The organism is Aeribacillus composti (genome assembly GCF_007827555.1).
Lineage (GTDB): Bacteria > Bacillota > Bacilli > Bacillales > Aeribacillaceae > Aeribacillus > Aeribacillus composti.
Genome location: NZ_VISS01000011.1, coordinates 57672 through 103926, shown reverse-complemented (window position 1 = coordinate 103926; position 46255 = coordinate 57672). Strand labels below are relative to the sequence as shown.

General features: G+C 39.4%; 45 protein-coding genes, 1 pseudogene and 2 other annotated features (1 of these 48 running past the window's edge). Of the genes and pseudogenes, 6 read left to right on the top strand and 40 right to left on the bottom strand.

Annotation, left to right across the window (positions count from 1 at the left end):
• Window positions 1-338 precede the first annotated feature (338 nt).
• Window positions 339-2561, bottom strand: coding sequence for a protein translocase subunit SecDF (gene secDF, locus FB379_RS07705; RefSeq protein WP_144597702.1), 2223 nt, complete (start codon window positions 2559-2561; stop codon window positions 339-341).
• Between the two features lie 45 nt (window positions 2562-2606).
• Entirely contained in the window at window positions 2607-2900 is a 294-nt protein-coding gene (locus FB379_RS07700) for a post-transcriptional regulator (RefSeq protein ID WP_066249531.1), read from the bottom strand.
• Between the two features lie 99 nt (window positions 2901-2999).
• Between FB379_RS07700 and spoVB the strand changes: the two genes are divergently transcribed.
• Window positions 3000-4580, top strand: coding sequence for a stage V sporulation protein B (gene spoVB, locus FB379_RS07695; RefSeq protein ID WP_144597701.1), 1581 nt, complete (start codon window positions 3000-3002; stop codon window positions 4578-4580).
• Window positions 4581-4703: 123 nt separating this feature from the next.
• Window positions 4704-5093 (top strand): TIGR04086 family membrane protein, encoded by a 390-nt coding sequence (locus tag FB379_RS07690; RefSeq protein WP_066249537.1) that lies wholly within the window; start codon window positions 4704-4706, stop codon window positions 5091-5093.
• Between the two features lie 44 nt (window positions 5094-5137).
• Here FB379_RS07690 and yajC read toward each other — a convergent pair whose 3' ends face one another.
• From yajC to nadB, 14 genes and pseudogenes are all read right to left on the bottom strand, one after another.
• Window positions 5138-5407, bottom strand: a complete 270-nt coding sequence (gene yajC / locus FB379_RS07685; RefSeq protein WP_063387973.1) for a preprotein translocase subunit YajC — start codon at window positions 5405-5407, stop codon at window positions 5138-5140.
• Between the two features lie 21 nt (window positions 5408-5428).
• Window positions 5429-6574, bottom strand: a complete 1146-nt coding sequence (gene tgt / locus FB379_RS07680; RefSeq protein WP_063387972.1) for a tRNA guanosine(34) transglycosylase Tgt — start codon at window positions 6572-6574, stop codon at window positions 5429-5431.
• 39 nt (window positions 6575-6613) lie between these two features.
• A complete protein-coding gene (gene queA, locus FB379_RS07675) occupies window positions 6614-7642 on the bottom strand; it encodes a tRNA preQ1(34) S-adenosylmethionine ribosyltransferase-isomerase QueA (RefSeq protein ID WP_063387971.1) in 1029 nt (342 codons plus the stop codon).
• Window positions 7643-7665: 23 nt separating this feature from the next.
• A complete protein-coding gene (locus FB379_RS07670; RefSeq protein ID WP_063387970.1) occupies window positions 7666-7866 on the bottom strand; it encodes a DUF2905 domain-containing protein in 201 nt (66 codons plus the stop codon).
• Window positions 7863-8864, bottom strand: a complete 1002-nt coding sequence (gene ruvB / locus FB379_RS07665) for a Holliday junction branch migration DNA helicase RuvB (RefSeq protein WP_117016756.1) — start codon at window positions 8862-8864, stop codon at window positions 7863-7865. Before ruvB ends, FB379_RS07670 begins: the two co-directional genes overlap by 4 nt.
• Window positions 8865-8874: 10 nt before the next feature.
• Window positions 8875-9483 (bottom strand): Holliday junction branch migration protein RuvA, encoded by a 609-nt coding sequence (gene ruvA, locus FB379_RS07660; protein WP_063387968.1) that lies wholly within the window; start codon window positions 9481-9483, stop codon window positions 8875-8877.
• A 100-nt stretch (window positions 9484-9583) separates the two neighbouring features.
• A complete protein-coding gene (locus FB379_RS07655) occupies window positions 9584-10093 on the bottom strand; it encodes a BofC C-terminal domain-containing protein (RefSeq protein ID WP_235600442.1) in 510 nt (169 codons plus the stop codon).
• 237 nt (window positions 10094-10330) lie between these two features.
• Window positions 10331-11056 carry a YebC/PmpR family DNA-binding transcriptional regulator gene (locus tag FB379_RS07650; RefSeq protein ID WP_144597700.1) on the bottom strand — a complete coding sequence of 242 codons (726 nt, stop codon included), beginning with the start codon at window positions 11054-11056 and terminating at the stop codon, window positions 10331-10333.
• Between the two features lie 110 nt (window positions 11057-11166).
• Window positions 11167-11835 (bottom strand): YhcN/YlaJ family sporulation lipoprotein, encoded by a 669-nt coding sequence (locus FB379_RS07645; RefSeq protein WP_066249549.1) that lies wholly within the window; start codon window positions 11833-11835, stop codon window positions 11167-11169.
• 95 nt (window positions 11836-11930) lie between these two features.
• Window positions 11931-12671, bottom strand: a complete 741-nt coding sequence (gene nadE, locus FB379_RS07640; protein WP_130156071.1) for an NAD(+) synthase — start codon at window positions 12669-12671, stop codon at window positions 11931-11933.
• A gap of 1161 nt (window positions 12672-13832) precedes the next feature.
• Window positions 13833-13980 (bottom strand): annotated as a pseudogene (gene safA, locus FB379_RS19210) (SafA/ExsA family spore coat assembly protein); the annotation flags it as partial.
• Window positions 13981-14276: 296 nt separating this feature from the next.
• Entirely contained in the window at window positions 14277-15389 is a 1113-nt protein-coding gene (gene nadA, locus FB379_RS07630; RefSeq protein WP_144597698.1) for a quinolinate synthase NadA, read from the bottom strand.
• The gene (gene nadC / locus FB379_RS07625) at window positions 15386-16231 is read right to left on the bottom strand and encodes a carboxylating nicotinate-nucleotide diphosphorylase (RefSeq protein WP_144597697.1); all 846 of its coding nucleotides are present in this window, start codon (window positions 16229-16231) and stop codon (window positions 15386-15388) included. Before nadC ends, nadA begins: the two co-directional genes overlap by 4 nt.
• Window positions 16228-17769 (bottom strand): L-aspartate oxidase, encoded by a 1542-nt coding sequence (gene nadB, locus FB379_RS07620; RefSeq protein ID WP_144597696.1) that lies wholly within the window; start codon window positions 17767-17769, stop codon window positions 16228-16230. The genes nadC and nadB overlap by 4 nt, the downstream gene beginning before the upstream one ends.
• Before the next feature lie 154 nt (window positions 17770-17923).
• On the opposite strand from nadB, the gene FB379_RS07615 reads away from it, so the two are divergent.
• Both FB379_RS07615 and FB379_RS07610 read left to right on the top strand, forming a co-directional pair.
• A complete protein-coding gene (locus FB379_RS07615; RefSeq protein WP_242009313.1) occupies window positions 17924-19012 on the top strand; it encodes an IscS subfamily cysteine desulfurase in 1089 nt (362 codons plus the stop codon).
• A gap of 22 nt (window positions 19013-19034) precedes the next feature.
• Window positions 19035-19574: a transcription repressor NadR gene (locus FB379_RS07610; RefSeq protein ID WP_063387960.1), complete on the top strand. Its 540-nt coding sequence runs from the start codon at window positions 19035-19037 to the stop codon at window positions 19572-19574.
• A gap of 41 nt (window positions 19575-19615) precedes the next feature.
• Here FB379_RS07610 and pheA read toward each other — a convergent pair whose 3' ends face one another.
• The 11 genes from pheA to FB379_RS07555 all read right to left on the bottom strand — a co-directional run bounded on the left by pheA (window position 19616) and on the right by FB379_RS07555 (window position 28855).
• On the bottom strand, window positions 19616-20470 hold the full coding sequence (pheA, locus tag FB379_RS07605) for a prephenate dehydratase (RefSeq protein WP_063387959.1): 855 nt from the start codon (window positions 20468-20470) through the stop codon (window positions 19616-19618).
• A 22-nt stretch (window positions 20471-20492) separates the two neighbouring features.
• On the bottom strand, window positions 20493-20936 hold the full coding sequence (locus FB379_RS07600; RefSeq protein WP_063387958.1) for an ACT domain-containing protein: 444 nt from the start codon (window positions 20934-20936) through the stop codon (window positions 20493-20495).
• Window positions 20937-21003: 67 nt separating this feature from the next.
• A complete protein-coding gene (gene obgE, locus FB379_RS07595; protein ID WP_063387957.1) occupies window positions 21004-22299 on the bottom strand; it encodes a GTPase ObgE in 1296 nt (431 codons plus the stop codon).
• Window positions 22300-22327: 28 nt separating this feature from the next.
• Window positions 22328-22876, bottom strand: a complete 549-nt coding sequence (locus FB379_RS07590; protein ID WP_066249564.1) for a Spo0B C-terminal domain-containing protein — start codon at window positions 22874-22876, stop codon at window positions 22328-22330.
• Between the two features lie 120 nt (window positions 22877-22996).
• Window positions 22997-23287 carry a 50S ribosomal protein L27 gene (rpmA, locus tag FB379_RS07585; protein WP_063387955.1) on the bottom strand — a complete coding sequence of 97 codons (291 nt, stop codon included), beginning with the start codon at window positions 23285-23287 and terminating at the stop codon, window positions 22997-22999.
• A gap of 12 nt (window positions 23288-23299) precedes the next feature.
• Window positions 23300-23638 (bottom strand): ribosomal-processing cysteine protease Prp, encoded by a 339-nt coding sequence (locus tag FB379_RS07580; RefSeq protein WP_063387954.1) that lies wholly within the window; start codon window positions 23636-23638, stop codon window positions 23300-23302.
• A gap of 15 nt (window positions 23639-23653) precedes the next feature.
• Entirely contained in the window at window positions 23654-23962 is a 309-nt protein-coding gene (gene rplU, locus FB379_RS07575; RefSeq protein WP_063387953.1) for a 50S ribosomal protein L21, read from the bottom strand.
• 13 nt (window positions 23963-23975) lie between these two features.
• Window positions 23976-24051, bottom strand: a sequence feature (ribosomal protein L21 leader region).
• Window positions 24052-24102: 51 nt separating this feature from the next.
• The gene (locus FB379_RS07570) at window positions 24103-25569 is read right to left on the bottom strand and encodes an Rne/Rng family ribonuclease (RefSeq protein WP_144597694.1); all 1467 of its coding nucleotides are present in this window, start codon (window positions 25567-25569) and stop codon (window positions 24103-24105) included.
• A gap of 59 nt (window positions 25570-25628) precedes the next feature.
• On the bottom strand, window positions 25629-26495 hold the full coding sequence (locus FB379_RS07565; protein ID WP_144597693.1) for a M50 family metallopeptidase: 867 nt from the start codon (window positions 26493-26495) through the stop codon (window positions 25629-25631).
• On the bottom strand, window positions 26488-27282 hold the full coding sequence (locus tag FB379_RS07560) for a M23 family metallopeptidase (protein WP_066249572.1): 795 nt from the start codon (window positions 27280-27282) through the stop codon (window positions 26488-26490). The genes FB379_RS07565 and FB379_RS07560 overlap by 8 nt, the downstream gene beginning before the upstream one ends.
• Window positions 27283-27616: 334 nt before the next feature.
• Window positions 27617-28855, bottom strand: a complete 1239-nt coding sequence (locus FB379_RS07555; RefSeq protein WP_066249575.1) for an Nramp family divalent metal transporter — start codon at window positions 28853-28855, stop codon at window positions 27617-27619.
• A gap of 406 nt (window positions 28856-29261) precedes the next feature.
• Here FB379_RS07555 and FB379_RS07550 point away from each other — a divergent pair, with 406 nt between their 5' ends.
• Window positions 29262-29813, top strand: coding sequence for a nitroreductase family protein (locus FB379_RS07550; protein WP_063387948.1), 552 nt, complete (start codon window positions 29262-29264; stop codon window positions 29811-29813).
• A gap of 184 nt (window positions 29814-29997) precedes the next feature.
• Here FB379_RS07550 and minD read toward each other — a convergent pair whose 3' ends face one another.
• The 10 genes from minD to FB379_RS07500 form a co-directional block, all read right to left on the bottom strand.
• Window positions 29998-30801 (bottom strand): septum site-determining protein MinD, encoded by an 804-nt coding sequence (gene minD, locus FB379_RS07545; RefSeq protein ID WP_063387946.1) that lies wholly within the window; start codon window positions 30799-30801, stop codon window positions 29998-30000.
• The gene (gene minC / locus FB379_RS07540) at window positions 30794-31498 is read right to left on the bottom strand and encodes a septum site-determining protein MinC (RefSeq protein ID WP_082829524.1); all 705 of its coding nucleotides are present in this window, start codon (window positions 31496-31498) and stop codon (window positions 30794-30796) included. The genes minD and minC overlap by 8 nt, the downstream gene beginning before the upstream one ends.
• 58 nt (window positions 31499-31556) lie before the next feature.
• Window positions 31557-32075 (bottom strand): rod shape-determining protein MreD, encoded by a 519-nt coding sequence (gene mreD, locus FB379_RS07535; protein WP_144597691.1) that lies wholly within the window; start codon window positions 32073-32075, stop codon window positions 31557-31559.
• Complete coding sequence (gene mreC / locus FB379_RS07530) at window positions 32072-32956, bottom strand: rod shape-determining protein MreC (RefSeq protein WP_063387943.1); 885 nt, start codon at window positions 32954-32956, stop codon at window positions 32072-32074. Before mreC ends, mreD begins: the two co-directional genes overlap by 4 nt.
• A 16-nt stretch (window positions 32957-32972) precedes the next feature.
• A complete protein-coding gene (locus FB379_RS07525; protein ID WP_063387942.1) occupies window positions 32973-33995 on the bottom strand; it encodes a rod shape-determining protein in 1023 nt (340 codons plus the stop codon).
• Window positions 33996-35502: 1507 nt separating this feature from the next.
• Window positions 35503-36180: a RadC family protein gene (radC, locus tag FB379_RS07520; RefSeq protein ID WP_130156096.1), complete on the bottom strand. Its 678-nt coding sequence runs from the start codon at window positions 36178-36180 to the stop codon at window positions 35503-35505.
• A gap of 18 nt (window positions 36181-36198) precedes the next feature.
• Window positions 36199-36765 carry a Maf family protein gene (locus FB379_RS07515; RefSeq protein ID WP_094246292.1) on the bottom strand — a complete coding sequence of 189 codons (567 nt, stop codon included), beginning with the start codon at window positions 36763-36765 and terminating at the stop codon, window positions 36199-36201.
• A gap of 199 nt (window positions 36766-36964) precedes the next feature.
• Window positions 36965-37900 (bottom strand): SPOR domain-containing protein, encoded by a 936-nt coding sequence (locus FB379_RS07510; RefSeq protein WP_158640173.1) that lies wholly within the window; start codon window positions 37898-37900, stop codon window positions 36965-36967.
• Between the two features lie 125 nt (window positions 37901-38025).
• On the bottom strand, window positions 38026-39309 hold the full coding sequence (locus tag FB379_RS07505; protein WP_063387845.1) for a bifunctional folylpolyglutamate synthase/dihydrofolate synthase: 1284 nt from the start codon (window positions 39307-39309) through the stop codon (window positions 38026-38028).
• A 106-nt stretch (window positions 39310-39415) separates the two neighbouring features.
• Window positions 39416-42058 carry a valine--tRNA ligase gene (locus FB379_RS07500; protein WP_066249741.1) on the bottom strand — a complete coding sequence of 881 codons (2643 nt, stop codon included), beginning with the start codon at window positions 42056-42058 and terminating at the stop codon, window positions 39416-39418.
• 53 nt (window positions 42059-42111) lie between these two features.
• Window positions 42112-42335, bottom strand: a binding site (T-box leader).
• Between the two features lie 146 nt (window positions 42336-42481).
• Here FB379_RS07500 and FB379_RS07495 point away from each other — a divergent pair.
• A complete protein-coding gene (locus tag FB379_RS07495) occupies window positions 42482-42673 on the top strand; it encodes a hypothetical protein (RefSeq protein WP_063387843.1) in 192 nt (63 codons plus the stop codon).
• Window positions 42674-42691: 18 nt separating this feature from the next.
• On the opposite strand, the gene ysxE is transcribed toward FB379_RS07495, so the two are convergent.
• From ysxE to hemL, 3 genes are all read right to left on the bottom strand, one after another.
• On the bottom strand, window positions 42692-43705 hold the full coding sequence (gene ysxE, locus FB379_RS07490; protein ID WP_158640172.1) for a spore coat protein YsxE: 1014 nt from the start codon (window positions 43703-43705) through the stop codon (window positions 42692-42694).
• 73 nt (window positions 43706-43778) lie between these two features.
• Window positions 43779-44918, bottom strand: a complete 1140-nt coding sequence (spoVID, locus tag FB379_RS07485; protein ID WP_144597685.1) for a stage VI sporulation protein D — start codon at window positions 44916-44918, stop codon at window positions 43779-43781.
• Window positions 44919-45051: 133 nt separating this feature from the next.
• Window positions 45052-46255 carry the 3' portion of a glutamate-1-semialdehyde 2,1-aminomutase gene (gene hemL, locus FB379_RS07480; RefSeq protein ID WP_144597683.1) on the bottom strand. The gene runs 80 nt beyond the window's last position, so only the last 1204 of its 1284 coding nucleotides appear in the window; its start codon lies off the right edge, out of view; it ends in the stop codon at window positions 45052-45054.

Genomic DNA, 46255 nt, shown 5'->3' with positions numbered 1-46255 from the left:
AATTTATTTTGGAAGGAAGGGGTCCCCCTTCCTTCCAAAATAAAATCTATATTAACCAAATTATTTAATAAAAAATACTTGACTAGAGGTAAGAAGGGGGATGTCTAATAAGTCGTTTTTACGGCTTATTGACGCCCCCATGAATGTTTTAGAAACGTTGATATATCGGTGTTTATGATTTTTTGTTTTCAATGGCGATTTGACTTTCAAAGACAGCCCCTAAACACAAGATAGGAAAAATAGTCTGTCCGATAAATCCCTAAAATGAAGGAGCCCCAAAAAGTCAGTTAACCCTGACTTTTTGGACAGCCCCTTCGAACTTTTACAGCGGCTGTTCACTAGTTTTCTTTTATAGAACGTTTTTCAATTTGCTTCCATTTCCAAACGAGCCAAAGCTGGCTGGCGATAAACAAAGAGGAATAAACGCCTGCGATCAATCCAACCAACAAAGCAATCGAGAAATTTAAAATGGACGAGCTTCCGAATAAAATGAGAGCGACAACAGCAAAGATCACGGTTAAAACGGTGTTAATCGATCTTGTAAAGGTTTGCCGCAAGCTTTTGTTGACAATTTCCGCAAGCTGCTCAAATGTTTTTATTTTTTTCGCTTTTCCCATGTTTTCTTTTATACGGTCAAACGTAACAATCGTATCGTTGATCGAGTAACCAATAATCGTCAACACGGCCGCGATAAATGTAATGTCTACTTCAAGACGGGTGATGCTGAAAAAGGAAATGATAAAAAAGGCATCGTGCAATAGGGCAAGCACAGCTGCAAGCGCCATATAAAATTCAAAGCGGATGGATACATATATGATAATCCCAATGGAAGCAATTGCAACACCGATGAGAGCATTTCGCGCCAGCTCTTTTCCGACTGTTGGCGAAACCGTGCTTATATTTGGCTCTATCCCATACAGCTCTGTGAAATGTTCTTTTACATTTGAAATCGTTTCTTTATCAAATGCGCCTACAAATCGTACAACTGCTGTGCTTTTATCATTACCAGATAATACAATTTCATCCGGCTTAAGCCCGATTGATTTGAATTCTTTTTCGATTGTATCAGCCGATAGCGGCTCATTTGTCGCTAGCTCGACTCGCGTTCCGCTCGTAAAATCGATGCTTAGATTCAATTTAGCAACAAAGAGGATGATGATGCCTGCGACAATTAATACACTTGATAAAACGAAAAACTTTTTCCGATGTTTAACAAAATCAATATGATCAAAGCGAGTTGGGACATCGGTATCTTTATTCGTTTTCGTAATATCCAAAATATCGCTTTTCCTCACGCCAAACCAATGCGGCTTTTTGTCAAATGCCCGGCTCTCCACGAGCAATCCGAGCAGCAATCTGCTTAAATAAATCGCCGTAAGGAAGGATATAATAATGCTGACAATGAGCATTGTCGCAAAGCCTTTTACAGAGCTTGTTCCAAAAATAAACAAAACAACAGCTGCGAGTATTGTCGTAACATTGGCATCAAAAATGGTTAAAAGCGATCTTTTGTTTCCTGCTTTAAAAGCAGATCGGACACTTTTTCCAAGCTTTAATTCATCCTTTATTCGTTCGTCTGTAATAATGTTCGCGTCAACTGCCATCCCAACCCCTAAAATAAGGGCGGCGATCCCCGGCAATGTAAGCACCGCATGCATCCAATTGTACACAACTAAAATGAGGTATATGTATGAAACAAGCGTGATAGATGCGATCAATCCCGGCAAGCGATAGTAAAAGATCATGAACAGCATAATGAGGCCTACGCCGACGTAACCCGCATAAATGGTTGATTGCATCGCTTCTTCCCCATATTTTGCCCCGACAGAAGTTGAATAAATTTCGTGCAGCTTCACTGGCAATGCACCAGCATTCAGCAAACTTGCTAATTGCTGCGCTTCTTCTACCGTAAATTGTCCTTCAATCGTGACCGTAGTCGTATCAAACACTTCATTTACGTACGGATCGGACAAAAATTTCGGATTCGCTTTTGCTGCTTCTTTTTTATACGAGTCGCCTTCTTCCCAATCAAGCCATATGATCAGCTTATTTTCAGGCGCCATTTTTACTATTTTCTCTGTCACTTCTTTAAATTTTTTCGCATCCTTTAGCTCAACGACAACGTTCGGTTTACCGTTTTGGTCAAATGATTGCTTGGCACCGCCTTGCACTAAGTCTGAACCGTTTAGTAATTCTTTGTCATTGACATCACGAAAGGTCAGTTCTGCCTGCGTCGACAAAATTTTCCGAGCTTCAGTCTGATCCGTCACGCCTGCAAGCTGAACTCGAATTCGGTCATTCCCTTCTATTTGGATATTTGGTTCGCTCACTCCAAGTGCATTCGCCCTTTTGTCCAGCGCTTCAACTGCACTTAATAGGGCTTGACGGTCAATTTTATCTCCTTTATTTACCGGCTTCACTTCATATAAAACTTCAAAGCCGCCTTTTAAATCAAGACCAAGCGTAATGCCTTCTACGATTGGTTTTGTCGTTGCGCCAGTCAAACCTAAAAGGGCGAAAACAATGATAAAAAATGATATAATTCGGCCTTTTTTTGCCATGTTGATCCTCCTCAAGCTTATATGCGAAACATCGCCTTATCATCTTTAGGTTAATTCTTTTAATATTTCTTGTCCTTCTTTACTATCTAACCATTTTGCATCTTTCATAAACTCAATGGTCGTATAATTCATGAAATCGGACACTTTCACTGACATAATCCCTTCTACTAACCGATGTACTCTGACACCCTCAATTTTTTTCCATTTTTTTCTTTTCAAAAAAGCCCACAATTCATCCTCTGTCATTTTATCGTATCCATACAGCCGGAATTCTTCGAGCTTGCTTTTCAAAAACGGCCTTAAATACTTGCGATAGGCATCTACCGAATAGTTCTCCACTTTTATGCTCCTTTCTTAAAAGGTTGTCATGCCTGTACTTCGAGTCTGCATATAGTAATTGTATATGATATCAAGTTTTTTGAGAAGGCAGGGAGAAAAATGCCGAAGCAAACCTTTTTAAAAGGAATGCTCATTTTAATGACGGCAGGCCTCATCATAAGAATTCTCGGTTTTATTAATCGAATTGTCATAGCCAGAATGATTGGAGAAGAAGGGGTTGGCCTCTACATGATGGCGATGCCTACGTTTGGCCTTGTCGCAGCAGCTACACAGCTCGGTTTGCCGGTTGCCATCTCCAAGCTGGTCGCGGAAGCGGATGCAAAAGGAGACAGCAAAAAGGAAAAAAAAATACTGGTTGTATCTTTAACAATTACGTGCAGTTTAAGCATTATCATCGCACCGCTTGTGTTGTTTTCCGCCTCATATATTTCTGAAACATTGCTTACAGACCCAAGAACATTCTTTCCTTTGATTTCCATCACTCCTGTAATTCCTATTATTGCTGTATCCTCTGTTTTGAGAGGCTACTTTCAAGGAAAACAAAACATGACGCCTGCGGCATTCTCCCAGGTGCTTGAGCAAGCGGTCAGAATCGCCTTTATTGCCGTTTGTACAAAAGCTATGCTGCCTTACGGAATCGAATATGCAGCCGCTGGCGCCTTTGTTGCGGCAGCAATTGGAGAACTTGCTTCCTTACTTTACTTACTAATAGCGTTCCGTTTCAAAAAGCAAATTCGAGTGAGAAAATCGTTTTTCCGTTCGTTAAAAAAGGGAAAAGAAACATTCAGTCAGCTCATGAAAATTGCCCTGCCGACAACCGGCAGCCGATTTATCGGCAACATTTCATGGTTTCTCGAACCGATCGTTGTTTCACACAGTTTACTGATCGCCGGCGTTCATTCATCTTTAGCTACAAAACAATATGGGGAATTGACGGGGTATGCGCTTCCTTTATTAATGCTTCCCTCTTTCATCACTTTTTCGCTGTCAACATCATTAGTGCCCGCATTAAGCGAAGCGATTGCCCAAAAAAGGATTCGATTAGCAGAATATCGGCTGAGGCAAGCTTTAAGGCTCTCGCTTGTTACAGGCGGACTAGCAGTTGTTATTTTATACGTGTACGCTGAACCGATCATGATCTTTATGTATGGAAATGCTCAATCTGCCATCTATGTGAAAGTTATGGCTCCTTTTTTCATCTTTTATTATTTCCAAGGTCCACTGCAAGCAGCATTGCAAGCATTAAATTTAGCAAAAGCAGCGATGACCAACAGTTTAATTGGTTCCATTTTAAAAACAGCGCTCATTTTTGTTTTCGCAACTAGGCCGCAGCTCGGCATTATCGGCGCAGCTCTTGCCATTATAAGCGGGTTTATGATCGTTACTCTTCTTCATTATGCAACGGTGCTGAAAGTGTTTAAGTTCACAATTTATTTAAGAGACTATGTTCTATCTTTTGCAGTCATATTCTTAACAGGTTGGATCTCCTATCATATTTACGATATCTTATTGGAACAACTGCATTTGCTGCCAAAGTTAATGTATGCATGCATGATCACAACAGTTATTTACAGTCTGTTTCTCATCATCTTTCGACTAGTCGAAAAGGAAGAAGTAAAGCGAATTCCCCTAATCGGTCCGTATATAGCAATCTTTATTCCGATGCAGAAAAATCGTTAAAATCTATCCGTTTCATTCCTTTCACCCTGATCTGGCAATTTTAATTCTAAATCTTTTTTTTATGAATATGCTTGTATAAAAGTGATTACCCTTGTACGGGTGAACATGGGAGGAGATGAATGGATGATTGAAGCAAAGCGGTGGGGGAAAGCTGTATTTTACGGTGTTTTTACCATTTTGATCATTGCTTTGATTTCCAGTTTTCTTTTATCTATTTTATTACGATTTACTAGTTTAACAGAAGATTCGCTCTTTTGGGTCATCACATCTATAAGTTTTTTAGCCGTTTTTATCGGAGGTTTTATAGCTGGCGGAAAAGGTAAAGAAAAAGGGTGGCTTTTAGGCGGTGCGACAGCGGTTGCTTACACGGGAATTGTGTTGTTGTTTCAATTTTTAGGTTACGGAAAAACGCTTTCGCTAGAATCGCTATTATATCACGGTGGATTTTTAATCACTTCAATAGTTGGAGGAATGCTGGGAGTCAATATTTCGTCGCCAAAACGGCAGGCTTAAAAAGAAAAAGGCTGACATTTAAGTCAGCCCTGTTTTTTGTAGAACTATGATTGTTCTACGACTTCTCTCACAGCATTTCGGTCAAAAGTTAAGCGGGAGCCGTCTCCCGTACGGATGACGATTTTATCTTCATCCAATGAATCAACCGTCCCATGCAAACCGCCAATCGTTACGATTTTATCACCCTTCTTCAAGTTTGCCTGCATGTCACGGATTTGCTTTTGCCTTTTTTGCTGAGGTCTGATCAACAAAAAGTAAAAAATAGCAATCATCAGCACAAAAGGCAGCACTGTTGCTACAAAATTCTCCGACATTTCTTCACCCCTTTCTAAGCATTAAAAGTTTTTCGCATTTGGTTTATTGAATCCGTACCGTTCAAAAAATTCTTCTCGGAAATCTCCTAAACGGTCTTCACGGATTGATTCCCTAATCTGCTCCATTAATTTTATCAAAAAATAGAGATTATGGTAAGATGTTAATCGAATCCCAAATGTTTCATTGCTTTTAATTAAATGTCTGATATAAGCACGTGAATAATTTCGGCAAACGTAGCAATCACAAGATTCATCCAATGGACCGAAATCGCGCGCATATTTCGCATTTTTTACGACAAGCCGACCTGTTGATGTCATTAAGGTGCCGTTGCGCGCAATTCTAGTAGGAAGCACGCAATCAAACATATCAATGCCCCGAATCGCTCCATCTATCAGAGAATCTGGAGAACCGACCCCCATCAAATAACGAGGTTTGTCGCTCGGCAATAAAGGCACGGTAAATTCTAGCACACGATTCATCACTTCTTTCGGCTCACCGACAGAAAGACCACCAACCGCATATCCCGAAAAATCAAGCGAGACAAGATCGCGTGCGCTTTGCTTCCGCAAGTTTTCATATTCGCCGCCTTGTACAATTCCAAACATCCCTTGTTCATTTTCTCTTTTGTGAGCTGCTAGACAGCGTTCAGCCCATCTGGAGGTTCGTTCTACAGATTGTTTCATATAATCAAATGATGCCGGGTAAGGCGGGCATTCGTCAAATGCCATTATAATATCTGATCCGAGAGCATTTTGGATTTCAGTTGCTTTTTCTGGAGATAAAAACAGCTTGTCCCCGTTTAAATGATTGCGAAAATATACTCCCTCTTCTTCAATTCGCCGGAATTCGCTTAAGCTGAACACTTGAAATCCGCCGGAGTCGGTTAAAATCGCTCCATCCCAATTCATAAAAGAATGGAGACCTCCTGCCTCCTTAACGATATCTTCCCCTGGTCGGAGCCATAAATGGTATGTATTGCTCAAAATGATTTTTGCGCCAATTTCTTTTAATTCCTCCGGTGACATAGTTTTGACGGTCGCCAATGTTCCCACAGGCATAAACACCGGAGTTTCAAACGAACCGTGAGGTGTATGTACGATTCCAAGGCGGGCGCCTGTTTGTTTGCATGTTTTGATCAATTCATATCGAATAGGTGGCTTATTCAATGAAAGCCCCTCCTTTATTCAGTGTACGTCTATTCTGCTTCAAATAATCAGCATGGCATCTCCAAAGCTGAAAAAACGGTATTTTTCCTTTATAGCCTCCTCATACGCGCGAAGAATTGTTTCTCTTCCAGCCAGCGCACTGACAAGCATGATCAGAGAAGACTTAGGAAGATGAAAATTTGTAACGAGTCCGTCTATTCCTTTAAAATTGTAGCCCGGATAAATAAAAATGTCTGTCCAACCGCTTTCTTCGACAAATTTGCCTCCATGTTTTCCAGCAATTGTTTCCAGCGTTCTTGTTGAAGTTGTACCGACTGCGATAATACGTCCTCCCTTTTCTCTTACTTCATTTAATAAGCGGGCCGTTCCCTCTGTCATTTGATAAAATTCCGCATGCATTTTATGTTCTGTAATGTTTGTGCTGCTGACTGGACGAAATGTCCCAAGCCCAACATGCAGCGTTATAAAAGCGATATGAATCCCTTTATTTTTTATATTTTCGAGTATTTCATCCGTGAAATGCAAACCTGCAGTCGGTGCAGCTGCTGAACCAATTTCTCGGGAATAAACGGTTTGATATCGTTCTTTATTATCAAGCTGCTCTTTAATGTATGGCGGCAATGGCATTTCCCCAAGCTGATCCAAAATTTCCAAAAAAATGCCTTCGTATTGAAATTCAATGATTCTACCGCCGTGTTCAAGAGTTCCTACACATGTTCCTTTTAAAAGGCCGTTTCCGAAATTTAATGTTGTCCCTACTTTGACGCGCTTTGAAGGTTTTACAAGGGTTTCCCAAACATTCCCTTCTTTTTCTTTTAGCAATAAAACTTCCACTTTGGCCCCGGTTTCTTCTTTCACCCCGTACAATCTGGCCGGCATGACCCGCGTATCATTTAAAACAAGGCAATCACCCGGAGATACATACTCAATTAAGCTTTTAAATCTGCTGTGCGTAATATCTCCGCTTTTTTTATCAACAATCATTAATCTTGAAGCATCCCTCTCCTTCAACGGAGTTTGGGCAATCAGCTCCTCTGGCAATTCGAAGTCAAATAATTCGATATTCATCCTGTTCACCTAGCTTCTGTCCATTATTTAAACCGTCCTAAAAAAGAAAAAATGAACGTTAAAAGCAAACTAATGACAATGCATGTGACAATCGGAAAGAAGAAGGTGAAATTCCCTTTTTTTACCACGATATCTCCTGGCAGTCTGCCGACAACTTGCATAAATAAGCCGATAAAAAGCAAAATACCGCCAAGCACCATCAATAGCTTTGGAAATTCCGTCATCTTTTCGGCACCTCCATTTGAAAATGTTTATACACAAGATCTGTTACTATTCTTCCCCTCGGTGTTCGCCGAATAAAACCGATTTGCAATAAATACGGTTCATAAACATCTTCAATTGTGTGCGCTTCTTCACCGATTGTCGCTGAAATGGTCTCAATTCCAACGGGTCCTCCTTGGAATTTTTCAATGATCCCTAAAAGAAGTTTATGATCGATATGATCCAATCCAAGTTTATCCACTTGCAAACGCTCCAAGGCGTCTTCGGCAAGATGGGCGCTGATTTTTTCAAATCCGAGCACTTGCGCAAAATCCCTGACCCTTTTAAGAAGCCTGTTCGCAATTCTTGGCGTTCCACGCGATCTTCTGGCTATTTCAACGGCTGCCTGCTCTTCAATCTCGATATTTAACAGATTGGCCGTTCGCTTGACTATCTTTGAGAGCTCGTGCTCTTGATAATATTCCAAGCGGCTTAACACACCAAATCGATCCCTTAAAGGAGCAGTTAATAAGCCGACTCTAGTTGTTGCACCAACAAGTGTAAACGGTGGCAGATCCAACCTGATCGTGCGGGCGCTTGATCCTTTTCCAATGACGATATCTATACAAAAATCTTCCATCGCTGGGTACAAGACTTCTTCGATAGAACGATTAAGCCGGTGAATTTCATCAATAAATAAAACATCCCCCGGTTCTAAAGAAGTGAGAATAGCCGCTAATTCTCCCGGCCGTTCAATCGCGGGCCCTGAAGTATGGCGGATATTCGTCCCCATCTCATTTGCGATAATCGTTGCAAGTGTTGTTTTCCCGAGCCCTGGAGGTCCATATAAAAGAACATGATCCAACGTTTCTTCTCTAAGCTTTGCCGCTTCAATAAATATTTTTAAGTTTTCCTTAATCTTTGATTGACCGATATATTGATCGAAAGATTGAGGACGAAGGCTGAATTCAAAATCTTTTTCTCCCGCTTCAGCTTCGCCTGCAACAATTCTTTCCTCCATTGCTATCACCTTATTTCAAAAGCAGTTTCAATGCTTTTTTCACATATTGATCAGTTGAGAGCGATTCACCTTCCAATGACGGCTTGATTTTTGCTATCTCTTTCTCACTGTATCCTAAAACTTTCAGTGCATCGATCGCTTCCATAAGCGAATGATTGCTATGTTTTTGGTTTGTTTGTACCTGATTAGCTAACATGTTGGAAGACGGTTCTGAAACGAATTCGACGAGCTTCCCTTTTAAATCTAAGATGATTTGCCTCGCTGTTTTCTTTCCGACACCAGGAAATTTTACTAAAAATGCTTCATCTTCATTTTCAATGGCCTCCACTACTTGCTTTGCATCCCCATAAGCCAGGATCGCCAGAGCACCCTTCGGACCGATTCCTGTTACGTTTAAAAGCTTGGAAAAGAGAGTCTTTTCTTCACGGCTTGAAAATCCGTACAGAGCGAGGAGATCCTCCCTTACATATTGATATGTATAAACTGTCACTTCTTTTTTTATATGTTTTTGATAGCTGAAAGGATTGGGAGTGAAAATTTGAAAGCCGATTCCGTTCCGATCGATCACAATTGAATCTATTGATATATGATCTACAACTCCGCGGATAAACTCAATCACTGCGTTCACCTCTCATCACTTAACCTATTTTAACATAAAGAACTCGCTCCGTCAGGGAAAGAACTGCAAAAATAAACCGATGCCAAAAGCATCGGTCCTTTTATTTGAATTCATCAGCAGAATAAGCTTTAAAGGTATTGATGACATTTAAATAATTCTCTTTATTTTTTACGGGAATTCCTCTTTTTAGTTGCAGGTGGCGATAGCTTTCCAGTTTTTTTATATCGATCTGGAAAAAAGACTGAATGACTTCATTGTCTGCGTCAGGCTTCCCGTTAAAAATCGACAAAGTCCCGTCTTCCATAATACCGAAAAAACCATTTGTTTTTAATAAAGGAGAGAGGTCATCAATTTGCTTTTGAAAGACAATTTCGTCGCCATCCTGACGAACAACCTGCCAATCTTGATATTTCGCAATTACATCTGCGATAGAATGATGATGTTCTGTTTTGACCTCTTCGCTCACTTCGCCATCAAGATAAACTCTTCTCAAGATGACTTCAACTGTCGAGGAATGATGATTCGCATTTGCGAAAGATGCTTCAGGATGGAAATGACAAAAAGCTAAGATCATCAAAGTATAACAAAAGAGGCAAAATACCTTTTTCACATGCCACCACTCCTGAACTTATAACACATTTGTTTTTATTTATTGTAGCCATCATGAGAAGTTTTAACCCTTAGTCCTGATTCTTCATCTTATTACATATTATGGAAACTACCTTGTATATCATGGCATGCTTGTATATTAATACGTTTCAATTAGAAAAAGTAAAATGGATAACTTAACAATTTCATTTTTTCAGCTGTTAGATTTTTCAAATCGTTAATATCAACAAATTTTCAATCACTCATCTTCCTGCATATTATGGAAGACTTCTTGGACATCGTCGTCATCTTCAAGGACATCGATTAATTTGTACATTTTTTCAGCTGTTGTTTCATCTAGTTGCGTGTACGTTTGAGGAATCCATGTGATTTCCGCTGTTTCCAGTTTATATCCTTTTTCTTCTAAAGCGGTTTTTACATTATTCAAATTTTCAGGAGCGGTATAAATTTCAAACGCCTCACCTGACGCTTCTAATTCTTCTGCTCCAGCGTCAATTGCTTCAAGAAACAAGTCATCCTCTTCAATTCCGTTACCATCAATAACAATATATCCCTTTCGTTCGAACATATAGGATACACAACCAGTTTCTCCTAAGTTTCCTCCGTTTTTATTAAAAGCAGTGCGAACACTTGTTGCTGTACGGTTTTTATTGTCCGTCAGACATTTTACCATTACAGCGACACCGCCGGGGCCATATCCTTCATATGTAATTTCTTCATAGTTGGCTCCATCTTGGCTGCCGGTCGCTTTTTTAATTGCTCGTTCTATATTATCGTTCGGCATGTTGGCAGCTTTAGCCTTGTCAATGGCAAGTCTGAGGCTCGGATTCGCGTCAGGATCTCCTCCGCCTTGTTTAGCCGCAACATAAATTTCTTTTGCCAATTTCATAAAAATTTTGCCCCGCTTCGCATCTTGGGCATTTTTTCTTCTTTGAATATTTTTCCATTTAGAATGTCCTGCCATTCTAAAAATCCCCTCTCATAAACAAATCTCGATTTTTAATATAACATATTTTATTTAGCGGGAAAAATTGTTCTTCACAAAAGAAACAGGGAGGAGTTCTCCCTGTCTCGTTAGCGGTTATTTCCGTCAAAAGGCTCTGTTACAGCTTCTCCAATATCATTGAATAGACGTTGGATATCTTCCCCAACATCCGTACCGTTATTCAAGTTATTATTAATGTTTCGCACGCGAGTAAAAGTTTCCTCGTCTGTTACAATATGGATGCTTTTATTTCCAGCCAGTCTTGATACAACTCGTTTGGCTCGATTTTTTACATTCTGTTCGTTTCGATCAGTTGTATTGATCGCTACTACAACCCTGTCATTTGTTACGAGCGTATCAACATCCTGCACGTTTTTCAGCCGGCTTACCTGATCAGAAATTCGTTCGGCTAATTGAGCATTATTCGAGCCCACATCCCGTAAATGATTATGATAATTGACATCGCTTCTTTGGAAGCCGTTGTTTCTTCTATCGTTCACTGTCAGCGAGCGGTCTCTATTGCGGTCATTTGCATCGCGGAGCATATCATTGTCATCCATTCCGCCGTCAAACATTTCAGTGATCGGTCCATCATTATCAACGTAATCAAAATTGCGATCCCGATCAGCTGAATAGTAGCCAATTGGTGCTGCACCATTTCGATCACGGTCATCCAATGCACCATTATTGTTGTTGCACGCCGCAAGACCAATTGTCATAAAAGAAAGGGCAATAGCTGCGGAAACTGATTTTCTCAATGAAAAAACCCCCTGAAAAACAATTTGAGCATAATAGCTCATCAATAGCTTGTTCTATCAGGGGAGGTTTATTGCTGTTAGTTCCCGGCAATTAATTAAAATTTTGGCGGTGCTGCCGCTAAATTTCGTTTATGCTCAGAACGTCTATGCAGCGCTTCAATGATTTCTTTATCTTTCTCAGGAATTTCCTCTCCCTTTAAAAATTTGTCAATCATATCATATGTTGTTCCCATTTCGTTTTCATCCGTTTGTCCTTCCCACAAACCGGCGCTTGGAGCTTTATTAATAATTTCATCCGGAACTCCTAAAATTTTTGCCATTTCCCTTACTTCGCCTTTTGTAAAATGTACAAGAGGAACAAGGTCTACACCGCCGTCTCCGTATTTCGTAAAATAGCCCGTATACCATTCAGCTGCATTATCTGTGCCAACAACCATGTAACGATAATTGTTTGCCACAGCGTATAATGTTGTCATTCTGAGCCGCGCGCGCGTATTCGCGTCGCCTAATCTTGATGCTTCTTCATTCCAATCGTTTTTAGCTTGAATATTTTTTTGAATGGCGTGAAAAAGCGTTTCATGAGTTTCGGTCAAGTCGATCACCATATAATCAATGTTGCAGCTTTTCACTACTTTTAAAGCATCTTCTTGATCTTTCGGATTGCTTTTACATGGCATGATTAGGCCAAGCGAATGCTCAGGAAACGCTCGCTTAATGAGATGAGCAACTACGGCGGAATCAATTCCCCCGCTTATTCCGACAATTGCACCGTTTAATCCTGCGTTTTTTACTTGATTTTGAAGCCATTCGATTAGTTTTGCAATTTTTTCCTGCATTATGTCATGCACCTTCCTTAGCATCATTTCTTTTTATTATCCATTGTATCATATTGTGTTTTACGAAAAATAAATCATGTCATGAAATTTTCAAAGAAAAAAGAGACGATTTTTATCATCGTCTCCAATAAAATTAATCTTCATCTTCTTCATCTTGCGGTGCAACGAACTGGTTATAATCATAGTAAGGCACAGCATAAGGGTAATGCGGTATTCCATATGGTACAAATGGAGCCGCTCGATATCCATAAGGTACAGGACCTCCGCAGCCGCAGTCATCCTGATGACTCGGAAAAGCTCCAGTATGAGGTATATTCTCTGCAAATTCTTGATTTTCCGCCGCCTCCGGGCTTACCCATTGACCGTGCGGCATTCCATAAGGTGCAGCATAAGGTGTCGGCGCCAATCCTGATCCTGGATATACAGGAGATACCGGATGGCATCCTAAGAATGGAAACGGTGGACAAAGAACAGGATATGGTACATATGGAACTACGGGTTGCGGACTGTATTGTATTGGTGAAACGTTTGGCGGAATGTTAGGTGCAACATTAGGCGGAATATTGGGCGGAATATTAGGTGCAACGTTTTCGTAACCATACGCTTCATCATATTCATCATCATCAAAATCTTCGTCATATTGTTGTGGGCTTACATATTGATAATTCGGGGCAGGGTTCGGAATATTTGGCCAGACAGGCGCGTAATAAGGCTGCCATTGGGCCCCATAATATGGATTGACATTCGAAAATTGCGGATTCGTCATATCTTTGTTGTCCTCCTCTTTACTTTCTTCTCCTTTATCCAAAACTTCATGAAACACATTTTCAGGCTTTTTCGGAAGCTGCGGTTTGGAATCTTTTGAAGCATAGGGATGCGTTGGAGCCTTTTCCGCTTCTTCATGGATATTCATCATCGGCATATTGAGCATAAAATAATTGCTTACATCAGTTTTTTTCGGATAGTAAGGCTGATAAACTTTTGGAACGGGAGGCACATATGGTTTAGACGGCTTCTCCTTTGCTTCCGGTTCCTCCGTCTCAATAGGAGCAACAGGTTTTTCCTCTGCAAAAGGATGTTCCTTTGCTTCCTTTTTAAAAGCTACTTTTGGCACTTCTTTCTTTAATTCATGTTTCACTTCCTTTTTAATTGGCACATCGCCAGTTGGAATTTTTATTTTCATTCCTGGCATAATAAGATCAGGATTGCTCAATTGGGAATTCAACTTTTTTAACTCCTGGAAATCGACTCCATATTTTTGAGCAATTTTCCATAGTGTATCGCCTTTTTGAACAATGTGGATTTTCACTGTTTCCCCCTCCTGTGAAAACGTACTGCCTATACAACTTTCGAATCAAAACATTCATAAATCTTCTTCATCACAACTTATGCAAATTTTAGTGGGATTATGATTTAAAAATGAAGGCTAAGAAAAACGATCCTCTTTTTTAAAAGCCAATTGATATCGATATCAGTACACAGCTGCTGATTTATGCTGCAAAAATTACAAAAATAAAAAAACCCGGGGAGGACCCCAGGCATTCAAATTGTTCTTCGTACTTTTGCTATCCCGCATGCATATGGGCGATTGCAATTTTTTCCTTTTTATGAGCTATGATCCAGCATGCGATTTAATGCAAGAACTGCATACTCTTTAATTGATTCATCCACAATGATTTGATTAATTATTTTTCCTTTATCGATTGATTCCAGCGCCCAAACTAAGTGGGGCAGATCAATTCGATTCATTGTTAAACACGGACACATATATGGATTTAAAGAAACGATCTCTTTGTCGGGATTATTTTGTATTAACCGATTCACTAGATTCATTTCTGTTCCGATTGCCCACTTGCTTCCTTTCGGGGAGTTTTGAATCGTATCAATAATATATTTCGTGGATCCCGAATAATCGGCCATCTGAACAACCTCAAATGTACATTCAGGATGAACGATAATTTTCATATCGGGATATTTGCTGCGAATATGTTCAATATTTTTTACTGTAAATTTCTCATGCACTGAGCAATGGCCTTTCCATAAGATGATGGCGACATCTTCCCTTGTTCCATCATAATGCAGCTTTTGTTCAATCGGATCCCAGACAGCCATCTTATTAAGGGGAATACCCAGTTTAAAGGCAGTATTTCTCCCTAAGTGCTGATCAGGTAAAAACAAAATTCTCTTTTTTTGCTTCAGCGCCCAAGCCAGCATCGTTTCAGCATTTGAGGAGGTTACCGTTGCTCCGCCATTTTTACCGACAAAAGCTTTAATCTCTGCTGATGAATTGACATATGTTAATGGCAAAATCGTGTCGTCAAAAAGCTCTTGCAGCTTGCTCCAAGCGGCTTCTGTTTGTTTGATATTTGCCATATCCGCCATCGAACAGCCAGCTCTCATATCCGGAAGAATCACCTTTTGATAAGGCGATGTCAGCATGTCTGCTGTTTCTGCCATAAAATGAACACCACAAAAGACAATATATTCGGCATCTTTTGTTTCTTGCGCTATTTGTGCCAGCTTTAACGAATCTCCTGTTACATCTGCAAATTGGATCACTTCGTCTTTTTGATAATGATGACCTGGGATCATCAGTCTTGTTCCGAATTTCTTTTTAATTTCTGTCACACGTTTTTCCAATTCTTCCACAGATCGATGTTTATAATCTTCAGGCATCATTTCTGTTTTTGAAGCATCCAACAATTCAAAAAGATTCATAGCTCATTCCTCCCCGAAAAAGATAAACTAATGTCTATTGAAGGTGCTGAATGGGTAATAAACCCAAGCGATATAAAATCAACATTTGTATCTTTGTAATCCGCTAAATTTTTTAACGTAATTCCGCCTGAAGCTTCTGTAATAATATCAGGCGGAGTCATAGCAACAAATTTTTTCACTTGTTCAGGCGGGCAATTGTCAAACATGATAATATCGGGATGTACTGAAATTGCTTCTTTCAATTGCTCTTCCGTTTCAACCTCCACCTCAATTTTTACCATGTGGCCGACCCGATTTCTTGCCCTTTCAACTGCTTTTGTAATCGAACCGCAAAAGGCAATATGGTTGTCTTTAATCATCACCCCGTCATATAAACCAAATCTGTGATTATATCCTCCCCCTATGCGGACAGCATACTTTTCAAACATTCTCAGCCCAGGTGTTGTTTTTCTTGTATCACAAATTTTTGTATGCGTTGAATTTAACGTCAGCACCGCTTGTTTTGTCAAAGTTGCGATCCCGCTCATTCGCTGCAGCAGATTTAACACTACGCGCTCTCCTTGTAAGATGGAACGAATAGAACCTTTTATGACGGCAATCTCTTCCCCCGCTGTCAGCTCATGTCCATCTTTTACAAACATGTGAACTTCAAGGTTGGGGTTTAACATCGAAAAAGCGGTTTTCACCACGTTTTCTCCACAAAAAACTCCGCTTTGTTTTGCTTTTATGACGCCCGATCCTCGGTCGTTTTCTGAGAAAATCGCATCGCTGGACAAATCATTGTCTCCTATGTCTTCCATAAAAAATTGCTTCAATGCCTGCTCGAGTTTTATTTGATTCATGTTTCAACCGCCCCTATCCTTTGCTCGTTTGTTTGTACAATTCGTTTTTCCAGCCATTCAGGTTTTTCCCCTGGATAATCGATCCTGAAATGGCCGCCGCGGCTTTCCTTTCGTAAAAGAGCTCCTTTAGCTATTAAATATCCGGCTGTGATCATGTTAATCCGTTCGATTTCTTCAATTGAATAACTTATAGCATTTAATGGAAAATATTTGACATATCGCTTCAGCCATGAAACAGCCCATGCCAGTTCTCCATGCGTCCGTTCGATTCCAACCCATTTTGTCAATATTTTGCGTATTTCTCCTTTTTCTGGAACCTCTGTTTTTTCATGTTCGTTCCAATGGAAATCCCCAAAACTCTCCTGTGAAGACAGCCGCTGATCCAGTATAAATTTTGCAATCCTTTTTCCGAATACAAGACCTTCTAAAAGAGAATTTGATGCTAGACGATTTGCCCCGTGGACACCGGTACACGCCAATTCGCCTACAGCATAAAGCCGATCGATATTCGTTCTGCCGACTAAATCGGTTTCAATTCCGCCCATTAAAAAATGCATGCCAGGCACTACAGGAATTTTCTTCTCGCTCAAATTTACCCGATTTTGCCGACACATCTCAGCAATCGTCGGAAAACGTTCGGAAAAAAATTGAATTTCTGAAATATCCAAATACACTTGATGTCCATCCCGATATTTACGATAAATTGCGCGGGCAACAACATCTCGAGGAGCCAAATCACCTAATGGGTGAATTTCGCTCATAAATCTTTGCCCCGTTTCATCGATCAATACAGCGCCTTCACCCCTGACCGCTTCAGAAATCAATCCTCTGCATGTCCCGTTTATATAAAGCATTGTTGGATGAAACTGTGTAAACTCCATATCGATCAGCCTGCATCCAGCCCGAAAAGCAATGGCAAGTCCGTCTCCCGTTGCGTTCGGATGATTGGATGTCCATTCATAAGCTTGACCGCAGCCGCCGGTTGCCAAAATAATATGGGAGGCTGTATAGACATGTATATTTTCATCTGCTGTTTTGGTAATAATGCCAACTGCCCTTCCGTCCTTTACAACGACATCACAAACAAACTGATATTCATTGATTGTTATCCGGTTTGTTATTTTTTTTAAAAAATGCTCTACCATTTTCCTTCCCGTCGCATCTCCTCCTGCATGGAGAATGCGGCGAAAGGAGTGCGCCCCTTCATTTCCTAAATCCACATTTCCTTGCTCGTCCTTGTCAAATGGAAAGCCCTCATCCATAAGGGATGAAATAATTTCCTTTCCTTCTTGTACGAGCAGCTCAACTGCTTCCTTTTTATTGTGGTAGCGCCCAGCATATAATGTATCTTCATAATGAAGGCAGCTATGATCATTTTCATGTATGGCACATGCAATTCCACCTTGAGCCAAATGAGAATTAGAACTAGTTTTCATCGTTTTTGTAATCATTAATATGTTCATTTTTTCACATAATTCGCTTGCAACCGTTAATGCGGCAATACCGCTTCCGACGATGATGACATCATAATGGGTCATCAACAACCCCCCTTATAAATTTACACATGTCTTGACACATATATTTACACAAAAATACAATATTGACAAGAGGAATTTTTCACAAAATTTTTAAGGCTTGAATAGAAAGGGGCGAAAACAATTGATATACTTTGATTTTGCAGCAACGACCCCCATGAGTGAAAAAGCGATTGCTTCATACACCGAAGCGGAAAAATTTGCTTACGGAAACTCAAGCAGTCTGCATGATATCGGCGGCAAAGCGTATGAACTATTGACAGCGTCAAGGAAAGCATTTGCAGCGTTATTAGGAGGAGATCCAAACGGTGTTTATTTTACTAGCGGCGGTTCTGAAGGCAACATACTGGCCATCCAATCATTATTAAATAGCACGCCAAACAAAAAGCATATTATTGCTTCTTCACTTGAACATGCATCCATTGACCATTATTTGTCTTTATTGCGTGCGAAAGGATATGACATTACATTTTTAAAGCATGATCAAAATGGAAATATTTTAATGGAGCATCTTGAAGAAGAAATCCGTGAAGATACGGCCCTTGTCACCATCCAGCACGGCAATTCCGAAATCGGAACAATTCAAAATATAAAGGAAATTGGCTTGTTTTTAAAAAAGAGGAAAATATACTTTCATACCGATTGTGTGCAAACGTTTGGAAAACTGTTGATTCCCGTCGATGAGATGAATGCTGATGCCTATACATTTTCTTCACATAAAATTTACGGTCCAAAGGGCGTAGGAGCAGTGTATATTCATCCAGCAGCAAGCTGGTCGCCAGTGATTCCCGGAACAACACATGAGGACGGATTTCGTCCAGGCACTGTCAACGTTCCAGGCATTTTTTCCTTTGTCACTGCCGCAAATGAGTTTTATAATCAAAGAGAGAAGTATTTTAACCATTTCATCAAGCTCAAGCAGCATTTGATCAGTCAATTAAAGAAACAGCTGCCCACGATAACGATTGTCAATGAAACGAAAAAAGAGGTTCTCCCAAATATTGTTGGTGTTGTCACAAACAGTTTAGAAGGTCAATTTGTAATGCTCGAATTGAACCGAAAAGGATTTGCGGTCTCAACTGGAAGCGCCTGTCAAGCTGGAAATAGTCATCCTTCTAAAACCCTTCTTTCAATCGGCTTTGACAAAGATTCCGCTCATCAATTTATTCGTATTTCCTTTGGAATTACAAATACAATCTCGGAAGTCGATGAGCTTATCAATGCGATTCTATCCATCGTTCGATAAGAGTTTTGAAAGGTTGGTGTTTATGGAAAAAATATTAGGGGACAAGCGGAGGGAAGTGATTCTCGAATGGTTAAAAAATGAAAATCGGCCGATCACGGGAGGGGAATTGGCCTCACGGACGAATGTCAGCCGTCAAGTCATCGTTCAAGATATTTCTCTTTTAAAAGCACTCGGAGAACCGATTTTAGCCACAAGTCAGGGATATATGTATTTAAAAGAAAGAACGAATGAGGCAAAAAAAGCGAAACGTCTTATTGCCTGCAAGCACGCTCCGGAAAAAACAAAGGAGGAATTGAACATTATTGTTGATTACGGAGCGACTGTAAAAGATGTGATCGTTGAACATCCAGTGTACGGGGATTTGACCGCATCGATTATGGTAAGCAATCGAAAAGAAGTAGATGAGTTCATAAAAAAAATCGAAACAACAAACGCCTCTTATTTGTCGGAATTAACGAACGGCATTCATTTGCACACCATTCTTGCCGACAATGAAAAAACTTTAAATGAAGTTTGTGCAGCTCTTGATCAAGCAGGATTTTTAATTCGTGACGATCATTGATTAATCAAGCCAGGCATCCTGCAATGGATGCTCGGCTTTTTTTATAGTTTATAAGCCGGAAAGCTTCCGAGAATCTTGACGCCGCAGCCTAAAGCCTCCAGTTCTTGGATTGCCCCGGGTATTAAAACATCATCCATTTTTGATTCTATATCTATAATAAACAAGTAATCTCCTAATCCCGTTTTCATTGGACGAGATTCAATTTTTGATAAATTCAGTTTTCTCCATGCAAATGCAGACAATACTTGATGCAGGGCGCCTACATGGTCTGTCGGCAACGTTACAACTAATGTCGTCTTTTCACCGACTTTATTATGGTGGTTATTTTCTATTTGAAAATCTTGATCCGGATGTAAAATAACAAATCGTGTATGGTTGTAATCATAATCGTGAATATTATATTTCACAATAGCTAAATCATACTCTTTTGCCGCCAACTCATTGGCAATGACAGCCATATTTTCTTCCGGATGTTGATGGATATATTCTGCAGCGGCTCCTGTCGATGTGGCATATTCGATCGAAACATCCGGCATATGCTCATGTAAAAATTTATGGCATTGTGCAATAGCATGTGAATGAGAAAATACTTTTTCGATTTTTTTCCAATCATCCTTCCTGCAAGGATGAACCATTAAATGCTGCTTGATTGGAACAACAATTTCACCGACAATATGCAGTGTATTTTCATGAATTAAATAATCAATTGTAAGATTGACCGACCCCTCAAGCGCGTTTTCAAGCGGAACAACGGCAATGTTTGTTTCTTGCTTGACGACTGCATCCATGACATGTGGAATCGTTCGGTAAGGGACTAGTTTTACATCGTTTTCAAAAAATTTTGAGACGGCCAAATGAGTAAATGTTGCTTTCGGTCCCAAATAGCTGATTTTCATCTGTATATCTTCCTTCCTAATTCTATGCACCTGAACTTAATAGTTCGACCTTTTCTACAAATTCTAGCTTCCGCAATTTTAATAATAAAACGTTCATATCTTCTTTCATTCCGTTCGTGTTTAATGATAAAGTCACATTGGCTCTTCCTTGAATCGGAATGGTTTGGTGAATTGTCAGCACATTGCAGCCTGCTTCAGCCACAACTTTAAGCAAATGCGACAGCGTTCCGGAACGATCTTCTAAATGGAAAAACAACGTAATGATTTTTTCTTTGACAACAGTATGAAAAGGAAAAACCGCGTCTCTGTATTTATAAAACGCACTTCGGCTCAAGTCAACGAGCTGCACTGCTTCTTGAACGGACGAGACTTTGCCTCGTTCAAGAAGCTTTTTCACTTCGAGCGTTTTTTTCATTGCTTCCGGCAGCACATCTTCCCTTACCAAATAAAAAATTTCGTCTTTCATCTACCGTCTCCTTTCCCACCCATATGCGATGAAGCATGAAGGACACAGATTTTATGTGCAAAATGTTTTATTCAATGAATTCAAATTCAAATTCCAGCAGCCTTACTGTATCCCCGTCTTTTGCACCGCGCTCTCTTAATGCGTCGTCTACCCCCATTTTGCGAAGCTGTCTTGCAAAACGGCGAACGGATTCGTCTCTTGAAAAATCGGTCATTTTAAACAGCTTTTCAACCTTTTCACCTGATAAAATAAACGCTCCATCGCTGTCACGGCTGATGGTAAAGCTCGGCTTTTCATCCTTTAATGTATACACGACACGATTCGGAGCAGATGTTTCCGTCTCGTCAAAGTAAAGAGGGAATTCCGGCGTTTTTTCCAATAAATCGGCAATAGCAAATAACAGCTCGCGAATTCCTTGGCGTGTAACGGCTGATATTGGAAAAATGCTGACATTTTTGTCTTGCAGCTTTCTTTTAAATTGTGAAAGATTTTCAGCAGCATTTGGCATATCCATTTTGTTGGCGACAACAATTTGCGGCCGCTCCGTCAGCCTTAAATTATATTGTTTTAATTCTTCATTGATCGTCAGGTAATCCTCATACGGATCACGGCCTTCCATTGCGGACATATCAATGACATGAACGATGACTCTTGTTCTTTCAATATGACGCAAAAATTGATGTCCAAGACCTACTCCTTGATGAGCGCCTTCAATAAGACCAGGTAAATCTGCCATCACAAAACTGCGTCCGTCTTCGGTCTCAACAACACCTAAATTCGGCACAATCGTTGTAAAATGGTAGGCAGCGATTTTTGGTTTAGCACTTGATACAACTGATAAAAGAGTGGACTTCCCAACGCTCGGAAATCCGACAAGCCCGACATCAGCCAAAAGCTTTAATTCCAATGTTACATATCGTTCTTCGCCCGGCTCTCCTTTTTCGCATATTTCGGGCGCCGGATTCGTTGGCGAGGCAAATCGGGTGTTTCCTCTGCCGCCCCGTCCTCCTTTGGCAATCACGCTTCTTTGCCCGTGCTCGGTTAAATCTGCGATCACTTCTTTTGTATCATCATCTATTACAACAGTACCGGGAGGAACTTTCACAACAAGGGGTTCGGCATTTTTCCCGTGCTGATTTTTAGACATCCCGTTTTCGCCTTTTGGAGCTTTAAAATGTTTTTTATAGCGAAAATCCATTAACGTCCGAAGACCTTCATCCACTTCAAAAATCACATCTCCGCCCTTTCCGCCGTCTCCCCCTGCAGGGCCTCCTTTCGGAACATATTTTTCACGGCGGAAAGCAACCATGCCGTTCCCGCCATCTCCGCCCTTCACATATACCTTCACTTGATCGACAAACATTGAGCTTCAGCCTCCTTTCATTGTTTCATCACGACTTACTGACCATCAATGTAAATTCATATGTATCAAAATGTATTTGTTGAATGGTGATTGCATCTGATTGGTACTGCTCTAAAAATGTTAAAAGAGTCTTATCATCCGTTAGTATACCATTAAAATCATAAAAGAACCGGACATTGTTTTCTGTTTTAAAGAGTTCTAATGTTACGGTTATATGATTTTCTTGTTTTTTATCAATATTTTGATTAAGGATTTGAAAAAGATCTGTTGTAAAATGGAACATTTCCTCATCTAGACCAGAACAATCCATCGCTTCCCCTAGCACTTCATAATCCAAAATGAGAAGGTGTCCTTTCCAGTTATATGTTAAAAGCAGCTCTGCAAAACTGGGCATGTTTAAATTGCAAAGTTTTGATTCTTGCTTTGCTTCCACGACAATTTCATCAATAATTTCCTTCACCCGATCGTATTTTTTTAATGATAAATGACCTTTAATTAATTGCAATTTATTCATCCAATCATGTCTGGAGTGGCTTAATGCGTCAACAATACTCCATCTCTCTCTTTGATCAGCCATGGTTCCACTCCCATCAAGCTATCTTTTTAAACATGTACAAAAATTATATCAACTTTCCATTAAAAAAACACCGAAAAAGAAAACTCTAACCAAAAAGGCTAGAGTTTTTCAAGTGTTTGCTTATGCTTCTTTTGCTATTGGATACACGCTGACTTTTTTCTTGTCGCGTCCATATCGTTCAAAACGGACGATGCCGTCTACTTTCGCATAAAGCGTATCATCCCCGCCGCGGCCAACATTCAAACCAGGATAAACTTTTGTACCTCTTTGACGATAAAGAATGGAGCCGCCTGTAACAAATTGGCCGTCCGCACGTTTTGCACCTAATCGTTTTGCGATGGAATCACGTCCGTTTTTCGTGGATCCAACTCCTTTTTTCGATGCGAAAAATTGAAGATCCAATTTTAGCATGAGTGCCACCTCCTAATCTTTTTTTGTAACGATTCGAATAAACTTTCCATACCCTCGCTCGATCGTTTGTAATGAAACAAGCATTCCTTCAAGCAATAATTGGATTTTTTCAAATGAATCCGTGTCAACTTGATCAGGAACCTGTACGTGCAAAAATCCGCCTTCTTCCGATTGTTCAACATTCATATCGACATTGGCTAAAGCTTTGATCGCATTTACTGCTCCAAAAGAAACAGCTGAAGCGCCTGCACATACGATGTCCTTCCCGTGCTCTGCGAAGTCCGCATGCCCTTTCATTGTAAACGACCGGATGAATCCTTCTTTCGAACGATGGATGGTCACATGTATCATATGAAACAGCCTTTATTATGCATTAATTTTTTCAATGACAACTTTTGTGTACGGTTGGCGATGACCTTGTTTTCTACGGTAATTTTTTTTCGGTTTATATTTAAAAACGATAATTTTCTTACCTCGGCCATGCTTTTCAACTTTTGCCGTAACCGTAGCTCCTTCTACCAGCGGGTTACCTACCTTTACGTTGTCTCCTCCAACGAAAAGCACCTTGTCAAAAGTAACTGTTTCACCTTCTTGAGCGTCTAATTTTTCCACATAAATGGCTTGACCCTCTTCAACTTTCACTTGTTTCCCGCCAGTTTCAATGATTGCGTACATATTCTGCACCTCCTATTTAACTAAGACTCGCCAGATTAGGGTGTCGGATAACCGAGCTTCAAACCCAAACTGAGCGGTTGTAGCACGGGTGCTACAAAAAACAATAACAAATTGATCTTAACAAAATATGAATGTATATGTCAATACATTTTGGAGATCCGTAAAGCCACTTCCTCTTCTGTTCCCCATTGGCGAATTTCGAATCCTTTTACATGATCGGAAGGACTGAAGAAAATCTTCATGCCTATTAGTTCTTCAAGCTTTTTTAAATGTTTCTCATATTCACATGTAAAAAAATCGCAAACTTCCGGGGCCGCTTCTACAAGGACGGCTTCGTCATCTGATCCAGCATGTTCAAGAAGGGTTCTTTCAAGTTCAAAAGCAATGCTTTCAACCGTCCTTTTTCTTCCTGTTCCGCCGCATGCTGGACATGGTTCGAGCAAAAGCTCGGAAAGAGATTTTCGAGTTTTTTTCCTTGTTAATTGCAATATATTTAATTCGGTAAAACCGATGACTTTTGTGAAAATGCGGTCCTTTTCCAATTCTTTTTGAAACAATCTCAAAATCCGGCTTCGATCTTCCTTCTCCATATCAATAAAATCGATCAAAATGATTCCGCTCAAATTTCTTAATCTTAACTGCCGGGCAATTTCTTTTGCCGCTTCCTCATTGGTTTTTAAAACCGTATCTCGGTACGTATTTTTCCCCGAAAATTTCCCTGTATTAACATCAATGACAATCATTGCTTCCGTTTCTTCAATTACGATAAACGCGCCGTTTTTTAACCAAACAATTTTTTTCAGCGCCTTTTCGATTTCATGTTCGATTGCATAATAAGAAAAAATATTTTCGTTTTCGGAATAAAAATCAATGGAAAATGGGAACAATTCTCCGTAATTTTTTTTCAATTCTTTTACAGTGCTTATGTCATCAATGACAATTTCATCCAATACATGCGGTGAAATTTCAGCGATAATTTGCTCTACAAAACTTTCTGAACCGAATAATAAGCTCGGCACTTTTTTGCTTTTCAGCTGTTGTTCAAAACTGCTCAGCATGTCATCAAACCATTTTTTTATTGTTTGGTCATCCGCTCTTTCCGCAGCAGTTCGGAAAACGATGCCCCCTTTGTTTGAGCATAACGTTTCCCCGAGAAGCTGCAATCTTTTTCTTTCTTCCTGGGAAATAATTTTTTTGGAAATTGCCACCGTGCGGCCAAAGGGCTGATATACAAAAAAAGGGGATCGCAATTCAATATTCATTGTGACTTTAGGGCCTTTAAATTCTCCTGATTCTTTTACAACTTGAACGATTACCTCTTCACCTTGAGAAATAAAATGCCGGACATTTTTATTTTTTAATGCCTCATTCGTTCGGGACGTCTCAAAATATGACATAATGTCATTCCGGTGAAGATAGCCGTTTCTTCCCTGACCTAAATCAACAAAAACAGCCTCCATACCAGGAAGGACTTTTGTTACTTTTCCTTTATAAATGTTGCCGACAATCTTGTTTTTTTCTTTTATCCATACTTCCGCCAGTCGTCCGTTTTCCAATAATGCAATGCGTTCATCATCCGTTTTTTTATTTATAATTAATTGCCGCAACCCAACAACCTCTTTTCATGTATTGTTTCCTATTTCAATACCATGTTTTCCTGCAGGCGTCAATAAACGTACTGTAAATCGCCCATTTTTCCGTCCGTCTTTTTTTCCGAAAAAAAACTGTGCAGCAGCTCATTTTCATCAAGCTGAAAAAGTTTTTTTCCATCGTCCTCCACTATAATAGGGTGTTTGCAACCCCGCTGAAATTTCAGCAGCACGTGGTAAATCAAATCATCGCGATCAACAATGATCGGCTTTAACACTGTGAACGCTTGATGATTTCCATAATACCTTTCCATCAAGAAACGAATATATACAAATTGTCTTTGTTTATATTCCGTATAAATGGAGTGGACGATAAAGGCTGCGATAATCCACCCGCTTAAAAGAGTAGGGTTGAAAAAAAGAAAAAAAAGGAACAAACATGAAAAAACAACTGCAGATATGCGAAGCATTTCCTTATGAGCAACTGAAAAAGGTTTTTGTTTGCTCAGCAAAATAAAAAGAAGCTTTCCTCCATCAAGGGGCCAAATGGGAAGAAGATTAAAAAGGAAAATAGACATATTAAAAAAAATAAACATTTCATATGTAGAGTCGTTTATGAAATTTGCTTCCCAAAAAATCCATGCAGCTATTTGCATCCAAAAATGCTGAATCGGTCCAGATATAACAACAAACAGATCTTCTTTCAAGGGACGATTTCCATGCTCCTCCATTTCCACTGCACCGCCAAAAGGAAGAAGCTGAATGGACTTGATCCTCCATGAAAAAAAACTGGCGCAAACAGCATGCCCCATTTCATGAATAAAAACTATTGAGAAAAGGATGCAAAGAGCTTTAAATTGCGCTGTCATTGCTCCGATTGCAATCAACACCCAAAAGATAGGATGAATATGTATTTTCGACAATAAGGAAAAATATTTATTCAAATGAGATCACCTGACTCGGGTCAATAAATGTGTCGCCCTTTTTTATGGCAAAATAGTATGTTCCGTGCTGGTTTTGGCTTTGCTTTACTTTGCCTACAGGTTTTCCCGTTTCGACAAAGTCATACAGCGCTACATTTAGCTCTTCCAGGTTCCCATACCAGGTTTCTATTCCATCAGCATGTTGAATCACCACAGTCAGACCAGTATCCTCCTTCTTTCCAGCTTCAATAACAATTCCTTCATTCATGGCCTCTACCGTTTTATTATTTGTTTCGATCATCACGCCTTGCCCGGTATCTTTAAAGCTCTGAAGCACCTTTCCTGATGCCGGAACCGCATATTGACTTTCTTTAGATCCACTTTCCTCTTTCGATTGTTTTTTCAAAAACGCTAATGGATTCCCAAATTGTTCTTCGTACCATTTGGAAACATATGCAAAGTTAAACTCCTTTTCCATCACATGGCTGACGAAATCTCTAGCTTTCAGAAATTCTGCCCGGTCATTTTTAAAAATAATACCGATCATCAGGACGATGCAGGCAGAGATTAGCAATTTTGTTATAAAAACGTCCGAACGAAACAATGGATGAAAATTTTTACTTCCTTCTGCCTCTACATAAAGAGGGGAGTCCGCGTCAACTTGCACGTTTTCTTGTGTGATTTGATTGATAAATGGAACAGATGTATCATCACTGCTGCTTGAACTGCTCGAAAGCATGCTGTTCATTCTTTTTCGTTTACGCTTTGCTATTCGTTTTTTTATTTCTTTTGCTCGACGATTCATCATCCATCATCCTTTTGCAATTTTGTACAAGTTTATGCCCTGTCCTTACCGTTTATGACAATAAAGCCATTTTGCATTTCTTAAAGCGATATCTAGGCAAATGTTTATCTTTGACCTTGATATAGAACTTTTACCTACAACCTAGTAAGTAGGTTCTTCACTGTTTTCTGGTTCAAAGGAATACTGGATGAAGCAAAATAAAATATGGTGCTATCCGAGAAAAGCAAAATTTTGAAATCAAAAAGAAGACCACAAAATGCTTTTGTCGTCTTCTTTTTGAAATAGTAGTATATGGTGAATTAACACAAAAGCTAGACTGCCTTTTATTTGAAGCCGCTTAACGAAATAGGTTGACTAGTTCATTGATCGATAAAATGAAAAATAAAACAATATTTAAACTCAAAAGTACGTTGAAAAACCATTTATTTCGATCTTCCTTATGAGGAAGATGCTTTTTACTATTAAGCAAATAGATAAGGGTCAGCGCCAGAAAGGGCATAAATAGCGCACCAAGGGCACCATACAAAATAATGAGGCTCACAGGTTTTCCTATAAAATGCAAGAGCATTGGCGGGAATGTTAACCAAAAAACAAAAAATTTATAAGCTTTTGTCTTACTTAATTGTTCTTTATTCACATCATGTTTTTTAACAGTATAGACAAAATCAGCAAATAAATAAGAGACGCCATTCCAAACACCTAATACTGATGTAAAGGAAGCTGACCAAAAACCGATGAGAAATAAGATGCGTACAGTTGAGGACAGCTCGTTTCCTAAAATGGTAGCAAATGATACGAGACCTTGCTCACCGTTAATGTTTGTATTCGTTCCATATAGTAATGCAGCCCCTAAAATTAATAAAGAAATTGTAAAAACTGCTGTAGTAATATAGGCAATCATGGAGTCAAATCTAACGTAGCGGAGGTAGGATCGATCCTTCCAATTGTTTTCCTGCAGCCAATAGCCATAAGACGCCATGGTAATGGATCCGCCAACTCCCCCAATTAATCCGAGTGCGTAAAGCAGTGACCCTTTCGGCAACGTCGGAACAGCAGTGTCGATGATATCAGAAAGTTCCGGCAGAACAATAACAGCTGAGCCGACAACCGAAATAAACATAAGTAGAATTAAAAGATTCATAACTTTTTCAAATAGCTTATATTGCCCCATCCATGTTAATAAAAAACCTAACAAACCGCTTATAACCGCCCATACCCATAAAGGCAAGACAGGAAATAATGCTGACAGAGCCAATGCACAAGATGAAGTCGCAGCCGCTCCATAAACAAATCCCCAAATAACCGAATAAACGCCAAAATAGCTTGTTGCCCATAATCCCATAGAATGCCAGCCTTCTAAAATAGTTTTTCCAGTCAGCAAATGATATCGGCCAACACCCTCATTTAAGGCAAATTTTAAAATAGCCCCGATAATGATTGCCCATAAAAAGACAAGTCCAAAATTTGTACCGGCAACTAAGGCAGCAACTAGATCACCGGCTCCGACGCCCGTTGCTGCGACAATTAACCCCGGACCAACGGCCGGCCACTTTTTTGTGGATTTGCCATGTTCCATCACTGTCACCTTCCATCTGAGATTTGAACGTAGAAATGAGTCATCTAATATTTCTTATGAATGATCTTTCTCATTAGGGAATATAAATGTGCATGAATCAATTGCTGGATGAACATATTTTCGCATCATGCTGTTATATCTAGTTTTAGCAATTGTTCATCCATGCGAAACTTTCTCATTTATAGTTCTTATGTAAAGAATTCATATTTTATTAATTGAATATTCTGTATTTTTAAGTCGATCGTTTTCATTGCTCTTGTATCAGCTGTTTGAAATGATTTCTCGCACCTGTCTCCTTCCCTTTGTAAACGATTACGACTGTAAAAATAAACATTTACATATCGCCTCAATTTTGAAATAATTCTAATTGAAAATCATTATTATTAAGGAGGCATCAGAAATACCAATGGAAACATACAAAGTAGCCAATATAATTAAAGAGCGTCGATCGATTAAAGAATTTAAGAAAGATCCAATCCCTAAAGAAGTAATATGTGAATTATTAAATACGGCTGTTTGGGCTCCTAATCATGGATTAAGAGAGCCATGGCGGTTCGTGCTGTTTATGAATGAAGGAAAAGAAAAATTAGTTGCTGCTATTGCACAAGAAACGAACAATGGAAAAAATATCGATCGATTACGAGAAAAGCTGCTGCCGATTCCAGCACATTTATTGGTAATCATGAAAGAGGATCCGCGTCAAAAGCAGTGGGAGGAGGATTTAAAAGCGACAAGTGCATTAATCCAAAATTTTCAACTAGCTGCATGGGAAAAAGGTATTGGCGTTATATGGAAAACAGGTGCTTATATTTATTCACCATCTTTCCGACAAAAAGTTGGAGTAGAACCAGGAGAAAAAATTGTCGGCCTTCTACATATTGGCTATCCTGCCTCAATCCCAGAACCAAAACAGCGGACAAACGCAGAAGAAAAATTGACGATTATTGAATCATATTGAAAGGGAAAAGATTCAAGAGGAAATATTTTGTACAGCCTTCAAAAAATCTCCCACCTCAAGAGATAGAAGAAAAAAACGATCAGCAGGTGGGAGATATATCAGTGTGATGGCAGTGATTCTAATGTGTGCAAAGAAAAAAGCTAATGCTTTATTCAAGGAAGTGTGATTTTTAAATTGATTAGGATTAAGCACGTACTCCAAAAAATTTTTTGATTTTTGCGATAACACCTTTTTCAGGCTCATCTAATGATTGAAGCGGAACCGCTTCACCTAAAATTCTTCTCGCAATATTGCGGTAGGCAATGGAAGCACGATTGTCAGGGTTCATTACAATCGGTTCACCATTATTAGACGCTTTTATTACCTCATCATCATCAATTACAATCCCCAACAAATCAATAGAAAGATGGCTGACAATTTCATCGACATCCAGCATATCACCGTTTTTCATTAAATGATTTCGGATCCGATTAATAATTAATCTTGGCGGCTCAATATCTTCCTTCTCCAGCAAACCGATAATTCGATCCGCATCTCTCACAGCGGAAACTTCTGGTGTTGTCACGACAATCGCTTGATCCGCACCGGATACGGCATTTTTATATCCTTGTTCAATCCCGGCAGGACAGTCGATAATAATATAATCAAAATCTTGTTTTAGCTGATCAATTAATTTTTTCATCTGCTCAGGTGTTACGGCAGTTTTATCGCTAGTTTGCGCTGCAGGCAGCAAATAAAGAAAATCATTAAAGCGTTTATCTTTTACGAGAGCTTGATGAATTTTGCATCGTTCTTGGACAACATCAACTAAATCATAAATAATCCTGTTTTCCAATCCCATGACAACATCGAGGTTCCGCAAGCCGATATCTGTATCAACTAGACAAACTTTCTTTCCCATAATGGCAAGGGCTGTACCAACATTTGCAGAAGTTGTTGTTTTGCCGACCCCGCCCTTGCCAGAAGTGACCACAATTGCCTCACCCATTCATTATTCCCCCTTCAAGCCTAGTTAAATTGGGTCTCAGATGAGCTAATTGTTGAATCCGTTCAATAATGATTGTCCCATTTTCATCAATATATGCGCATTCCATATCATTTCGAAATGATGGCTCCTTCTGATCGGGTGGCCTACTTAAAATATCGGAGATCCTCAGCTGTGTCGGCTTCATCAAGGAGGCGGCAATCACTGCATTTCGATTCCCTTCAAAACCAGCATGAGCTATGCCTTTTAAAGCCCCCATGACAAAAATATTGCCCGTTGCCATGACTGTCCCGCCAGGATTGACATCTCCTATCAGCAACAAATCCCCTCTAATTTTCAACACTTGCCCAGAACGGACGACTTTAGCAACTGAGATAACATCTGCTTCCTCTTTCCACTTCAACGCCTCTTCCTTTGAAATGACATTTGAATCAATTGCATCGACAATTAAATTTCTTTTTTTTCTTATTACGTCTTTTATTTTCTCTTCTTGTTCCTCCGTCAAAAAACGATTTCCAGCCTTTATCGTCACCCTGATCATCGGTTCATTTTCCTGAACATACTGCCTTTTGGAGAGCATCGAATCCAGTTCATTCACAATATCGTGAAACGAACAGGAATCATCTAAATATAATGTCAATCCATCCTTTGTGCCTTTAATCGTTACATAATATGGTCTTTGAGCTTTCACGAAGTTCACCCCAACAAAAATCTATTTCGACAGCAATAACAAAAACTCCTCTATCAAACTTTAAAACTTAATCGTTGTGTTCACCTATTTTCAAGCCCAAAACGAATTTCTTTAAAGGATAGATTAACACACAAGCTAATACAAAATTCAGAGCAAGTGTCGGTAGCAGGCGATCAATTGTAAACAATTGCAGAGGAACAGCTGTCATCCTGATTAGTAAATAAATACCGTATGTAAAAAATTCAAGCAATGCAACGGAAAGCTCAGTTAAAAAAATTAAAACAAAAATATTGGGATTGAGCACCCGCAAAGCTTGCATCACTAAATATGCCAAGGTCGGAAATGAGAAAGCATATATGCCGATAACTTGCGTGTAAACAACATCGAACAATAAACCGAAAACAATTCCATAAATGACGGCAATTTTCCGAGAGCCGTACGCTGCCAAGATGACAATCATCAATAGTAAAAGATGGGGAACTGCCACTTGGTGATCTGAAAGAAAAGGGATCGGAACAAGATCAACGATGATGCTTTCCAATACGAAAATAAACATAACCATTACGGGGAGGAAAAACGTTCTCAAGAGTCTTCCTCCTCTTCCAATTGATTGATATCAACTGTTGGAAGAACCCGCTCGATGATCATGACACGATCTATATCATAAAAGTCAGCTGATGGGGTTATATAAGCTATCTTTGTTAATCCGTACGAATCAAGTTCGACTTTTTTTACTTTTCCGATCACTAAACCTTCAGGAAACACTCCGCCAAGGCCAGAAGTCGCTACAATTTGATTTTCTTTGATTTGAGCATTTGATTCAATGATGTTCATTTCAAGAGCATTTTCCTGCTCACTGTAGCCGACAATGAGGCCGAATACCTTTCCGTTATTCGTATGAACCATTGCTGAAATCCGGTTTTTTCTGTCGGAAGCACTTAAAAGCTGAACGGTGGACGTAAATTCAGAAGTATTTTTCACTTTCCCGATCAATCCTTTTGCCGTTATAACCGCCATGTCTTTTTTGATTCCGTGCTGTTCGCCTTTATCAATTTTGATATAATCATGCCAACGATCAGGATTTCTTGCGATGACTGTCCCTTGGATCGACTTATATTTTCTTATATCGTTATCAGCAGATAATTTTAATTCTTCTTTTAATTGTTTGTTTTCCTGTTCTAATTCCTGCAGCTTTTCCTCCAATTGAATATAATTATTCAGTTGTTTGCGAAGCAGCTCGTTTTCTTCGTATGTATTTTTTAAATGATTCAAATTCTCAAAGAAGCCCGCAATATATTGTGCGGGCTGATGAAATACCTTCTGGACTAGTCCAACCGAATCTTGAATAAACTTCTCCTGCCACGAAAGATTGCGGTCTTCCTTTAGGGAAAAACCAATCAATGCCACCAAAATAATGATCCCGACAAGGAGCACAATTAATCGTTTATTTAGAAAAAATTGTGGCATGATTTACACCTCTAACTTATCTGTGGTCTTTTGTACGATTTTTGAATAGGTGGATATGTTCAAGAGCTTTTCCTGTTCCGACCGCTACACAATCAAGAGGATTTTCCGCAATGATTACAGGCATTTTCGTTTCGTCGCTTATAACTTTGTCTAAATTGCGAAGAAGGGCGCCCCCACCCGTTAAAACAATTCCTCGATCCATAATATCCGCCGCAAGTTCAGGCGGAGTTTTTTCCAAAGTAATTTTTACAGCATCTACGATCGCATAGACAGTATCGCGTAATGCCTCTGAAATTTCTGTCGCAGTAATTTCAATCGTTTTCGGAAGGCCTGTTAACAAATCTCTTCCGCGAATTTCCATGTTTTCAACACCTTCCGGAGCGCTTGCAGAACCGATTTCAAGCTTCACCGCTTCCGCTGTCCGATCACCAATCATTAAGTTGTAGGTTTTACGGATATAGTTAATGATGGCTTCATCCATTTCATCACCGGCAACACGTATAGATTGGCTTGTCACAATTCCGCCGAGAGAAATGATGGCAACTTCCGTTGTTCCCCCGCCGATGTCTACAACCATGCTTCCGGTCGGTTCCCAAACTGGAAGGTTGGCTCCAATAGCAGCCGCAAATGGCTCTTCGATCGTATACGCATCTCTAGCGCCTGCTTGTCTCGTTGCATCAATGACCGCACGTTCTTCAACCGCAGTTATTCCCGAAGGAACACAAACCATCACATAAGGTTTTCGCGAAAAAATACCTGCATTTTTTGTTGCCTGTTTTATGTAGTATTTCATCATCGTAGCAGTCGTTTCATAATCAGCAATCACTCCGTCTTTCATTGGTCGAAGTGCTACAACATTTCCAGGCGTACGCCCGATCATATTTTTTGCATCATTACCAACTGCAACAATTTGCTTTGTATCAGTTTGCAAAGCAACAACAGATGGTTCACGCACTACAATACCTTTTCCTTTCACAAACACTAACGTATTGGCTGTCCCTAAATCTATTCCAAGGTCTCTCGTACCAATTCCAAACATAGCTGTTGTATCTCCCTTTCTTCCAAAATAAATACGTTTTTATATTCATGTAAATGTCTAATCATTATTGAAAAAACCCATAAATTATATTATAACGTAATTTTTCAAAAAAAAAAGTGCTATCAATACCCTGCGTAAAATAAAAATTTGCGAGGTATTTTTCATGAAACTTGATGAAAAGCTGATCATTGTGTTGGACGCCTCAAAAATTTTTACTAAAAAATTTTCCTAGTGGAGAATAGAGGATGAAAAATAGATGTCACAGCAAATACCGCCCGTATGAAAGCCTTGATTTAATTTATCCATTGAGAATAATAACTTAAAAATATTACAAGTCCATACAAAAAATATTATTTTATGTTTACAAATCCCCCCTTTGCACTCTTTATTAGCAATGGTTTAGAATGTCATAAAAAATAATGGTTTTTTCAGTTGATTGTGTTTCAATTCAAATGACTCCAATAAAGTATTACATAACAATTCTGCCGAAGTTTCAAGTTCATCTATTATTGAAAATCACTAAAATATGAGATTTTTCCTCAACTTTGGCTCTTCTTATGTCGCAAACCCTTTATAAATGCGGACATCATTTGGAGCTCGCGAGGCCGTGCAAATGTTTTTTGAAATTCCTTCTATCATGCACTTACGCGTTGTAATAACGTTACTGCCCTGCTTCAAGCAGCTTTTTATCGTGTCTTTGCGAGGCTGGTCAGTATGTTATATACCGTTGATGTCTCCCATCTGTCCCCCTGCAAATTCAGCAAGACGGTGGTTGTTCGCATTACGTGTCTAGAAGCGCAAAAATCTGTCCGAAAAAGCGCTAGCAGTTCAGAATCCAAAGCTATTAACTGTAATACGTGTTAGGATTGATTTTAAATGAAGGCATACTTTTTCACCCATTTATAACTCGGGAAAATAAGTTTTTTAACCATATAAAGTGTGTAAAAATAACTCCTTTTTCGCAATGACAAAATTTTGGGTGAAATGTAAGATTATACATATAAGTGGTTTTTATAAAACTTTGTTGCTGGAACTGAGGTAGAATGACTAGAGTAAAATGAATTGTCGTTTTTCAATAATAAGTTAGCTGGTCTGATGCGGTTGCCAAAAAAAGAACATCAAAACAAATTCAAGTGCACAATCACATAGGCAGCAGTGCGACGAGGATCTTAACTTCAGAAGTCTGTAATCTTAAATGAAAACATGCTTCCTTACAATTCATTATAAAAGACAGGAGCATCATATGAGTAATATAAAATAGAACCTTATATATGGAAGTTTTCCAATAAAGTAAAGGGATGCTATTGATTATATATCAAGCCATTCTCCATCAGCAATAGATATTCAAAGATAAAAATTCATAAAACTGCGAATGTCATTTTTAAGATTAAAAAATTGGAAGTCATTTATCAATAATTTCATAGATCTAATCTTCACACATCATAAAAAGAGGTGCACTTCATATCCAGTGCACCCCAACAATTGACATAAAACCTTTTAAAAAGCGTTATAAATATCCCTTTTCTTTTAAACTGACGTATTTACGCTCTCCGATTATGATATGATCTAAAAGTTCAATCCCGATCAACTTTCCGCATTCGGACAAGCGCCTCGTGACTTCGATATCCTCTTTGCTTGGGGAGGGATCTCCTGATGGATGATTATGGATACAAATAAAAGATGCAGCTGAACATTTCAATGCCTCCTTGAAGACTTCTCTTGGGTGAACAATTGATGTATTTAAACTGCCGATGAAAATCGTTTGCTTATGCAGCACTTGGTTTTTAGTGTTTAAATATAAACCTACGAAATGCTCTTGTTTTAAAAAGCGCATTTCTTCCATGACATAATTGGAGGCATCTTGTGGAGAACGAATGACATACCGATCTTCGTATGCGAGCTGATGAATTCTTTTTCCCAATTCTAATGCTGCTATAATTTGCACCGCTTTTGCTTTTCCAATGCCGGGTATGCCCATAATTTCCTGAACTGACGCCTCTTTTAACATTCTAAGACCCCCGAAAGTTTTTAAAAGCTTATTCGCCAGTTCAAGCACTGATTCTCCCTTTGTCCCTGTTCTCAATAAAATTGCCAGCAGCTCATGGTTGGAAAGGCCTTTTGGTCCGTTGTGTATCAATCGTTCCCTTGGTCTTTCTTCTTCTGGAAAATCTCGAATAGCGAGCATATCTTTCCCCCTTGTTTGTTACCAGTGAAATCCAAAATTTTTTAATTCTCTGTACAGTCTTGAAACAGGAAGACCGACAACTGTAAAATAATCGCCATCAATTTTTTTCACTAGCAATGAGCCGAAATGTTGAATTCCATAAGCACCCGCCTTGTCCATTGGTTCGTTTGTCTCAATGTATTCCAGGATTTCATCGTCTGAAAGCGGCCAAAAAGTAACTTTTGTTGATTCAGAAAATGTCGTATGCTTTTCACCATGAATAATCGAAACTGCTGTTAAAACAGTATGTGTTTTCCCAGAAAGTGATTTTAACATGTAATAGGCGTCACGGCGGTCTTTCGGCTTTCCTAGTATTCGATTTTCGAGGATCACCGCCGTATCTGCTCCGATGACATATGCATCTTTATACCTTTCAGCTACATGAAAGGCTTTTTGAAAGGCAAGTTTTTGAATGGCTTTTTCGGGTTCAGCTTCTTCGTCCAGCCTCTCTTCCAAATTGCTTTCAATCACAGCAAATGGTATTCCTAACAGCTTGAGGAGTTCTTTTCTTCGCGGAGAGCTTGATGCAAGTATGAGGCGTTCCATTTTTATTTCATCCTTTCAACCAATACTATCCGTATGTTATCAAAAAAGGCTTTTGCAAACAATTTTTCAAAAAAGAATTATCTAATCGCCATTAATAAAAACATTTATTCAATTTACAGAAAAAACTACATTATCTAAGGAAAACTGCTTGTGAAAATAAAAAAAGAAAACGTATGCTCGAGCAAACGCTTTCCCGTTATCAAGAAAGTTTTTCAAAAAAATCTAGCAGCGACTGCTGCAGACTCCATAGCTGTTCATTTGCCGATTTTTCTGTTTGCAGTTTTTTTACTGCTGCCAAAATTGAATCGTCTTTTATTTGACCAGCCTCATTTAATAATGACTCTACTTTCTCTTGTTCCGGGGCGGTTCCATTCACAAAAGACGAAGACAGCTTCAGCATCTCCTCAACGACCGTTTTAGTTTTTTCGTTTTCCACCTTTCCTTCCCATTTCATCTTTTTCACAAACGTTTCAATTTGATGTGATTCAGCCATGTTTTTCAACTCTTCTGCTGTCTTTTTATCCAACGCTGCCCCAACGAATACGTAATGATCGCCGCCTTGTGGAACGATAACAGAAGGCAATCCTTTAGCCTTTATCTGCCCGCTGACGGTTTCCGCTCCTTCTTTTTTTGTAAATTTTCCGGCTTGTACCATATAAACTTCAAAAACGATGTTTTCCGCACCGCTTGGCGCTGAAGCATTGCTAACATTCTGTCTTTGAGGAGACTTTGACACATCCCTCAATTCAGATGATACAGGCATTGAATCGTTTGAAATAAATTGCAGGGCTAAAACACCAAAACTCAGTCCAAGAATAACAGCAAATATGATCGATATCACATAGTTTTTTATTTTAGGAGGCAGCGTTCTGCTATGGTTCTTTGAGAAGGCTATTTTCGGGTTTTCTTTCTTATCCTCCTCATCATCCGGCAAAATCCAAGGAAAAGATGTCTCCTCTTCGTTCTTATCCTCTGATGCTGCCATTTCTTTTTCAGCCTTCACCTTCTCCTCCCAGCTGGATACTTTTAATTGTTTGCCAGTTTCACTTGGTTCAGCAGAAACATCCGTATCGTTGGAAAAATTGTTTTCCTGACCGTTGATTTTAATGGTTATTTTCGATGATGGCTTGTCCAAAATGATCACCGCCCTTTTTATGCTGGACAAACTTTTTTTTATGCTAACATATGTAAAATAAAAAAGAACGAGACATTTGTCGCCTCGTTCATAATTGTTGTCGTTATTTTTCGACATCCTCGTACTCATGAGCTATGTTTTATATGTTTTCTCACTTCACCGATAAAATAAAGGGAACCTGTAATAATGAGAACCGTTTCGTCATCCATTGTGTTGATAATCTTTTCATAGGCAAGCTCCCAATTGTCTTCATACTCTTTATCCTTCATGTCGCAAGCCTCGTATAATTCTTTCGCATCAGCTGCTTTCGGGAAATGAAAGGTTGTAAAAATGATTCGATTTGCTATTTGTGCAGCCTGCTCGATCATTTCTTTATATTGCTTGTCCTTCACACAAGAAAATAACATGATGATTTTCTTATCAGGGTAAAACTTTTGTACAGTTTCTTTCAACGCTGCCATTCCTTCCGGATTATGTGCTCCGTCCAAAATGACTCTCGGTTTTTCCTTTACTTCTTCAAACCGCCCTTTCCAAAAAGTTCGCTTCAATCCTTCCTGTATATGCTCCTCCTCTATGATAAACGAATAATAAACTCTTAAATAATCAAGCGTCATGACACTCAGTGCAGCATTGATCGCTTGATGGTTTCCTTTCATCTGTAATGAAAGGCTGTTATATCGTTTAAAGGGGGTTTGTACAAAAAATTCATCAAAATCTCCTGCGTGAAAATCCCTAGTGAGCCAATAATGCTTTGCTTTTTTTTCTTTTGCAACACGCTCAATGACATCAAGGGCTTCCTTTTGTTCCACAGCTGTAATGACAGGAACTCCGTTTTTAATAATGCCTGCCTTTTGCTCTGCAATCTCTTCTATCGTTGAGCCAAGGATGTTTAAATGATCATGTCCAATCATTGTAATCACTGAAAGAATAGGATTCGCAATATTCGTAGAATCCCATTTTCCCCCGAGTCCTGTTTCTAATAAAACAACATCCGGCACGTTGATTTTACCAAAATAATAAAACATCATCGCAGTAATGACTTCAAACTCTGTCGGTGCTCCAAGCTCCGTTTTCTCAAGCTCGTCAACAACCGGTTTGATCACATTGGATAGCTGCAATATTTCCTCTTCAGAAATGGGATTGCCATCTATCGTAATTCGTTCATTGAATGATTCCAAATAAGGCGAGGTGAAAGCACCTACTTTATATTCAGCGGCTTTTAACACCTCTTGCATAAAAGCAATCGTTGATCCTTTCCCGTTTGTTCCGGCTACATGAATGAAGCGGCATCTTCTTTCCGGATGATCAAGCTTTTCCATCATCCATTCCATTCGCTGGAGACCAGGCTTTATTCCAAAGGTTAGGCGGGAATGTATCCACTTGAGTGCTTCTTCATATGTTTGAAACATATAAATTCCCCTCCTTGAACTCTCGAACATTTTCAATGAATTTGAATGGCCGGATGTATCATAAACGTTTTGATGGAAGAAAATCCGGGGCATACCCGGATTTGTTTTAGCCTTTCAGCTCCTGAAGTCGTTTTAACACCGCCTGCTGTTTTTCTAAATAGTCCTTTTCTTTTGCCCGCTCTTCTTCTACGACTTCTTTCGGTGCTTTTTTAATAAATCCTTCATTGGCAAGCTTTTTCTGAACGCGCTCGACTTCTTTATTCCATTTCTCTAATTCTTTTTCAAGCCGTTTGATTTCTTCTTCCACATTAATGAGTCCTTCAAGAGGAAGAAATACTTCTGCCCCGCTCACAACAGCTGTCATAGCCTTGTCAGGAGCTTCAATGTTTGTATCAATTGTTAATGAGCTAGGATTGCAAAATCTCTCTAAATAGCTGCGGTTTTTCTCCAACTGGTTTTTAACTTCTTCACTATGAGCATGAATGATCATATCCACCTGCTTCTTCATCGGCGTGTTCACTTCAGCGCGAATATTACGGACTGAGCGAATCACATCAACTAGAAGCTTCATTTCGTTTGCAGCTTTTTCATCAGAAAGCTCCTGACGTACAACCGGCCATGAAGCAATTGTAATCGATTCTCCCTGATGAGGAAGGTGCTGCCAAATTTCTTCTGTTATAAACGGCATAAAAGGATGAAGGAGTCGCAATGTTTGATCTAACACATATGCCAAAATGGAACGAGTTGTCTTTTTCGCTTCCTCATCATTTCCGTACAGCGGAATTTTTGCCATTTCAATATACCAGTCGCAAAAATCATCCCAAATAAAATTGTACAGCACCCGACCGGCTTCGCCAAATTCATATTTTTCCGCAAGTCTTGTGACAAGCTCAATCGTTTCATTTAACCGTGTGAGAATCCATTTATCTACCACTGATTTTTTTCCGTTTAAATCAATTTCTTCATATGTTAAACCGTTCAAATTCATCAGTACAAAGCGGGAGGCGTTCCATATTTTATTGGCAAAATTCCACACGGCTTCTACTTTTTCAAAGCTAAATCTTAAATCCTGTCCTGGGCTTGAGCCGGTAGCTAAAAAGTAGCGCAAAGAGTCCGCACCGTATTTGTCAATAACATCCATCGGATCGACGCCATTGCCTAATGATTTGCTCATTTTTCTTCCTTCTGAATCGCGCACAAGTCCATGAATCAAAACATCTTTAAACGGTCTTTTCCCAGTAAACTCCAATCCTTGGAAAATCATCCGCGAAACCCAAAAGAAAATAATGTCATACCCGGTAACAAGGACATCTGTCGGATAATAGCGTTTATAATCTTTTGCCTCTTTATCAGGCCAGCCCATTGTTGAAAACGGCCATAAAGCAGAGCTGAACCATGTATCTAACACATCTGGATCCTGCTCCCAATTTTCAATATCTTTAGGCGGCTCATGATCAACATAAACTTCGCCTGTTTCCTTATGATACCAAGCTGGAATGCGATGTCCCCACCATAACTGACGGGAAATACACCAGTCGCGAATGTTTTCCAGCCAATGCAAATACGTTTTTTCAAATCGTTCAGGAATAAAATGAACTTTCCCTTCTGTTTTCTGAAGGTTCAAAGCAGCTTCGGCCAAAGGCTTCATTTTCACAAACCATTGAGTTGATAAATACGGCTCGATAACTGCTCCGCTTCGTTCACTATGGCCTACGGAATGGATATGCTCTTCAATTTTAAATAAAATTCCTTCCTCCTGCAGGTCTTTCACCAACTGCTTCCGGCATTCAAAGCGATCCATTCCTTCATATTTTCCCGCTTTTTCATTCATTGTCCCGTCTTCATTCATGACTAATATTCTTTCTAAATTGTGGCGGTTTCCGATTTCAAAGTCGTTCGGATCGTGTGCAGGAGTTATTTTTACTGCTCCTGAACCGAATTCCATATCGACATATTCATCTGCGACGATCGGAATTTCCCGTCCTGTTATTGGCAGCTTCACTGTTTTTCCGATTAAATGCTTATACCTATCATCATCAGGATGAACTGCCACTGCTGTATCCCCAAGCATCGTTTCCGGGCGAGTGGTCGCGACTTCAATATATCCGGATCCATCAGCCAGCGGATATTTTAAATGATAAAGTGCCCCTTTCACTTCTTTATAAATGACTTCGATATCGGAAAGGGCTGTTTTTGTCACCGGATCCCAGTTAATAATGTACTCTCCTCGGTAAATAAGACCTTTTTTATAAAGCGATACAAAAACCTCTCTTACAGCTTTTGAAAGACCTTCATCAAGGGTGAACCTCTCTCTTGTGTAGTCAAGACCTAGGCCTAATTTTGCCCATTGTTTGCGAATATGGTCTGCATATTCTTCCTTCCATTTCCATGTTTCTTCTACAAATTTTTCCCGCCCGAGATCATACCGACTTTTCCCTTCTTCGCGCAGCTTTGCTTCCACCTTGGCTTGTGTGGCGATTCCCGCATGATCCATCCCTGGCAGCCACAAAACATCGTACCCTTGCATTCGCTTCATTCGGGTAATAATATCTTGAAGAGTTGTATCCCATGCATGTCCAAGGTGAAGCTTACCGGTGACGTTTGGCGGAGGAATAACGATCGTGAAAGGAGTTTTCCCCTCATCATCTTTTGCTTCAAAAAATTTTCCCTCGAGCCAAAATGCATACCGATCCTCTTCAACCGTTTTCGGATCGTATTTTGGGGAAAGAGTGATTTCTGAATTCGACATATTTATGAAAACCTCCTTATTTTCATTCTAAAATATAAAAACTCCTTCCATCCTAAAAGGACGAAAGGAGATGTTTTCGCGGTACCACCTTTTTTCACAGATACGTCTGTGCACTTCTTTCAGGTAACGGCTAATGCCGGCTCCCTTTACTAAAAAGCTTTCAAGGAAGCTGCTCCAGGGCGACTTTCCAACGGGATCTCCTAGGAAATCTTCCAGCCTGCGATTTCCCTCTCTGGAAGGAGTCGTTCGTTGTACTACTCCCCTTCAACACATTTTCACAAACTATATAAATTTCTATATTTAATAGTACTAAAAAATTGTTTTTTTCGTCAATATTTTCCCCATCTTCCTTAACCTTTAAACAAAAATCACAAAATGTTCTTTATTTCATAATATAAATTAACAAAGTTGAAGGTGATCAGCATGAGAAAAAAAATAAAACCATACTATATTCAATCGTTTATTAAACAATTCCGATCTACTCTTGAACAGTTCATCGTTCCTTTAACGATTTTTCAGGGAATTCGAACAATCCTTTTACCAACTATGTTTGATATTATTTTATTAGCCATTTTACTATTTCTAGCAGCCGCGTTGTATATGGAACGGGGCTAAAGCTGCCAGATCCCCCATTCATTCTGATGCCAATGAATCGTTTTCTAGTTTTTCATTCCATTTTAAAGCAATGTACCCGGTATTTTTCATTTGCCAGTATGCTCTTAACAGCTGTTTGCAATATTCTAATTCTCCCTTTTCGCTTTTCTTTTTTTGATATTGCCGGACAAGCTTTAATAATTTAGCTGGATAGGATAAATAGCTTACCAACAGCAATCTCTCAGTTTTTGTTAAAGGAAGCACTTTTTCGTAATCTGATATATATTGCACATTTTGATCACTAACGGTTGGTTCCGCTTCGGAGAGGTTCATAAACATTAAGAAAAGGTCGTAAATTGGAGTAGCAAATGCTGCATCTTCCATATTAATAAAATAAATTTTCCCTTTTGGATCTAACAGAAAATGAGATAAGGAGACATTTACTTTGTTCAGTGCAATTCGCATGTGAGAGGATTGCTTTATTTCGTTATACCACTCATCAAGCTTCGCTTCTGCAAATAAGATGGCTTGCCTCGTTTCAAAATAATAGCTGAAGACCGCCAATTCAAAAGGCGACATATACCATTTTTTTTCGATTTGTTCCATAAATGCTTCCAGCAGGTTGAAATTTCTCTTCCACTTGTTCTGAATCTGTTGATACACATTTTCGAGCTGAACTAGAGGTATGTTGATTTCCTGTTTTGTTTTTTTATGGAGTTTCGCTAAGTGGTAAAAAAGGATTGAGGCATTTTTTTCATCAACGATTGAACCTTCCATCCAAGGCATTAAATAAAACGATTGCGTTGAGTCATTAACAAACACATTTCCGTTCGTTGTCCTATAAATCGGCACGATTCCTAAAGATGGAAAGTCGTGAAAAATTGAATATAATTTTAGAATGTTTCTTTGCTTTTTAATCGTTGTTCGTTTTAAAGCATATGTTCTTTTTTCACAATGAATTTTCAAGACATTTTTTGTTTTTTTCTCTAAATAAATCGGTTTGATTGGATAATGCTGCAAAATCCTCATGGCCGTTTTCAGATCATCGCTCATCTTCCCACACGCCTTTAAAGAAAATAAAGAAAAGCTTGAGGTGGTTGGATCCCTCTCAAGCCGCTTGCAAAAATTACGTTTGTTGTGTTTCAAGAACCGGGATATATAAAATGTCTCCTTCACTAATCTCTTTATCATGGTGAAATTGATTTACTCGATTGAGCTGCTGGAGCGTAATGTTGTAGCGTTCGCAAATATTTTCGAGCGAGTCTCCCTGCTGGACAATGTACATTCTTAATTTAGAAAATTCTTCTTCATTTTTCGTAAACAATTTTGTTAAATATAAGGTGTTATCATTTTTCCTTACAGATTCTTTTTCTTCATCGTCTTTTTCGACATAATTGGAAATTTTATTGATCACTGGCTTTTCTTCTTCTATGCGGCCTTTCTCTTCCAAACTGACTTGATTTTTCTTCGCTTCAACAGTGAATGTTTCGTAATCCGTTTCCGTTTCTTCTTCTCTCTTTAATGGCATCATAAAAACAATGTCTGCCGTCTCTTCATTGTCATCCTTTTGAACAGCATCACGATCATGTTCGATTTGCTCATTTTGATCGCGTTCGGCTGTATCGAATTCAAAATATTCATTAAGACTTTTCTGTTCATTGTCTTTTTCAATATTTTCCGCTTTGTTGATTGGTTCATCATTGAAACGATTTTCTTTGAGCGTTGATTCGGTTTCATCTTCTTCCCTTTCATCAGACTGTCGAACGGATGAGATTTCCGCTTCAGCATCTATGATCTCGTCCACTTCATTTGCAGCAGTTTCTTCCGCCTGCTCTTCTCGAATTCCGTAAATGGATAGATCAGCTATAAGCTTTAAACCATTTGCTTCCGGAAAATCATAATCAAATGATTCAATCGCCACAAACACCTCTTCTAAATTGGCAATTCTTTTTTTCGGTATTGTAATATCGACCGGAAGCTCGTGTCTAAATTCCATTACACCGTCATTTCTCGCTTCTACATTTTGTATATAACGGGCGATGGAGGAGGTTTGAAGAAGTTTATCATTCTGTTGCTCCTCTCCATCGAATTTGTATTCTCCTGAAAGCTCTAGAGCACCTTTTATCGTTACATATCCATCATGTTCTTCAATTGAGATGTCAGGTTCCAGTGAAATGGACAATAGTTCAGAAGGTTGAAAATGATGGCGAAACAAGACCGATTCCTCTACCGAAAATCGTAAAACGGACGTTTCTTCAATGGACATGCGGACTTCCTCCTTTCTCCAATCAATCTAATTTATCGTGCCATTAAAGATGTATGAAGGAGGATGGCAAAATATGCACGGGAAACAAAAATAAAAGGACCAGCTTCAATCAGAAGCTAGTCCTTTTAGCTCGTTATCTCAAAACCGAAAAAGCTTTTTCACATGCTTCTATTGTTTTTTCAATATCTTCATCCGAATGCTCTGTTGACAGAAACATTCCTTCAAATTGGGAAGGAGGCAAGTAAATGCCTTCATCCGCCATAACACGATAATACTTTGCAAAAAAATCAAGGTTTGATGTTTTTGCTTTTTCGTAATTGACAACATCTTCATTTGTAAAGAAAAATCCGATCATTGATCCCGCTCTATTAATTGTATGAGGGATTTCATATTTCTGAGCAGCTTTGCGCAATCCTTCCTCTAATTTATCCGCTTTTCTTTTAAATTCTTTATATGTGTCTGGTGTAAGCTGAATGAGTGTTTCATATCCGGCTGTCATCGCAAGCGGATTTCCTGAAAGTGTCCCCGCTTGATAAATAGGACCGACAGGAGCGATTTTTTCCATGATGTCCGCCCGTCCGCCATAGGCTCCGACTGGAAGTCCTCCTCCAATGACTTTTCCTAAACATGTCAAATCCGGAGTCACTCCAAAGTATCCTTGGGCGCAATGATAGTCAACGCGAAAACCGGTCATCACTTCGTCAAAAATCAGAAGCGATTCGTATTGTTTGGTGATCTCGCGCAAGCCTTCTAAAAAGCCTTCTTTAGGCGGTACAACACCCATATTTCCGGCTACTGGCTCGACGATCACGGCAGCTATGTCTTCGCCAAATTTTTCAAAAGCAAAGCGGACGCTCTCTAAATCATTATATGGAACAGTAATCGTATGCTGGGCAATTCCTTCCGGCACCCCTGGACTATCCGGAAGCCCTAATGTGGCAACTCCTGATCCAGCCTTAATGAGCAGCGAATCTCCATGGCCATGATAACATCCTTCAAATTTTAAAATTTTATTTCTTCCCGTATATCCGCGGGCAAGGCGCAATGCGCTCATTGTCGCTTCCGTACCAGAGTTCACCATCCGCACAATTTCAACGGAAGGAACCCTCTCCACAACAAGCTCCGCCAGCTTATTTTCAATCAAGGTCGGCGCCCCAAAGCTCGTTCCTTGCTCCGCTATTTTCTTTAATGCTTCAACAACTCTGTCATTGGCATGTCCTAAAATTAACGGTCCCCATGAAAGAACATAATCAATATATTCGTTGCCATCAATGTCATACACTTTAGAACCTTTTCCGCGCTCAATAAAGATCGGATTCATTTGAACAGATTTAAAC

Coding starts and splice junctions, on each gene's coding strand:
- secDF (WP_144597702.1), bottom strand. CDS start 2,561: ATGGCAAAAAAAGGCCGAATTATATCATTTTTTATCATTGTTTTCGCC.
- spoVB (WP_144597701.1), top strand. CDS start 3,000: ATGCCGAAGCAAACCTTTTTAAAAGGAATGCTCATTTTAATGACGGCA.
- FB379_RS07690 (WP_066249537.1), top strand. CDS start 4,704: ATGATTGAAGCAAAGCGGTGGGGGAAAGCTGTATTTTACGGTGTTTTT.
- yajC (WP_063387973.1), bottom strand. CDS start 5,407: ATGTCGGAGAATTTTGTAGCAACAGTGCTGCCTTTTGTGCTGATGATT.
- queA (WP_063387971.1), bottom strand. CDS start 7,642: ATGAATATCGAATTATTTGACTTCGAATTGCCAGAGGAGCTGATTGCC.
- FB379_RS07670 (WP_063387970.1), bottom strand. CDS start 7,866: ATGACGGAATTTCCAAAGCTATTGATGGTGCTTGGCGGTATTTTGCTT.
- ruvB (WP_117016756.1), bottom strand. CDS start 8,864: ATGGAGGAAAGAATTGTTGCAGGCGAAGCTGAAGCGGGAGAAAAAGAT.
- FB379_RS07650 (WP_144597700.1), bottom strand. CDS start 11,056: ATGGCAGGACATTCTAAATGGAAAAATATTCAAAGAAGAAAAAATGCC.
- nadE (WP_130156071.1), bottom strand. CDS start 12,671: ATGCAGGAAAAAATTGCAAAACTAATCGAATGGCTTCAAAATCAAGTA.
- nadA (WP_144597698.1), bottom strand. CDS start 15,389: ATGAATCTTTTTGAATTGTTGGATGCTTCAAAAACAGAAATGATGCCT.
- nadC (WP_144597697.1), bottom strand. CDS start 16,231: ATGAATCAAATAAAACTCGAGCAGGCATTGAAGCAATTTTTTATGGAA.
- nadB (WP_144597696.1), bottom strand. CDS start 17,769: ATGACCCATTATGATGTCATCATCGTCGGAAGCGGTATTGCCGCATTA.
- FB379_RS07615 (WP_242009313.1), top strand. CDS start 17,924: ATGAGTGAAAAAGCGATTGCTTCATACACCGAAGCGGAAAAATTTGCT.
- FB379_RS07610 (WP_063387960.1), top strand. CDS start 19,035: ATGGAAAAAATATTAGGGGACAAGCGGAGGGAAGTGATTCTCGAATGG.
- pheA (WP_063387959.1), bottom strand. CDS start 20,470: ATGAAAATCAGCTATTTGGGACCGAAAGCAACATTTACTCATTTGGCC.
- FB379_RS07600 (WP_063387958.1), bottom strand. CDS start 20,936: ATGAAAGACGAAATTTTTTATTTGGTAAGGGAAGATGTGCTGCCGGAA.
- obgE (WP_063387957.1), bottom strand. CDS start 22,299: ATGTTTGTCGATCAAGTGAAGGTATATGTGAAGGGCGGAGATGGCGGG.
- FB379_RS07590 (WP_066249564.1), bottom strand. CDS start 22,876: ATGGCTGATCAAAGAGAGAGATGGAGTATTGTTGACGCATTAAGCCAC.
- rpmA (WP_063387955.1), bottom strand. CDS start 23,287: ATGCTAAAATTGGATCTTCAATTTTTCGCATCGAAAAAAGGAGTTGGA.
- FB379_RS07580 (WP_063387954.1), bottom strand. CDS start 23,638: ATGATACATGTGACCATCCATCGTTCGAAAGAAGGATTCATCCGGTCG.
- rplU (WP_063387953.1), bottom strand. CDS start 23,962: ATGTACGCAATCATTGAAACTGGCGGGAAACAAGTGAAAGTTGAAGAG.
- FB379_RS07560 (WP_066249572.1), bottom strand. CDS start 27,282: ATGATGAATCGTCGAGCAAAAGAAATAAAAAAACGAATAGCAAAGCGT.
- FB379_RS07555 (WP_066249575.1), bottom strand. CDS start 28,855: ATGGAACATGGCAAATCCACAAAAAAGTGGCCGGCCGTTGGTCCGGGG.
- FB379_RS07550 (WP_063387948.1), top strand. CDS start 29,262: ATGGAAACATACAAAGTAGCCAATATAATTAAAGAGCGTCGATCGATT.
- minD (WP_063387946.1), bottom strand. CDS start 30,801: ATGGGTGAGGCAATTGTGGTCACTTCTGGCAAGGGCGGGGTCGGCAAA.
- mreC (WP_063387943.1), bottom strand. CDS start 32,956: ATGCCACAATTTTTTCTAAATAAACGATTAATTGTGCTCCTTGTCGGG.
- FB379_RS07525 (WP_063387942.1), bottom strand. CDS start 33,995: ATGTTTGGAATTGGTACGAGAGACCTTGGAATAGATTTAGGGACAGCC.
- radC (WP_130156096.1), bottom strand. CDS start 36,180: ATGCTCGCTATTCGAGATTTTCCAGAAGAAGAAAGACCAAGGGAACGA.
- FB379_RS07515 (WP_094246292.1), bottom strand. CDS start 36,765: ATGGAACGCCTCATACTTGCATCAAGCTCTCCGCGAAGAAAAGAACTC.
- FB379_RS07505 (WP_063387845.1), bottom strand. CDS start 39,309: ATGTTTCAAACATATGAAGAAGCACTCAAGTGGATACATTCCCGCCTA.
- FB379_RS07500 (WP_066249741.1), bottom strand. CDS start 42,058: ATGTCGAATTCAGAAATCACTCTTTCCCCAAAATACGATCCGAAAACG.
- FB379_RS07495 (WP_063387843.1), top strand. CDS start 42,482: ATGAGAAAAAAAATAAAACCATACTATATTCAATCGTTTATTAAACAA.
- ysxE (WP_158640172.1), bottom strand. CDS start 43,705: ATGAGCGATGATCTGAAAACGGCCATGAGGATTTTGCAGCATTATCCA.
- spoVID (WP_144597685.1), bottom strand. CDS start 44,918: ATGTCCATTGAAGAAACGTCCGTTTTACGATTTTCGGTAGAGGAATCG.